This is a genomic window from Pseudonocardia aurantiaca, from assembly GCF_039526725.1.
Classification (GTDB): Bacteria; Actinomycetota; Actinomycetes; order Mycobacteriales; family Pseudonocardiaceae; genus Pseudonocardia; species Pseudonocardia aurantiaca.
Window position 1 is genome coordinate 56104 of the sequence record NZ_BAAAJG010000007.1, and the last position, 57671, is coordinate 113774.

At 70.2% G+C, this 57671-nt stretch carries 45 protein-coding genes, 2 pseudogenes and 1 riboswitch (2 of these 48 only partly in view); of the genes and pseudogenes, 22 read left to right on the plus strand and 25 right to left on the minus strand.

What is annotated here, in order from left to right:
- Together ABD143_RS09390 and ABD143_RS09395 are read left to right on the plus strand one after the other, a co-directional pair.
- A protein-coding gene (locus tag ABD143_RS09390) for a cation-translocating P-type ATPase (protein WP_343974345.1) crosses the window boundary here: on the plus strand, positions 1–2584 show its 3' portion. Its footprint begins 1844 nt before the window's first position; 2584 of the gene's 4428 nt are visible here — the last part of the coding sequence; the start codon falls outside the window, past its left edge; its stop codon occupies positions 2582–2584.
- A gap of 271 nt (positions 2585–2855) precedes the next feature.
- A complete protein-coding gene (locus ABD143_RS09395; protein ID WP_343974348.1) occupies positions 2856–4022 on the plus strand; it encodes a class I SAM-dependent methyltransferase in 1167 nt (388 codons plus the stop codon).
- 174 nt (positions 4023–4196) lie between these two features.
- On the opposite strand, the gene ABD143_RS09400 is transcribed toward ABD143_RS09395, so the two are convergent.
- The 16 genes from ABD143_RS09400 to ABD143_RS09475 form a co-directional block, all read right to left on the minus strand.
- Positions 4197–5231, minus strand: coding sequence for a magnesium and cobalt transport protein CorA (locus tag ABD143_RS09400; protein WP_343974351.1), 1035 nt, complete (start codon positions 5229–5231; stop codon positions 4197–4199).
- A 104-nt stretch (positions 5232–5335) separates the two neighbouring features.
- Positions 5336–5563 (minus strand): hypothetical protein, encoded by a 228-nt coding sequence (locus ABD143_RS09405; RefSeq protein WP_343974354.1) that lies wholly within the window; start codon positions 5561–5563, stop codon positions 5336–5338.
- Between the two features lie 108 nt (positions 5564–5671).
- A complete protein-coding gene (locus ABD143_RS09410; protein WP_343974357.1) occupies positions 5672–6895 on the minus strand; it encodes a magnesium transporter MgtE N-terminal domain-containing protein in 1224 nt (407 codons plus the stop codon).
- A gap of 49 nt (positions 6896–6944) precedes the next feature.
- Positions 6945–8690, minus strand: a complete 1746-nt coding sequence (locus ABD143_RS09415; RefSeq protein ID WP_343974360.1) for an NRAMP family divalent metal transporter — start codon at positions 8688–8690, stop codon at positions 6945–6947.
- 311 nt (positions 8691–9001) lie between these two features.
- Positions 9002–9180, minus strand: a riboswitch (M-box (ykoK) riboswitch).
- Positions 9181–9409: 229 nt separating this feature from the next.
- Positions 9410–11659: a heavy metal translocating P-type ATPase gene (locus tag ABD143_RS09420; protein ID WP_343974363.1), complete on the minus strand. Its 2250-nt coding sequence runs from the start codon at positions 11657–11659 to the stop codon at positions 9410–9412.
- Positions 11660–11682: 23 nt separating this feature from the next.
- Positions 11683–12609 carry a hypothetical protein gene (locus tag ABD143_RS09425; protein ID WP_343974365.1) on the minus strand — a complete coding sequence of 309 codons (927 nt, stop codon included), beginning with the start codon at positions 12607–12609 and terminating at the stop codon, positions 11683–11685.
- A 4-nt stretch (positions 12610–12613) separates the two neighbouring features.
- On the minus strand, positions 12614–12820 hold the full coding sequence (locus ABD143_RS09430) for a heavy-metal-associated domain-containing protein (RefSeq protein WP_343974368.1): 207 nt from the start codon (positions 12818–12820) through the stop codon (positions 12614–12616).
- A gap of 122 nt (positions 12821–12942) precedes the next feature.
- Positions 12943–13770 (minus strand): formate dehydrogenase accessory sulfurtransferase FdhD, encoded by an 828-nt coding sequence (fdhD, locus tag ABD143_RS09435; RefSeq protein WP_343974371.1) that lies wholly within the window; start codon positions 13768–13770, stop codon positions 12943–12945.
- The gene (locus tag ABD143_RS09440) at positions 13758–14963 is read right to left on the minus strand and encodes a molybdopterin molybdotransferase MoeA (RefSeq protein WP_343974374.1); all 1206 of its coding nucleotides are present in this window, start codon (positions 14961–14963) and stop codon (positions 13758–13760) included. Before ABD143_RS09440 ends, fdhD begins: the two co-directional genes overlap by 13 nt.
- Positions 14960–15178: a formate dehydrogenase subunit delta gene (locus ABD143_RS09445; RefSeq protein WP_343974377.1), complete on the minus strand. Its 219-nt coding sequence runs from the start codon at positions 15176–15178 to the stop codon at positions 14960–14962. Before ABD143_RS09445 ends, ABD143_RS09440 begins: the two co-directional genes overlap by 4 nt.
- A gap of 2 nt (positions 15179–15180) precedes the next feature.
- Positions 15181–18003, minus strand: a complete 2823-nt coding sequence (fdhF, locus tag ABD143_RS09450) for a formate dehydrogenase subunit alpha (protein WP_343974380.1) — start codon at positions 18001–18003, stop codon at positions 15181–15183.
- Complete coding sequence (locus ABD143_RS09455; protein ID WP_343974383.1) at positions 18000–19538, minus strand: formate dehydrogenase beta subunit; 1539 nt, start codon at positions 19536–19538, stop codon at positions 18000–18002. Before ABD143_RS09455 ends, fdhF begins: the two co-directional genes overlap by 4 nt.
- Positions 19535–20020 carry a formate dehydrogenase subunit gamma gene (locus ABD143_RS09460; RefSeq protein WP_343974386.1) on the minus strand — a complete coding sequence of 162 codons (486 nt, stop codon included), beginning with the start codon at positions 20018–20020 and terminating at the stop codon, positions 19535–19537. Before ABD143_RS09460 ends, ABD143_RS09455 begins: the two co-directional genes overlap by 4 nt.
- Positions 20021–20113: 93 nt before the next feature.
- Complete coding sequence (locus ABD143_RS09465; protein ID WP_343974389.1) at positions 20114–20443, minus strand: RNA polymerase sigma factor; 330 nt, start codon at positions 20441–20443, stop codon at positions 20114–20116.
- 63 nt (positions 20444–20506) lie between these two features.
- Positions 20507–20911: a hypothetical protein gene (locus ABD143_RS09470; protein WP_343974392.1), complete on the minus strand. Its 405-nt coding sequence runs from the start codon at positions 20909–20911 to the stop codon at positions 20507–20509.
- A 37-nt stretch (positions 20912–20948) separates the two neighbouring features.
- On the minus strand, positions 20949–22910 hold the full coding sequence (locus tag ABD143_RS09475; RefSeq protein WP_343974395.1) for a M13 family metallopeptidase: 1962 nt from the start codon (positions 22908–22910) through the stop codon (positions 20949–20951).
- Between the two features lie 238 nt (positions 22911–23148).
- Here ABD143_RS09475 and ABD143_RS09480 point away from each other — a divergent pair, with 238 nt between their 5' ends.
- From ABD143_RS09480 to ABD143_RS09510, 7 genes and pseudogenes are all read left to right on the plus strand, one after another.
- On the plus strand, positions 23149–23559 hold the full coding sequence (locus ABD143_RS09480; RefSeq protein WP_343974398.1) for a hypothetical protein: 411 nt from the start codon (positions 23149–23151) through the stop codon (positions 23557–23559).
- The gene (locus ABD143_RS09485) at positions 23556–23708 is read left to right on the plus strand and encodes an N-6 DNA methylase (RefSeq protein WP_343974636.1); all 153 of its coding nucleotides are present in this window, start codon (positions 23556–23558) and stop codon (positions 23706–23708) included. Before ABD143_RS09480 ends, ABD143_RS09485 begins: the two co-directional genes overlap by 4 nt.
- A gap of 409 nt (positions 23709–24117) precedes the next feature.
- Positions 24118–24474, plus strand: a pseudogene (locus tag ABD143_RS09490) (integrase core domain-containing protein); the annotation flags it as partial.
- Between the two features lie 86 nt (positions 24475–24560).
- Entirely contained in the window at positions 24561–25754 is a 1194-nt protein-coding gene (locus ABD143_RS09495) for a Tm-1-like ATP-binding domain-containing protein (RefSeq protein WP_343974401.1), read from the plus strand.
- A complete protein-coding gene (locus ABD143_RS09500; RefSeq protein ID WP_343974404.1) occupies positions 25751–26584 on the plus strand; it encodes a phosphoenolpyruvate hydrolase family protein in 834 nt (277 codons plus the stop codon). The genes ABD143_RS09495 and ABD143_RS09500 overlap by 4 nt, the downstream gene beginning before the upstream one ends.
- A 9-nt stretch (positions 26585–26593) precedes the next feature.
- A complete protein-coding gene (locus ABD143_RS09505; protein WP_343974407.1) occupies positions 26594–27034 on the plus strand; it encodes an SRPBCC family protein in 441 nt (146 codons plus the stop codon).
- Between the two features lie 50 nt (positions 27035–27084).
- A complete protein-coding gene (locus ABD143_RS09510) occupies positions 27085–28002 on the plus strand; it encodes a DUF1707 SHOCT-like domain-containing protein (RefSeq protein WP_343974411.1) in 918 nt (305 codons plus the stop codon).
- Between the two features lie 228 nt (positions 28003–28230).
- Here the strand turns inward: ABD143_RS09510 and ABD143_RS38170 are convergent.
- Together ABD143_RS38170 and ABD143_RS09515 are read right to left on the minus strand one after the other, a co-directional pair.
- Positions 28231–28287: pseudogene (locus tag ABD143_RS38170) on the minus strand (hypothetical protein); the annotation flags it as partial.
- Entirely contained in the window at positions 28284–28742 is a 459-nt protein-coding gene (locus ABD143_RS09515; RefSeq protein ID WP_343974414.1) for a hypothetical protein, read from the minus strand. The gene ABD143_RS09515 and the pseudogene ABD143_RS38170, both read right to left, overlap by 4 nt.
- 1430 nt (positions 28743–30172) lie before the next feature.
- On the opposite strand from ABD143_RS09515, the gene ABD143_RS09520 reads away from it, so the two are divergent.
- Together ABD143_RS09520 and ABD143_RS09525 are read left to right on the plus strand one after the other, a co-directional pair.
- Positions 30173–30541, plus strand: a complete 369-nt coding sequence (locus ABD143_RS09520) for a DUF4253 domain-containing protein (RefSeq protein WP_343974416.1) — start codon at positions 30173–30175, stop codon at positions 30539–30541.
- The gene (locus tag ABD143_RS09525) at positions 30520–31026 is read left to right on the plus strand and encodes a hypothetical protein (protein WP_343974418.1); all 507 of its coding nucleotides are present in this window, start codon (positions 30520–30522) and stop codon (positions 31024–31026) included. Before ABD143_RS09520 ends, ABD143_RS09525 begins: the two co-directional genes overlap by 22 nt.
- An 81-nt stretch (positions 31027–31107) precedes the next feature.
- On the opposite strand, the gene ABD143_RS09530 is transcribed toward ABD143_RS09525, so the two are convergent.
- Entirely contained in the window at positions 31108–31827 is a 720-nt protein-coding gene (locus tag ABD143_RS09530) for a UPF0158 family protein (protein WP_343974421.1), read from the minus strand.
- A 255-nt stretch (positions 31828–32082) separates the two neighbouring features.
- Between ABD143_RS09530 and ABD143_RS09535 the strand changes: the two genes are divergently transcribed.
- From ABD143_RS09535 to ABD143_RS09550, 4 genes are all read left to right on the plus strand, one after another.
- Positions 32083–32511 (plus strand): hypothetical protein, encoded by a 429-nt coding sequence (locus ABD143_RS09535; protein WP_343974424.1) that lies wholly within the window; start codon positions 32083–32085, stop codon positions 32509–32511.
- A 128-nt stretch (positions 32512–32639) separates the two neighbouring features.
- Positions 32640–33749 (plus strand): hypothetical protein, encoded by a 1110-nt coding sequence (locus tag ABD143_RS09540; RefSeq protein ID WP_343974426.1) that lies wholly within the window; start codon positions 32640–32642, stop codon positions 33747–33749.
- Positions 33750–34153: 404 nt separating this feature from the next.
- Positions 34154–34324 carry a hypothetical protein gene (locus ABD143_RS09545; protein WP_343974428.1) on the plus strand — a complete coding sequence of 57 codons (171 nt, stop codon included), beginning with the start codon at positions 34154–34156 and terminating at the stop codon, positions 34322–34324.
- Between the two features lie 223 nt (positions 34325–34547).
- Positions 34548–36821: a GmrSD restriction endonuclease domain-containing protein gene (locus ABD143_RS09550; RefSeq protein WP_343974431.1), complete on the plus strand. Its 2274-nt coding sequence runs from the start codon at positions 34548–34550 to the stop codon at positions 36819–36821.
- Here the strand turns inward: ABD143_RS09550 and ABD143_RS09555 are convergent.
- From ABD143_RS09555 to ABD143_RS09585, 6 genes are all read right to left on the minus strand, one after another.
- A complete protein-coding gene (locus ABD143_RS09555; RefSeq protein WP_343974434.1) occupies positions 36818–38146 on the minus strand; it encodes a sigma-70 family RNA polymerase sigma factor in 1329 nt (442 codons plus the stop codon). The genes ABD143_RS09550 and ABD143_RS09555 overlap by 4 nt on opposite strands.
- Positions 38146–42849, minus strand: coding sequence for a DEAD/DEAH box helicase (locus ABD143_RS09560; RefSeq protein WP_343974436.1), 4704 nt, complete (start codon positions 42847–42849; stop codon positions 38146–38148). Before ABD143_RS09560 ends, ABD143_RS09555 begins: the two co-directional genes overlap by 1 nt.
- The gene (locus tag ABD143_RS09565) at positions 42846–45734 is read right to left on the minus strand and encodes a hypothetical protein (protein WP_343974439.1); all 2889 of its coding nucleotides are present in this window, start codon (positions 45732–45734) and stop codon (positions 42846–42848) included. The genes ABD143_RS09560 and ABD143_RS09565 overlap by 4 nt, the downstream gene beginning before the upstream one ends.
- A 206-nt stretch (positions 45735–45940) precedes the next feature.
- Entirely contained in the window at positions 45941–46657 is a 717-nt protein-coding gene (locus ABD143_RS09570) for a DUF4352 domain-containing protein (RefSeq protein ID WP_379659880.1), read from the minus strand.
- Between the two features lie 147 nt (positions 46658–46804).
- On the minus strand, positions 46805–47164 hold the full coding sequence (locus ABD143_RS09580; protein WP_343974441.1) for a hypothetical protein: 360 nt from the start codon (positions 47162–47164) through the stop codon (positions 46805–46807).
- A complete protein-coding gene (locus tag ABD143_RS09585; protein ID WP_343974444.1) occupies positions 47161–49605 on the minus strand; it encodes an AAA family ATPase in 2445 nt (814 codons plus the stop codon). The genes ABD143_RS09580 and ABD143_RS09585 overlap by 4 nt, the downstream gene beginning before the upstream one ends.
- Positions 49606–49709: 104 nt before the next feature.
- Here ABD143_RS09585 and ABD143_RS09590 point away from each other — a divergent pair, with 104 nt between their 5' ends.
- The 7 genes from ABD143_RS09590 to ABD143_RS09620 all read left to right on the plus strand — a co-directional run.
- Positions 49710–51605 (plus strand): N-6 DNA methylase, encoded by a 1896-nt coding sequence (locus ABD143_RS09590; protein WP_343974447.1) that lies wholly within the window; start codon positions 49710–49712, stop codon positions 51603–51605.
- 69 nt (positions 51606–51674) lie between these two features.
- The gene (locus ABD143_RS09595) at positions 51675–53648 is read left to right on the plus strand and encodes a type I restriction-modification system subunit M (RefSeq protein ID WP_343974450.1); all 1974 of its coding nucleotides are present in this window, start codon (positions 51675–51677) and stop codon (positions 53646–53648) included.
- On the plus strand, positions 53645–54814 hold the full coding sequence (locus ABD143_RS09600; protein ID WP_343974452.1) for a restriction endonuclease subunit S: 1170 nt from the start codon (positions 53645–53647) through the stop codon (positions 54812–54814). The genes ABD143_RS09595 and ABD143_RS09600 overlap by 4 nt, the downstream gene beginning before the upstream one ends.
- 1 nt (position 54815) lies before the next feature.
- Positions 54816–55730: a restriction endonuclease gene (locus ABD143_RS09605; protein ID WP_343974454.1), complete on the plus strand. Its 915-nt coding sequence runs from the start codon at positions 54816–54818 to the stop codon at positions 55728–55730.
- A gap of 78 nt (positions 55731–55808) precedes the next feature.
- Positions 55809–56267 (plus strand): hypothetical protein, encoded by a 459-nt coding sequence (locus ABD143_RS09610; protein ID WP_343974456.1) that lies wholly within the window; start codon positions 55809–55811, stop codon positions 56265–56267.
- A 3-nt stretch (positions 56268–56270) separates the two neighbouring features.
- Positions 56271–56624 carry a hypothetical protein gene (locus ABD143_RS09615; RefSeq protein ID WP_343974458.1) on the plus strand — a complete coding sequence of 118 codons (354 nt, stop codon included), beginning with the start codon at positions 56271–56273 and terminating at the stop codon, positions 56622–56624.
- A 64-nt stretch (positions 56625–56688) separates the two neighbouring features.
- On the plus strand, positions 56689–57671 hold the beginning of the coding sequence (locus ABD143_RS09620) for a type I restriction endonuclease subunit R (protein ID WP_343974460.1). The gene runs 2059 nt beyond the window's last position; the window shows 983 of its 3042 coding nt (coding positions 1–983); the start codon lies at positions 56689–56691; its stop codon lies beyond the right edge, outside the window.

The following is a 57671-nucleotide window of genomic DNA, read 5'->3' on the forward strand; positions in this document are numbered from 1 at the left end:
CCCGCCTGCCGAGCGGACGCCGTGGCACGCCATGTCACCCCGGGCCGTGCTGGAGTCGCTGAAGACGAGCCGGGCGGGGCTCAGCGAGTCCGAGTCCGTGCGGCGGCAGCGGGACGCAGCTGCGCCGGCGGCCGGCGACGAGGTCGGCCTCGGGCGAGCCTCGATGGAGGAGTTGGCCAACCCCATGACACCCGCCCTCGCGGCGGGCGCGGGCGTCTCGGCGGGCATGGGTTCGCTGCTCGACCCGCTGCTGATCACGTTCGTGCTGGTCGTCAACGCGTTCATCGGGGGTGTGCAGCGGCTCGGGGCCCAGCGGGCATTGCGCACGCTGCGCTCGAGCGCCGCCGTCCCGATCCGGGTGCGCCGCGACGGGGCCGAGGTGAGCAGGCGGAGCGGGGAGCTCGTCGCGGGTGACGTGATCGCCCTGCACGCCGGCGACGCCGTGCCGGCGGACTGCAGGCTGCTCTCCGCGCACGGCCTCGAGGTCGACGAGTCGTCGCTCACCGGCGAGTCCGCGCTGGTCGTGAAGGCGGTCCGGGCGACGAGCGCGCGCGACCTGGCCGACCGGCACTCCATGCTCTACGAGGGCTCGCTCGTCGGAGCGGGACGGGCCGAGGCGGTTGTCGTCGCGACCGGCGACCGCTCGGAGGCCGGCCGCACCGCGCACCTCCAGGAGGAGGCGCCACCCACCGGCGTCGAGGTGCGGCTGCACCAGCTGACGGTGCAGATCCTGCCGATCTCGCTGGGGGCCGGTGTGGCGCTCGCGGTGATCGACCTGGTGCGGGCCCGCCCGATGGCACAGGCGCTGGGGCGGGCCGTCAGCCTCGCCGTCGCGGCGGTGCCGGAGGGGCTGCCGTTCGTCGCGACCGTGGCGGAGCTGGCGGCGGCCCGCAGGCTCTCCGCCCGCGGGGCGCTCGTCCGGAACCCGCCCATCATCGAGGCCCTCGGCCGCGTCGACGTGCTCTGCTTCGACAAGACCGGCACCCTCACCGAGGGCCGCATCACGCTGCGGGGCGCGTCGGACGGCGTGGACACGAGGCCGGTGGACGGCCCGCTCCCGGACCGGCTGCGTGAGGTTCTCGCCGCTGCCGTGCGCGCGAGCCCGTTCCACCTCGACGGCGGGCAGGTGTCGCACCAGACCGACCTCGCGGTGCTGCGCGGCGCCGAGCGGCTGGGCGTGCGGGCGGATCTCGGCGAGGACGGCGTCGAGCACCTCGACGACCTGCCGTTCGAGTCCAACCGCGGCTACCACGCCACCCTGTGGCGCGGGCCGGACGGCTCTCACGTGAGTGTCAAGGGAGCCCCCGAGGTCGTACTGCCGCTGTGCACGAGCCGGCGCCGGGGCCGGGAGACCGTCCCGTTCGACGAAGCGGCCCGCGCAGCCGTCGAGGCCGAGATCGACCGGCTCGCGCGTCAGGGGCACCGGGTCCTCGCCGTCGCCGAGCGCCGCGTCGCCGATTCGACCGACCTCGCCGCGACCGGCCTCGCCGCGACCGACCTCGCCGGCGCCGACGTGAGCGGGCTGGAGCTGCGCGGGCTGGTGGCGCTGGCCGACCCGGTCCGCCCGACCGCGGCATCGTCCGTCGCCACGCTCCGCGCGGCCGGCGTCCAGGTCATCATGATCACCGGGGACCACCCGAGCACGGCCGAGTCCATCGCGGCGGAGCTGGACGCGCTCAACGGCAAGGGTGTCGTCACCGGCGCCGAGCTCGACGACGTGGACGACGACCACCTGGCCGAGCTGCTGCCGCGCACGGCCGTGTTCGCACGTGTCACGCCGGCCCAGAAGGCCAGGGTCGTGCAGGTGCTTCAACGGACGGGAGCCGCCGTGGCCGTCACCGGCGACGGCACCAACGACGCACCCGCGATCCGCCTCGCCGACGTCGGGATCGCCCTCGGAGCCCGGGCCACTCCCGCTGCCCGGGAGGCGGCGGACCTGGTGATCACCGACGATCGGATCGAGACGATCACCGACTCCATCATCGAGGGCCGGGGCATGTGGGCGTCGGTCCGGGAGGCGCTCTCGATCCTTCTCGGCGGGAACCTCGGGGAGATCACCTACACCCTCGCCACCGGCGTGCTGGGCGGCGGTGTCGTGCTGAACGCCCGGCAGCTCCTGCTGATCAACCTGCTCACCGACATCCTGCCGGCGATGGCCGTCGCCGTCCGGCCGCCACCGGACCTCACGCCGGAGAAGCTGCTGGCCGAGGGCCCGGAGGGTTCGCTCGGCGCGGCGCTGACCCGCGACATCCGGCTGCGGGCCGCGACGACGGCCACCTCCGCCGCCGGCGCGTGGCTCCTCGCGCGCCCGGTCAGTACGGCAGCTCAGGCCAGCACGACGGGGCTCGTCGCGCTGATCGGGGCGCAGCTCGCGCAGACGCTCGCGGTGCGGGGGCGGACCCCCCTCGTGACCGCCGCGGCGGCCGGATCGTTCGTCCTGCTCGCCGTCGTGGTGCAGGTGCCCGGGATCAGCCGGGTGGTGGGCTGCGTCCCGTTGCTGCCCCACCAGTGGCTGCTCGCGCTGTCGGCGGCCGCGGCAGCGACCGCGGCCCAGGTCGGCGGCCAGCGGGTGCTCGCCCGCTGAACCCAGTTCGTCATCTTCCGGTCACCCCCGGGCCAGCCGTGCCGCCCCGCCCGGCCACCGCTGGTCGTCATCGTGTCCAGGACGAACGGTGAGAGGTGGATGACCATGGGCAACTTCGTGACGGCCGTGCTCGTGACGGTGGCCGCGGCCCTGCTCGAGCGCCTGGCGATCAAGCTGGTGCGGTCCGTGTGGGGTGCGCTGCGACCGGCGGCCGCCTGACCACTGCTCTCCCGTACGTGTGCCTCGAGGGGCGCGGATAGGGTCGTCGGTGATGACGACCGACCGGCTTCGGGCCCTGCTCGCGCCTGAGGGCCAGGAGATCCTCGAGTTCCTGCGCGGGCAGGACGTCACCGGGCCCGATGCCCTGCGCCTGGGCACGGAGCTGCGGGCGCGCTACCCGGCCCAACTCGTGGCCGACGCCATGGGGCAGCAGGAGCTGCGGATGCGCGCCGCGGCCAAGTTCGCCCAGGCACAGGACATGTTCTTCACGCGCCCGGGGCTGGAGCAGGCGTCCGCCGAGGTCGTCGCGCGGCACCGGGCCGCCCGGTACGTCGGCGCGGAGAGTGTCGCCGACCTGTGTTGTGGGATCGGCGGCGACCTCCTCGCGCTCGCCGGCGGCAGCCGCGTGCTCGCGGTCGACCGCGACCCGGTGCACCTCTGGATGGCCGAGCAGAACGCGCGCGCGTACGGACTGGGCGACGCCGTCTCGACCCTCGACGCCGACGTGCGCGCGGCCGCGATCGAGTCGGTCGACGCGGTGTTCATCGACCCGGCCCGCCGCTCGCCCCGCGGCCGGATGCGTACCGGGGAGAGCGAGCCGCCACTGGAATGGTGCGTCGACCTCGCCGAGCGGGTCGCCGCGGTCGGCGTCAAGGCCGCGCCCGGCATCCCGCACGACGACGTGCCGTCCGGGTGGGAGCTCGAGTTCGTGTCGGTGGACCGTGACCTCAAGGAGGCGGCGGCCTGGTCACCGGCCCTCGCGACGGCCCGCGCGCGGGCCACCCTCCTGCCGGGCGGGCACACGCTCGTCGACACGCGCGGTGATCCGGTGCCCGTCCGGGAACCCGGTGCTTTCCTGCTGGACCCGGACCCTGCCGTCACGCGGGCGGGGGTGGTGGAGGAGCTGGCCCGCCGCGTCGGGGCCTGGAAGATCGACGACCGCATCGCGTTCCTCTCGGCCGACGAGCCGGTGAGCACGCCGTTCGCGCGCACGCTGCGGGTGATCGACTCCGCGCCGTGGAACCAGAAGCGGTTGCCCCAGAAACTGCGCGCGCTCGACGTCGGCGCGGTGGACATCCGCCGCCGCGGCCTCGCAGGTGACGTCGACGCGCTGCACCGCCGGCTCAAGCTCAGCGGCTCGCGGCGGGCGACGCTGGTGATGACCCGAGTCCGCGACCAGCCATGGGGCTTCGTGTGCGTGACGCCCGACACGGCATAACGCCACCCCCGCGCGAGTCGCTGCAAAGTGTGCGCGAGTCGCTGGGAAAGGGTGCGCGAGTCGCGCGTCGGCCAGAATCTGCACACCTCGCGAAGCTGACATTCCAGGCCAGATGGGCCGCCGTGCCATCACCCCGGGCGTCAACGCCGCGGTTCAACCCGGTGGGGTGTCGGTTCACAGCCAGCCGCGCCTTTTGAAGATCACGTAGAGGCTGACGCCGAGCAGGACCATCAGCAGCAGCGCGAAGGGGTAGCCGAGTTGCCAGCCCAGCTCGGGCATGTGGTCGAAGTTCATGCCGTAAACCGAGGCGACCAACGTCGGGGCGAACAGTATTGCTGCCCATGACGAGATGCGTTTGACCTGCTCGTTCTGCAGGTAGCCTGCTTCGGTCAGGCGCGCCATCTCTTCGTTCTGCCGTTGTGCGACGAGCGTGGCGTTGACGGTGAGGATGTTGGCGAGAAGGTCGCGGAAGGCTTCGATCCGTTCCCGGGCGCGGGTGGCGTGGTCGGCGACGTCGCGAAGGGCGCGGCGCAGTTCTAGATCGGCGTCGCTGGCGCGTTCCTGCAGAAGGGCTCGCAGCTCGGCGAGCAGGTCGCCAAGCGGCTCGACAGCTCGCTGGAACTCGATCACCTCGCGGGTGAGCTGATAGACCCGCTTCGAGACGTGGGGGTCGCCGTCGAAGACCTGCACCTGGATTTCGTCGACGTCGTTCTGCAGCCCGTCCAGTACCGGCGCGTAGCCGTCGACGATCTCGTCGAGCACGGCGTAGAGCACCGCGTGCGGTCCGTTGTCGAGCAGATCCGGGTCGCTCTCGAGGCGACGTCGAACCCTCCCGAGGTCGGGCTCGGCGGCGTGCCGGACGGTGATCACGAAGTTCGGTCCGATGAAGAGATGCACCTCGCCGAGCTCGACCACTTCGACCGGGTCGACGTAGCGGGCCGGGCGCAACACCACGAAGAGCAGATCGCCGTAGCGCTCCAACTTCGGCCGCTGGTGGGCGGAGACGGTGTCCTCAACGGCCAGTGGATGCAGCTCGAACTCGTGGGCGACCGCGCGGATCTCGTCCTTGCTCGGTCGCAGCAACCCGATCCAGCAGAAGCTGTGGCCGCCGGTGGGGCAGGCACGCAGTTCCTCGAACGTGTTGTCGAGAGAGTCGGGGACGACCGCCCGATGGCCATCGATGTAGATCGCGTTGTCGACCACCGACATGCGAGCTCCTGCCTGGTTGTTGTCCTGGGCCGCTTTGCCACGGCGGCGCTTGGTGGGGGTCCGGCCGACGGAACGTGGTCGTCGGCGTGACCCGATCGTCGAGGTCAGCCCGGTCCGGGTGCGAACGGCGATGCGGTGTCCGAGATGCTGCGGACGTCGCCGAGGCTGACGGCGACGACGGCAGTGACTCCGCCCGGGTCGCCCCCGGCCTCGCCGATCGCGGTGTGCAGCCGGTACCCCAACGGCTCGACCAGCGGGGCCAGGCGGGCAGCCGACCACCCCTCGATACCGCAACCCGGCGGGTCGTCCTCAAAATCCGGGAGTGCACTCATCGCCGCGGAGTCTTCAGCAACCCGCTGAAACTCTGCTGAGAAGGTCGCGGAGGACCGGAGCCCGGTCGGGTAGGCGCACGTACTCGGCGTTGGTGAAACAGCTCTCGATCAGCGATTCGTGTCTGCGGAACTGGATGGCCCAGACCGACGCCGATGATGGCGAGGGGTCACGCCGTTGCCGGTCGGGGGCGCGGGGTGGTCGTTCGGCGGCTGCTCGGTCTCGGTATCGGTCGGGTCGTCGGCCGTGTCGGGGTGGGGTGCGGGTTCGCGGCGCCGCCAGTTGCGCGGGATGGAGGACTCGAGCACGTCGTCGACGGTGATCACGCCGATGAGGTGGTCGTCCTCGTCGACGACCGGGAGGTTGAGCAGGTTGTAGTCGGTCATCAACACGGTGATGTCGACCAGGTCGGCGTCGGGGTGGACCCGGACCGGGTCGGGTTCGGTGACCTCTCGCAGCCGGGTGCCGGGGTCGGCCTGGATGAGCGCGACCAGGTTGATGGCGCCGCGTAGCTTGCCGTGGTCGTTGAGGCTGAACACGGTGGTCAGCGCCTCGGGTTGCAGCGTCCGGGAGGTGCGGACCCGTTCGAGGGCGGCGGCGGCGGTGCCGTTGCGGGGCAGGGCGAGGAAGTCCAGGCCCATCAGCCCGCCGGCGCTGGTGGGGTCGTAGCTGAGCAACGCGGTGACCTTGGTGCGCTGCCCGGCGGGGAGCAGTTCCAGCACCGGCTTGCGGCGGTCCTGGGGGAGGTCGGCGACGGCGTCGGCCGCGTCGTCGGCGCGCATCCGGGCCAGTACGGCGGCGATCTCCGGGTCGGGGCGGTCGCGCAGCAGCCTGGACTGGCGGTCGTCGTCGAGCTCTTCGAACACGTCGGCCTCGAGCTCGGGGTCGGCGTGCACCTGCTGGAGCAGCTCGGTCTGCTCCTCTCGGGAGGCCTCTTCGAGCAGGTCGGCGATCTGCGGTGGCTTGAGTCGGCGCACCCGACCGGCCCGGGCGCGAAGCAGCACGGTGGGCTGGTGCCCGATCAGCGCCTCGAACGCCTTCCAGTCCCGGCACCCGCCGCCCTGCGGGCCGTCCTCGCCGTCGTGCTGGTCGTGCGCGGGCCGGGCCACGCCCAGGATGCGGCGCCACCAGGAGGCCGGGCGGGTGTCCACCCCGGCCAGCACCCAGCCCTGCGGGGTATGGGCGAGTTCCAGGTCGTAGGCGTGCACCAGCCGGGCGCGGAGGATGTCGATCAGCCGGTGGCCGAGGATGTCGGCGTGCAGCAGCACCCCACCGTCTCGGCGTTCGAACTCCCGCAGGTCGAGGTCATCGGAGGTCGCGTCCCTGCGCTTCATCTTGCGCGCTCGACCTCGTCACGGGCAGGGGAAGAGGGGACCCGCTGGACTACTGGTGGGTGAGGGCGAGTTGCACGACGCGGACCACGACCATGCCGGCGGCGATGACCAGGTAGCCGCGCAGCACGGTCAGCCCGAGCCGGCGGCCGGTGCTCAGGTGCGGGCGGGTGAGCAGGGCCAGCGGTGGCATCCGCCAGGTGGCGCGTAGGTCGGGGTCCATCGGGGTCTGCGTTGTCTCCCCGTCGCTGGGATGCAGGCGGTGTCGGACGGTGAGGAACAGTCCGGCCAGGATCGCCACGGCGGCGCCGATTCCGAGGATGGTCATGATCGAGGCGCTTCTGATGCCGGGGAAGACCACGGCGGCGGTGAGCACGATCGAGAGCATCACCAGCACGGCGATCACAGCGGAGGTGAAGATGTTGAGCTTGCGGCCGTTGACCCACGGCCCGAGCACCTCGTGGTCGTTGCACAGCAGCAACAGGAACACCGTCGCCGAGGGCAGCAGCACCCCGGCGAGGGTCTGTACGCCTTCGGTGAGCAGCCCCAGCGGGCTCCTTGGGATGATCACGATCATCGCCGCGCCGACTAGCAGCCCGGCGAACACCACGTAGAAACCCTTGGCCTCGCGCGGGCTGCGGTGCAGCGAGTGCCGCAACCCGAGCACGTCCCCGATCGCGTACGCGGTGGACAGCGATACCGCGGCCGCGCCGATGATGGACGCGTCGATCAGGGCCAGGGCGAACAGCACCCCCGCGGTCCGGTTCACATACGTCCCGAGGCCCTGGGCGACCCCGCCGGCGTCGGTGAACTGCCCGAACGCGGGCGTGCCCCCGAACGCGGCCGCGCAGAAGGCCATCATCGCCCCGGCACCGAGGATGACGATGACGATGCCGATCCACAGGTCGACCTTCTCGTAGCCGATGAACCGCGGGGTGATCCGCTTGTCGATGATGTAGGACTGCTGGAAGAACAGCTGCCAGGGCGCCACGGTGGTGCCCACGATCGCGATGATCAGCAGCATCACCGTGGACAGCTGCGACCCGCCAGGTATGCCGGGTACCACGAAATCGTGCGCGACCTGCCCCAGCGGCGGGTGGGCCATCACCAGGATCGGCACCAGCAACAGCGACCCGGCCACGAGGACCAGGCAGAACTGTTCGAAGCGCCGGAAGCTGCCGGTCGAGGCCGCCGCGACGACGAATACCGCGCCGATGAGCACGCCGGGGATTTTCGGCAACCCCAGGTACGACAGCCCGAGGCTGATCCCTATGAACTCGGTGACGATGGTCAGCGCGTTGAGCAGGAACAGGTCGATGACGCTGAACGCGCCCCAGAACCTGCCGAATCGTTCCAGGATCAGCCGGGCGTGTCCGACCCCGGTCACGGCGCCGAGGCGCAGCACCATCTCCTGGTTGACGTACAGCACCGGGATCAGCAGCAGCAGCGTCCACAGCAGCCGGGTGCCGTAGTCCTGCCCGGCCTGGGTGTACGTGCTGAACGCACCCGCGTCGTTGTCGCCGACCATCACAATCAACCCTGGGCCGACGATCGCCAACAGGGTCTTCAACCGGACCGACAGCGACCGTCCGCCCGCGTCGTCGACACGGACGCTGCCCATCGCGCCCTGGATGTCCCCCAGGTGCGCCTCATCGAGCACCGCGCTGCGACCCGGCGGCCCCACAGCGCCGGCTGCACGAGCCGGGTCCGGCGCCGACGGGGGCGCCGCGGGTGTCTTCGCGCCCAGCGTCGTCGTGGCGGGTGGACCGCTCCGCGGAGCCGGCGTCTTCGCGATCATCGGTACTCACCCAAGCACGCGCGGGCAGAGGAAACGAGCAAGAAAGACGTGCACAAGGACTACGAGGACACGGACACAGCTCATCGCGGTCATCCCGTCGGACAAGCGCCCGCCGGCGTCTCACGACCTCGCGGAGGAACCGGTCATCAGCCGTGGGCGCGGTCGGCGCGCGCGAAGTGGATATGCGGAACCGAACTGTGACTGTCGTCGGAACCCATCTCTCACCTCCTCGCCGCCAGGGCACACGCGGGTGCCAACACTTCGGTCCAACACAGCTGAAGCGCCCGGGACCACACCTCCGCGGTCGGGCTCGGGCACCCCCTCGTCAGAGCTTTGGCACTGCACGGCGTGATCCCAGCCCTCATGGGCCGGGAAGCCACTTGGGGTCACCCCTTAGGCCGGGGAGACCTGTCCTGACCCGGGGCGTCTCTCGACGCTGGAGGGTCAGTGGCCTCTATCCGTGCAGACGCCTCACCGAACGAGGTGCTACCCACGAGGAGACCCCCGCCCACAGCGACTGTCAAGCGCATGCGCAATCGGGAGGGTGTCGCCAACCCCACAGTCACCTGCACCCGCGAGTCGGGGTCTGGATGCACGCGAGTCGGGGTCTGGATGCGTGCGAGTTGTGATGTTCGGGGTGGTCAGATCCCGACTCGGGCGCACTCACGCCCCGACTCGCGCGCACTCAGACCCCGACTCGCGGGATTGGGATCTTTCGGTCACGCCGCCCGGAAGCCGCGCAGGCGGAGGCTGTTGGCCACGACGAACGCCGAGCTGACGGCCATTGCGGCCCCGGCGATCATCGGGTTGAGCAGCCCGGCCGCGGCGATCGGCAGGGCCGCCACGTTGTAGCCGAAGGCCCAGAACAGGTTGCCCTTGATCGTGCCGAGGGTGCGGCGGGAGAGCCGGATCGCGTCGGTGGCGGCCAGCAGGTCGCCGCGCACCAGCGTGATGTCGGCGGCCTCGATCGCCACGTCCGTGCCGGTGCCCATGGCCAGGCCGAGGTCGGCCTGCGCGAGCGCCGCGGCGTCGTTGACGCCGTCGCCGACCATCGCGACGACCTTGCCCTCCTCCTGCAGCCGCTTGACCACGTCCACCTTGTCCGCCGGGAGCACCTCCGCGACCACGTCCTCGATGCCCACCTCCGCCGCCACAGCGCGGGCGGAGCGCTCGTTGTCGCCGGTGAGCAGCACGGGGGTGAGTCCGAGGGCGCGCAGCCCGGAGATCGCCTGCGCGGAGGTCGGTTTCACGGTGTCGGCCACGACGAGCACGGCCCGTGCCTCCCCGTCCCACGCGACGGCGACGGCGGTGCGGCCCTGCTCCTCGGCCGCCGCCTGTGCCGCGGCCAGCTCCTCGCGCAGCGGCACACTCCACTGCTCCAGCAGCGCCGGGCGTCCCACGAGCACCGCGTGCCCGTCGACCACACCCTGCACGCCGAGCCCCTCGACGCCGCGGAAGTCCTCGACGGGAGGGAGCGTGCCGATGCGCTCGCGGGCGGCATTCGCGACTGCCGCGGCGATCGGGTGCTCGGAGGCGTCCTCCAGCGCCCCGGCGAGCCGCAGCACCTCGTCCTCCTCGACGCCGCCTGCCACGTGGACGCCGGTCAGGCTCATGCGGCCGGTTGTGACAGTGCCGGTCTTGTCCAGCACCACCGTGTCGACCCGCCGCGTGGACTCCAGCACCTCGGGACCCTTGATCAGGATGCCCAGCTGAGCGCCCCGGCCGGTGCCGACGAGCAGCGCGGTGGGCGTCGCGAGGCCGAGGGCGCACGGGCAGGCGATGATCAGCACGGCGACGGCGGCGGTGAAGGCCGCCGCGGCGCCCTCCCCGGTGCCGAGCCAGAAACCCAGTGTGGCGGCCGCCAGCGCGATCACCACGGGCACGAACACCCCGGAGATCCGGTCGGCGAGCCGCTGCGCCGCGGCCTTGCCGTTCTGCGCGTCCTCGACGAGGCGCGCCATCTGCGCGAGCTGGGTGTCGGCCCCGACCCTCGTCGCACGCACGACCAGCCGCCCGCCCGCGTTCACGGTGGCGCCGCTGACGGCGTCGCCCGGGCGTACCTCGACGGGCACCGGCTCGCCGGTGAGCATCGAGGCGTCGACGGCGGAGGAGCCGTCCTCGACCACGCCGTCCGTCGCGATCTTCTCGCCCGGCCGCACGACGAACCGGTCGCCGACGGCGAGCTGCGCGGTCGGGACGCGCCGCTCGGTGCCGTCCGCGCCGAGCACGGCGACCTCCTTGGCGCCCAGCTCCAGCAGGGCGCGCAAGGCCGACCCGGCCTGCCGCTTCGCCTTGGCCTCGAAGTACCGCCCGGCCAGGATGAACGTGGTGACGCCCGCGGCGACCTCCAGGTAGAGGTTGCCTGCGCCCTCGCCCGGCCGGATCGTCAGCTCGAACGGGTGCACCATCCCGGGCACCCCGGCCGTGCCGAAGAGCAGCGCGTAGAGCGACCACAGGGTGGCCGCAAGCACGCCCATCGAGATCAGCGTGTCCATCGTGGCCGCGCCGTGGCGCAGGTTGGTCCACGCCGCGCGGTGGAACGGCCAGGCCGCCCACGTGACCACCGGGCCGGCGAGGGTGAGCGAGATCCACTGCCAGTACGTGAACTGCAGCGCCGGGACCATCGCCATGGCGATCACCGGCACCGCGAGCACCGTGCTCGTGATGAGCCGGTTGCGCAGCGAGACGTCGGGGTCGGCCGCTGCCTCGGCCGGCTGCTCGTCGGCGGGCGGGCGCGGCAGCTCGGCCCGGTAGCCGGCGGCCTCGACCTGCGCGACGAGCGCGGCGGGGTCCACGCCCTCCGGCGCGTGCACCCGTGCCTTCTCGGTGGCGTAGTTGACGGTGGCCGTGACGCCCTCGAGCTTGTTGAGCTTGCGTTCGATCCGGTTGGCGCACGACGCGCACGTCATCCCGCCGACGGCCAGCTCGATGTCGGTGACCACAGCGTCAGCAGTTCCAATGCTGCTCATCGTCCCTGATCCTCCCTTTCCGATCAGTGGCCGTGGCCGTCGGTGCCGAGCTGGTCGGCGCCGGTCGGCACCGTGAACTCTGCCGTGCGGACGACGCCTGCGTGCTGAAAATCCAGAAAGAGCCGGTACGTGCCCGCGCTCGGGACCTCCGCGACGAACTCGACACTCGGCCCGGCCGGGGTGCGCCCGTTGCCGGGTGTGCCCTCCGGGTGGACGTGCAGGTAGGCGAGGTCCCCGTCGCGCAGCGCGACCAGGTGGCCGTAGGCGGCGAGGTAGGGCTCGAGGTCGGTGACCGGCTGCCCGTCGCGGCTCATGGTGAGCGTGACGGGGGAGGCCTGGCCCGGCACGAGGTCGCCGGTGAGCTCCACCCGGTACCCGTCCACCTCCGCGACGCGCGACGGGTGCGACGCGACCGGCTCGAACGCGCCGGGTGCGGCGAGGTCGACGCCGAGCGTCACACCTTGGCCGCCGGTCGGCGCGAAGTCCGCGAAGGCCCGGTAGGAGCCGCCTGCGGGCAGGGTCAGCGGCACCGACCACGTGCCGTCCGCGGCCATCTCCGGGTGCACGTGCTGGAACGCGCTGGCGTCGCGGCGCACGACGATCAGGTGCATGCGCTTGTCGTGCTCCACGTCGAAGGCGGTGACCGGAGCGCCGTCGGGGCCGGTGATGCGGAAGGCGAAGGTCTCCGCGGCGCCCGGTGCGAGCGTCGAGACTACGGGGACCATCGTGTAGCCGTCGCGGCTCGACGCGAGCCCGCCGGGCAGATCGGGCGCCGCCGGGGCGCTCTCGCCGCCGCTGTGCGCGTCGCCGTGCCCGCCCGATTCCGCGACCTGTGCTGCTGCCTCCGGGGCCTGGGACACGGGGCCGACAGCGGAGCCGACCGCCCATCCGCCGCCGACGAGCAGCGCGAGCACGGCGACGTAAGCCGCCAGCTTCACGGGAGTACTCACGTCCTCAGCCCGCCAGCCGATACCCGGCCTCCTCGACGGCGGCGCGCACGCGCTCCGCGTCGAGGGACCGGTCGCTCGTGACGGTCACCGCCCCGCCCGGCAGGTCGACGGTCACGTCGGTGACGCCGTCGATGGCACTGATCTCCTCGGTCACCGACGCCACGCAGTGCCCGCACGTCATGCCGGTGACGGTGTACGTGCTCGCGGTCATCAGGGTGTTCCTCTCGCTCGACTCAACCATACGATAGGGGGGTATGGTTCTACGAGAAGAGATTTACACCCCAGGGGGGTATACGTGCAACCGAAGTGACCGCGGTCTCGGTGGATCAGGGGTCAGCGAGTGACGATCCGCTCGCTGCGCGTGTAGACGTTCATGGAACCGCCGCGCACGAACCCCGCGAGCGTCAGCCCGGACTCGTCCGCCAGATCGGCGGCGAGCGACGACGGCGCCGACACGGCTGCGAGCATCGGCACCCCGGCCATCACGGCCTTCTGCACCAGCTCGAACGAGGCCCGCCCGGACACGACGAGCACGGTCCCGAGCGCGGGGATGCGCCCCTGCAGCAGAGCCCAGCCGAGGACCTTGTCCACCGCGTTGTGCCGTCCGACGTCCTCGCGCACCACGAGCAGCGTGCCGTCCGCGGCGAACAGCCCGGCCGCGTGCAGCCCACCGGTCCGGTCGAACACCTGCTGCCGGCGGCGCAGCGCGTCGGGCATGGCGGCGAGCACCTCGACCGGGACGCGCACCGGGTCGCCCGCGGGGGAGTGCTTCGAGCGCAGGCGTACGGCGTCGAGCGAGGCCTTGCCGCAGACCCCGCAGGACGAGGTGGTGTAGAAGTTCCGCTCCACCCCGGTCTCCGGCTCCGGCACACCCTCGGCGAGCCCGACGTCGAGCACGTTGTAGGTGTTGCGGCCCTCGTCGTCCAGGGAGTCGCAGTACCGCGCGTCGCGGACGTCAGCGACGCCCTCGATCACACCCTCGGTGAGCAGGAACCCGTGCGCAAGCTCGACGTCGTGGCCGGGCGTCCGCATCGTGACGGCCAGCGCGCGCCCGCGCACCCGGATCTCGAGCGGCTCCTCGACGGCGAGCTGGTCGGGCCGCGTGCGCTCACCGTCCGGACTCAACCGCAGTACCGGACGGCGAGCGATCAGACGCCCCATGGTCGCGCTCCAGGATCGAGGGGGAGGAGCCGTACGGCGATGGCCGCCGCCGGCCCGGGATCGACGACCGCCAGCGCGTCGGCGATGGCGGCGCCGCGCAGCATCGCCGACCCCGTGTGCCCGACGGGCGCCGTGCCGAACGAGCCGACCCGCACCGGCACCAGCCGGGTACTCGACGGGTGCCGCTCCAGCCCGCCGGGGACGGGTGCGGCCAGCAGCGCCGGCAGCGGCTCGCCCCGCAGCCCGGCGAGCACCGGGACCGCGAGAGTCAGGAACGCCGCCAGTGCCGCGAGGGGGTTGCCGGGCAGCCCCACCACGAGCCGCCCGTCGGGGAGCTGCGCGAGCGTCTGCGGATGTCCGGGGCGGCATGCCACCCCGTCGACCAGCAGGTCGGCGTGCAGGGCGGCGAGCGCGGCGCGCAGGTGGTCGGCCGGTCCCGCCGCCGAGGAGCCGGAGACGAGCACCAGCTCGGCGTCGGCCGCGGCGAGCGCGTCCACGAGCGACGTGCGGGTGTCGGGCAGCCGCACGGCCGGTAGCAGCCGCCCGCCCGCCCGATCGACCAGGCCGGGCAGCATCGGGCCGATCGCGTCGCGCACCCGGCCCGGCCCTGGTGGCCCGTGGCCGACCAGCTCGTCGCCGGTGACGCACGCGGCGACCCGGGGCGTCGGGTGCACGAGGAGCGTGTCGCAGCCGAGGGTGGCCGCGAGCCCGAGCAGTGGCGGGTTCACCACGGCTCCCGCGGGTGCCAGCTCCTCGCCCGCGGCGCACTCCTCGCCCGCCCGCCTGATGTGCCGGCCGCCTGCGACCGAGCCGGCCAGTGCCTCGCCCGACCGCACGGCGTCCTCGTCGGGGAGCACCGCGTCGGTGCCCGGCGGGACGGCGGCTCCGGTGACGATCGCGCGCGCCTGGCCGGGGCGCAGCGGTGGCGCCAGCGGGCTCCCCGCCCGCACCGTGCCCACGACGGTCCACGGGGCCGGGCCGCGGACGGCGTAACCGTCCATCGCCGAGCGATCCACCGGTGGCACCGTGCAGGGCGCCACGAGCGGCGCGGCCAACACGGCGCCCGCAGCGTCGGCAAGCGGAAACGGGCGGGACAGGAGCGGATCGGCAGCGGCATGCGCGCGCTCCCGGGCACCGTCCCAGGTGAGGGCGGCGGGCTGAGCGAACTTCGTCGTTGCGCTCTCTACGGTCATGGCCTCAGCAGCTCCGCGGCCCGGACCGCCAGCCCGTCGAGGTCTGCAGCGCCGGCATCGACGTGCGCCAGCAGCGCCGTCTTCATGCGCGGTTCCCAGAAGGTGCGCATGTGGACGGCGATCTCCGCCGCGGCCTGCTCGGGGTCGCGGCCGTGGAACTGCACCGCGATGTCGTTGGCCAATCGGACGTGGGCGGGGATGGTCGTTGCGCTCATCGTCAGTCCCCCGCCGCCGCGACCGGGCGCCTGGCCAACTCCTCGCGGACCGCGGACTGCTCCGGAGTGAGCGCCACCTGCACCGCCGTGACCTTGTACTCGGGGCAGTTGGTGGCCCAGTCGGAGTTGTCGGTGGTGATGACGTTCGCGCCGGTGACCGGGTGGTGGAAGGTCGTGTAGCAGACCCCGACCGGCATCCGCTCGGACAGCACCGCACGCAGCGTGGTGCGCCCGACGCGGCTGGAGAGCGTCACCATGTCGCCGTCGTTGATGCCGCGGACCTCGGCGTCGTGCGGGTGCAGCTCCAGCAGGTCCTCCGGGTGCCACGCGACGTTGGCCGTGCGCCGGGTCTGCGCACCCACGTTGTACTGCGACAGGATCCGGCCGGTCGTGAGGATCAGCGGGAACTTCCGCGTGCTGCGCTCGCGCGTGGGCACGTAGGTCGTCTCGACGAACCGGCCCTTGCCGCGGACGAAGCCGTCCTGGTGCATGATCGGCGTGCCCTCGGGGGCCGCGTCGTTGCACGGCCACTGCACGCTGCCCACGCGGTCGAGGTGCTCGAACGACACCCCCGAGAACGTCGGGGTGGTGAACGCGATCTCGTCCATGATCTGCGAGGACGACTCGTAGTGCATCGGGTAGCCCATCGCCTGCGAGATCTCGGCGATGATCTCCCACTCCTGCTTGCCGGTCTTCGGCGCCATCACGGGGCGGACGCGGTTGATGCGGCGCTCGGCGTTGGTGAACGTGCCGTCCTTCTCCAGGAACGACGTGCCGGGCAGCAGCACGTGCGCGAGCTTGGCCGTCTCGTTGACGAAGAGGTCCTGCACCACGAGCAGGTCGAGCGCGGTGAGCGCGGCGTGCACGTGGTGGGTGTTCGGGTCGGACTGGGCGATGTCCTCGCCCTGCACGAACAGCGCGCGGAACGTGCCCTCGACCGCGGCGTCGAACATGTTCGGGATGCGCAGGCCCGGCTCCTCCTGCAGCGAGGCGCCCCACAGGCCCTCGTAGACGGCGCGGGCGCTCTCGTCGGAGACGTGCCGGTAGCCCGGCAGCTCGTGGGGGAACGAGCCCATGTCGCAGGAGCCCTGCACGTTGTTCTGCCCGCGCAGCGGGTTGACGCCGACCCCGTCGCGGCCGATGTTGCCGGTGGCCATCGCGAGGTTGGCCATGCCCATGACCATCGTGGAGCCCTGGCTGTGCTCGGTGACACCGAGGCCGTAGTAGATCGCCCCGTTGCCGCCGGTCGCGTAGAGCCGCGCGGCGGCCCGGATCTCCTCGGCCGGCACGCCGGTGATGTCGGCGACGGCCTCCGGGCTGTGCTCGGGGCCCGCGATGAACGACTCCCACTCCTCGAAGTTCTCGCAGCGCTCCGCGACGAACTCGCGGTCCACCAGGCCCTCGGTCACGATCGTGTGCGCCAGCGCGTTGACGACGGCGACGTTCGTGCCCGGCGCGAGCTGCAGGTGGTGCTCCGCCTCGATGTGCGGGGTGCGCACCAGCTCGATGCGCCGCGGGTCGATCACGATCAGCTTCGCGCCCTGGCGCAGCCGCTTCTTCATGCGCGAGGCGAACACCGGGTGGCCGTCGGTCGGGTTGGCCCCGATCAGCAGGATCACGTCGGACTTTGCCACGGACTTGAAGTCCTGCGTTCCGGCCGAGGTGCCGAAGGTCTGCTTGAGCCCGTAGCCCGTGGGGGAGTGGCAGACGCGGGCGCAGGTGTCGACGTTGTTGTTGCCGAAGACGGCGCGCACCATCTTCTGGACGACGTACACCTCCTCGTTCGTGGTGCGCGAGGAGGTGATCGCGCCGATCGACCCGGCGCCGTGCTCGGCCTGGATCTCCCGCAGCCGCCGCGCGGTGAAGCCGATGGCCTCCTCCCAGGAAACCTCCCGCCACTCGTCGGCGATCGACTCGCGGATCATCGGGTTCAGCACGCGGTCGGGGTGGCTCGCGTAGCCGAAGGCGAACCGGCCCTTCACACACGAGTGGCCCTCGTTGGCGCCGCCGTCCTTGAACGGCACCATCCGCACCAGCTCGTCGCCGCGCAGCTCCGCCTTGAACGAGCAGCCGACACCGCAGTAGGCGCAGGTGGTGATCACGCTGCGGGTGGGCATGCCCAGCTCGACGACCGACTTCTCCTGCAGGGTGGCCGTCGGGCAGGCCTGCACGCACGCCCCGCAGGAGACGCAGTCGGACTCCATGAACGTCGTGCCGCCCGCGGAGACCTTCGAGTCGAAGCCGCGGCCCTCGATCGTCAGCGCGATGGTGCCCTGCACCTCGTCACACGCCCGGACGCAGCGCGAGCAGGCGATGCACTTGGACGGGTCGAAGTCGAAGTAGGGGTTGGAGGTGTCCTTGAGCAGGTCCATGTGGTTCGCGCCGGCGTCCACACCGGAGCCGTAGCGCACCTCGCGCAGTCCCGTGACGCCCGCCATGTCCTGCAGCTCGCAGTCGCCGTTCGCCGAGCACGTGAGGCAGTCGAGCGGGTGGTCGGAGATGTAGAGCTCCATGACCCCTCGGCGCAGCTTGCCGAGCTTGTCGGTCTGCGTCCGCACCACCATGCCCGGCGCCACCGGCGTGGTGCAGGAGGCGGGTGTGCCGCGGGCGCCGTCGATCTCGACGACGCACAGCCGGCAGGACCCGAAGGCCTCCAGGCTGTCGGTCGCGCAGAGCTTCGGGATGTCGAGCCCGGCCTGCTTCGCCGCGCGCATTACCGACGTACCAGGTGGCACCGTGACCGGCACGCCGTCGATCGTCAGCTCGACGGTCGCCGTACCCTCGCGGGCCGGTGTCCCGAAGTCGGGTTCCTTCAGCAGGGTCATCGCTGGAAGTCCTCTCCGAAGTGGCGCACCGCGCTGCGCACGGGCATGGGGGTGAGCCCGCCCATGGCGCAGAGCGACCCGTCGGTCATCAGCTCGCACAGGTCGTCGAGCAGGACGAGGTTCTTCTCGCGGTCCTGACCTGCTCTGATCCGGTCGATCGTCTCGACGCCGCGCACGGCGCCGACCCGGCATGGCGTGCATTTGCCGCACGACTCCTCCGCGCAGAAGGAGAAGGCGAACCGCGCCATCGCGGCCATGTCCACCGTGTCGTCGAACACGACGACACCCCCGTGGCCGAGCATCGCGCCCGCCGCGGCGAAGGCCTCATAGTCCATCGGGAGGTCGAACTGCTCCGCCGGGACGTACGCCCCGAGCGGCCCGCCGACCTGCATCGCGCGCACCGGCCGGCCCGATGCCGTGCCGCCGCCGAGGTCGTTGACGAGCTCGCCGAGCGTGATCCCGAACGGCGTTTCGACGATCCCGCCGCGGGCGATGTTGCCGCCGAGCTGGAAGACGCTGGTGCCCCGCGAGCGGCCCGTGCCCAGCTCCGCGTACGCGGCGGCGCCGTCGGCGAGGATCGCCGGCACCGAGGCCAGCGAGAGCACGTTGTTGACCACGGTCGGGCGGCCGAACAGGCCTTCCAGCGCGGGGATCGGCGGCTTCGCGCGCACGGTGCCGCGCTTGCCCTCGAGGCTCTCCAGCATCGAGGTCTCTTCACCGCAGATGTAGGCGCCTGCCCCGACGCGGACGAACACGTCGAACGTGAGGTCCGAACCGAGGATCCGCTCGCCGAGCCATCCGCGCTCGCGCGCCGCGTCGATGGCCGCGTTCAGCGCCTCGACGGCCTCCGGGTACTCCGAGCGCACGTAGATGTAGCCCTCGGTCGCGCCGACCGCGTACGCCGCGATCGTCATGCCCTCGATGAGGGTGAACGGGTCGCCCTCCATCAGCATGCGGTCGGCGAACGTGCCGGAGTCGCCCTCGTCGGCGTTGCAGCAGACGAACTTGATGTCCGACCCTGTGGAATCGGGCGGGGCGCCGAGCACCGTGCGCCACTTGATGCCCGTCGGGAACCCGGCGCCGCCGCGCCCGCGCAGCCCGGAGTCGACGACCTCCTCGACGACCTCGGCGGGTGTCCTCGCGAGCGCCGTCCGCAGACCCGCGTAACCGCCATGGGCCTCGTAGTCCTCGACCGAGCGCGGGTCGACCACACCGACCCGGGCGAACGTGACCCGCTGCTGGCGCCGCATCCACGGCAGCTCCTCGACCAGGCCGAGGCTCTCGCCCCGCCCGTCGAGCAGACCGGCGGCGACGAGCCCGTCGACGTCCTCGGGCGCGACCGGGCCGTACCCGACCCGGCCGGCCGGGGTCTCGACCTCGACCAGCGGTTCCAGCCAGAGCATCCCGCGCGAGCCGTTGCGGACGACTTCCACCTCGCGGCCTGCGGCGGCAGCGGCGGCGGTGATCCGCTCGGCCACCTCGTCGGCACCGACCGACGTGGCCGCGGCGTCGCGCGGTACAAACACGCGGATCATCGGGTCACCTCGGCGAGGAGCGCGTCGAATCGGGCGGGGCTGACCCGGCCGTGCAGCCGCTCACCGATCTGCACCGCGGGCCCGAGCGCGCAGTTGCCGAGGCAGAAGACCTCGTCGAGGGTGACGGCGCCGTCAGTGGTGGTCTCGCCGTAGCCGACCCCGAGCCGGCGTTTGGCGTGCGCGCCCAGCTCCTCGGCTCCGACGGCCTGGCAGGCCTCGGCCTGGCAGATCCGCACGGTCGCCCGGCCCGCGGGCGCCCGCCGGAAGTCGCGGTAGAAGGTGACGACGCCGTGCACCTCGGCGACGGCAAGGTTCAGCACGTCGGCGAGCACCGGCACGTCCACCTCGTCGATGTGGCCGAGGTCCTCCTGCACGGCGTGGAGGATCGGGATGAGGGGGCCGCGCAAGTGGCGGCGTGCGGTCGCTATCTCGCGCACGCGCTCCACCCGCACCGCTGCGAGTTGGGTGACGTCCGTCGTCATGAACAGCACTGTCTCGATCTGACCTGGTACAGGTCAAAGCAATCTTCCCTATGCCGTCATAACCTTCGTGGATCACGGGCCGGGCCCGCGGCGTCAGTCGCCGAGCCAGCTGTAGGCCGTCTGCCGGGAGATCCCGAGCGCCCGCGACATCGCGAGCACCTCGAGGCCCTGCCGCTTGCCCGTTCCGAGGAGCTCCCGCTGCCGGGAGCGCAGCTGCTCGATCTGGGCGGCGACCTCCCGCATCTCCGCGAGCAGCGCCTCGGCCTCCGGACCGGCTCCCGACCGGGAGCGCCCGGTACCGGGGCGGGGGAAGCGCTGCACCTCGTCGGCATCCCAGCACCGCTTGCCGTCGGCGTCGGTGCCGGGGAGCGCCGGGGGCGCCTGGCCGCGGGAGACATACCCCAGCCACGTCGGCGTCTTCACACCCCACGCCTCGGCGCACTGAGCGCTCGTCCAGGTCTCGCTGATGGTGCGCCTCCTGTCTGGTCAACCCGTCCTGTCCAGTACGAGGACGTGGTCCACGTCCAGGGCGAGCCCGTCGTCGGCGGGGCCGCGCACCGTCACATCGGCCAGGAAGGTATCGCCGACGGCGGGCAGCGGGCCGGGGCCCCGCAGCTCGGCCGCGGTGCCGTAGGCGGTCGCGTCGGACCGGTCGAGCCCGTCGACGGCGGCGCGGACCACGTGGCCGCCCTGCGTCACGACACCGAACACGACGATCTGCTCGCCCACGTGCGCGGCCGGGTCGGCCGCGATGCGCTGCCACTCGGGGCCGGTGAGCTCGCGGTGCCCACCCGGCCCGACGCTCGTCGCGAGAACAGCCCATGTCACGAGGGCCGCCGCGGTGAGGGCCCACGGCCACCACCGCAGCCGCTGGTGCTGTTCGGGGCGCACGCGGATCAAGGTCGTGTGCGCGCGCCCGTTCGTTTCCTCACCAGATGCGCACACGCTCCCCGGGCGGGGTGAACAGGGCGTCGGCCTCGGTCACGCCGAACGCCTCGTGGAAGGCGTCGAGGTTGGTGACCACGGCGTTGCAGCGCAGGTCGGGCGGCGAGTGGACGTCGACGGTGAGCCTGCGGATCGCCTCGGCCTCGCGGGTGACGGCCCGCCACACCTGCGCCCAGCCGATCAGCACGCGCTGCAGGCCGGTGAAGCCGTCGATCTCGGGGGCTTCGTGGCCCTCCAGCGCGATCTTGTAGGCCTTGATCGCGATCGTCAGGCCGCCGAGGTCGCCGATGTTCTCCCCGACGGTGAGCGCCCCGTTGACCTTGTGGTCGCTCAGCCCGGCCGGAGACAGCCCGCTGTACTGCTCGATCAGCGCCTGCGCCCTGCGGTCGAACTCGGCGCGATCGCCCGGCTCCCACCAGTCGGTCATGTTGCCGTCGCCGTCGTACTTCGAGCCCTGGTCGTCGAAGCCGTGGCCGATCTCGTGGCCGATGACCGCACCGATCCCGCCGTAGTTGGCGGCGTCGTCGGCGTCGGGATCGAAGAAGGGCGGCTGCAGGATCGCGGCCGGGAAGACGATCTCGTTCATGCGCGGGTGGTAGTAGGCGTTGACCGTCTGCGGCGTCATCAGCCACTCGTCGCGGTCGACGGGCTTGCCGATCTTGGCGAGCTCGTAGTCCGTGTTCCACGCCCCGGCGCGCCGGACGTTGCCCAGCAGGTCGCCCGGCACGATCTCCAGTGCCGAGTAGTCCTTCCAGCGGTCCGGGTAGCCGATCTTCGGCGTGAACCGGTCCAGCTTGGCGAGCGCGCGGTCGCGCGTGGCAGCGCTCATCCAGTCCAGCGTGCTGATGCTCTGGCGGTAGGCCTCGACGAGGTTCGCGACGAGCGTGACCATCCGCTCCTTGGCCGCGGCCGGGAAGTGCTGCTCGACGTAGAGCCGGCCCACGGCCTCCCCGAGTGCGCCCTCGACCACCGACACCCCGCGCTTCCACCGCTCACGCAGCGCCGGGGTGCCCGACAGGGTGCGGCCGTAGAAGTCGAAGTCCTCCTCGACGACGGCCTCGTTCAGATAGTCCGCGGACCCGGACGCCGTGCGGATCGCGAGCCAGGCCTGCCACTGCTCGAGCGGGCGCTCCGCCCACAGCTCCGCGGCCCGGAGCACGAAGGACGGCTGCCGTACGACCACGTCGTCGAACGCGCCCGACGGCCCTTCGATGGCCGCGAGCCACGGCTCCCAGTCGAACTCGGGTGCGTTGGCCTGCAGCGCCGGGAGCGTCATCAGGGTGTAGGTCTTACGGGCGTCGCGGTTGGTCACGCGGTCCCACGAGTCCGCGGCGAGCGCGGTCTCCAGGTCCATCACCGACTCGGCGACCTGCGCGGGCCCGTTCAGCCCGACCAGCTCCGCGAGGCGGGTCAGGTGGGCGACGTAGGCCGCGCGGATCTCGGCGTAGGCGTCCTCGCGGTAGTACGACTCGTCGGGCAGCCCGAGCCCCGACTGCGACAGGTGCACGATGTAGCGGGTGGAGTCCTTGGCGTCGGTGCTGACGTACGTGCCGAACAGCGCGACCTGCCCCTCGCGCTGCCGCTTGCCCAGCACGGCCGCGAGCTCCGCCTTGCCGGTCGCGGCGAACACCTCGTCGAGCAGCGGGCGCAGCGGCTCGACGCCGGCCGCCTCGATCGCGTCGACGTCCATGAACGCGCGGTAGAGGTCGGCGATCTTGCGGGCGTCCGTGCCCGGTTCGCCCGCCGCCCCTTCGACGATCGCGTGCACGTCCTCCTCGGCCCGGTCGCGCAGCGCCCGGAAGGCGCCGTCCTGCGCCCGGTCGTCGGGGATCTCGTGCGTCTGCAGCCACTGGCCGTTGACGTGCCCGAACAGGTCGTCCTGGGGGCGGACGGCGGGATCGACCCAGCGCAGGTCGAGCCCGGAGCGGGTGGTTGAGGTCGTCACGCCTCCATCATGCCCTCGGGGGTGTGCGGTGAGGGAATGGCTAAAGGTTTCCTCGTCGGGCCAGGGCTCTTCACAAGTCGCGGGTGGCTGGACATAAGCATGCCCCGGGCGGCATGCCGAAGCAGGGGCGACCCGGGGCTTACGCAAAACAAGCTAGCACGCCTAGCTCTGGCGCGCGCCATCTCGTGCTGATCTGGGGGGAACCACGAACACCGAGCCTGCCCCCTGGGTCAGTGCCATGCTATCCGGGCCGAGGTTCGCGCCCTACCTCGCGGCGGCTGCGGGGGACGCCGACGCAGCCATCGAGTTGGAGTGGTGGAACCTGCAGGTGGCCTCTGCCTTCGTAGTCCCGCTCAACAGCGGCCGGTATCACCGGCCTCTCTGGGTGCCGACCTTGAACCAGGCGTTTCCGGGGGTAACTCGTCGCGTGCTGCACGAGGACTTCCAGAAGATTCTCGGGCTGCGCAACCGGATCATGCACCACGAACCGATCCACCACCGCCATCTGCAAGCCGACCATGACACGGTCTATCGGTTGCTCGCACATCTGTCCGAGGAGATGGTGCACGAGTTGGCGGCTCGGGACGGTGTTCCGAACCTCCTGGCCCGCCGTGGTGGCGTCGGACAGCAGAGGGAACGTGATGGCTGAAGGCTGCTGGGGCAGGGAGTTCCTTCGACGTCGTACTCGCCAACCCGCCGTTCGGTATGTCCGTTCCAACGGTTGATCTGCGGCGGGATGACTGGCGCTGGAACTACGGCCCGCCGCCGGACGACAACGCCGACTTCGCCTGGCTCTAGCTCTCTGTCGGGGCGCTCGCCCCCGGCGGTCGAGTGACAGTTCCGCCGGAGCCCGAGTATGACTCAGGCGGCAATGCGCTCTTGACGATGCGGGCGTTCCCCCGCCAGCGTCGAGAAGATCATAGTCCCGACGCTGACCGCGACGTTCGCGGACCGGTCCATGCGGGTGATATCGCGGGGCTGAAGAAGCGCTTCGGGAGGTTGCGTCTCCGGGCACCAACTCGCTTAGCGGCCGTAGACAAAATATCAGACTCCGTACACGGACAGAATGGCCTCGGAGTGGTGTGAGGCGTCCAGCGGGCAGACCCACCGCGGTTCTCGGTCGACGAGGGTGGCCTGGAGTGGGTGCTGATGGGCAGGACACCGTGGTAAGGCTGCGCCGTGTGTCGCTTCAATGACGTGGTCTTGTGTCTGTCGTTCGCATTCGCGGCCGAGGTGCTCGAATGACAACCCGTACTCCGAGGCGCAGTTCAAGACGTTGAAGTACCTGCCTGACTTCCCGGACCGGTTCGGCTCCCTCGCCGATGCCCGCGGGTTCTGCGAGCGGTTCTTCACCGCCTACAACCACGAGCACCGGCACTCCGGGATCGGCATGCACACCCCAGCCTCGGTCCATTTCGACACCGCGACCGAGGTCCGCACCCACCGTCAGGCCACCCTCGACCGCGCTCACGCGCAGCACCCCGAGCGGTTCTCCCGCCGGCCCACCCCGCCGCACCTGCCCGAGCAGGCATGGATCAACCAGCCCGTCCTACAACCAACCTAGTGAGATCAACTGTCTCAGTTGACTTGACAACTACCGGCACGGCGTGTCCGTTGGCGTTGGTGACCCGCCTGGTCTAGAACGAGGGCATGGGCTTCGCCTACGTCATCGGCACGTTCGACACCAAGGGCGCCGAGGTGCAGTACGCCGCCGGTCGGCTGCGAGCCGCGGGCGCCGACCCCCTCACGGTCGACGTCTCCACGACGGACGGCAAAGACCGGGGCGCCGACGTCAGCGCGGCGGAGGTCGCAGCGCACCATCCCGACGGTCCGGACGCGGTGTTCACCGGCGACCGCGGCAGCGCCGTCGCCGCGATGGCGGAGGCTCTGCAGCGGTTCCTGAGCTCGCGCGACGACGTCGCGGGCGTACTCGGGCTCGGCGGCTCCGGCGGCACCGCGCTCGTCACGCCCGCGATGCGCGCGCTGCCCGTCGGCGTCGGGAAGATCATGGTGTCGACCGTGGCGTCGGGGAACGTCGCCCCGTACGTGGACGCCTCCGACATCGCGATGTGGTACTCGGTCACCGACGTCGCCGGCCTCAACCGCATCTCGCGCCGGGTCATCGGCAACGCCGCCCACGCGCTCGCCGGGATCGTCACCAACGAGGTCCCCGCTGGGGAGGATCGGCCCGCGGTCGGGCTCACGATGTTCGGCGTCACCACGCCGTGTGTCACGGCCGTGGTCGAGCGGCTCGGCGACACGGTCGACCCCCTCGTCTTCCACGCCACCGGCACCGGCGGGCGCGCGATGGAGAAGCTGGTGGACTCGCACCTGGTCAGCTCGGTCCTCGACATCAGCACCACCGAGGTGTGCGACCTGATCGTCGGCGGCGTGATGGCGGCGACCGAGGACCGGCTCGGCGCGATCGCCCGCACCCGCGTGCCGTACGTCGGATCGTGCGGGGCGCTCGACATGGTCAACTTCGCTGCCCCGGCCACGGTGCCCCCGCAGTTCGCGGGGCGCCATTTCTACGAGCACAACCCCCAAGTCACGCTCATGCGGACCACGCAGGAGGAGTGCGTCGAGATCGCGCGGTTCATCGCGCGGGGACTCAACGCGTGCGAGGGGCCCGTGCGTTTCCTGCTGCCGGCCGGTGGCGTGTCCGCGCTCGACGCGCCCGGGCAGCCGTTCTGGGACCCGGAGGCGGACGAGGCGCTCTTCGCCACGCTCGAGGCCGAGGTGCGGCAGACCGACCAGCGGCAGGTGCGTCGCCTGCCGCAGCACGTCAACGACCCGGAGTTCGCCGACGCGCTGGTGGACGCGTGGCGGGAGGTGCAGAAATGACTCGATTCGTGCGCGCTGAGCTCGTGGAACGGTTCCAGGAGATGGCCCGGCGCGGAGAGCCCATCGTCGGCGGCGGGGCGGGCACGGGCCTGTCCGCCAAGTGCGAGGAGGCCGGCGGCATCGACCTCATCGTCATCTACAACTCCGGCCGCTACCGGATGGCCGGGCGCGGCTCACTCGCCGGTCTGCTCGCGTACGGCAACGCCAACGAGATCGTGGTCGAGATGGCCGCGGAGGTGCTGCCGGTCGTCGAGCACACGCCGGTGCTCGCGGGCGTCAACGGCACCGACCCGTTCATGATCACCGACCGCTTCCTGCGCGAGCTCGCCGACCTCGGCTTCGCGGGCATCCAGAACTTCCCGACCGTCGGCCTCATCGACGGGGTGTTCCGCGCGAACCTCGAGGAGACCGGCATGGGCTACGGCCTCGAGGTCGACCTGGTCGCCGCCGCCCGCGAGGCAGACCTGCTCACCACTCCCTACGTCTTCTCGGCCGAGGACGCCCGTGCGATGACCCGGGCAGGCGCGGACATCGTCGTCTGCCACATGGGCCTCACCACCGGCGGTTCGATCGGCGCCGAGACCGCGAAGAGCCTGGACGACTGCGTCGATCTGATCGACGAGTGGGCGGCCGCAGCCTGCGAGGTGCGCGATGAGGTACTCGTGCTGTGCCACGGCGGACCCATCGCCATGCCCGACGACGCCGCGTACGTCCTGGAGCGGACGAAGCACTGCCACGGGTTCTACGGCGCGTCGTCGATGGAGCGACTGCCCACGGAGAAGGCCCTGACCGAGCAGACCCGCGCGTTCAAGACGCGCTTGACCAGATAGGGAGATCACATGCCCCGCCCTTACACCAGTGGTGTCATACCGGCCTCCGCGGACGAGGTCTGGGCGACAGTCCGCGACTTCAACGGCATGCCGGCGTGGCACCCGGGGATCGCGGAGAGCTCGCTCGACTCCGGCCGGTCGGGAATCGAGGTCGGCGCCGTCCGGAGGCTGACACTTGCCGACGGGGGCGTGGTCGTGGAACAACTCGCGTCCCTCAACGACGAGGGCCGGATTTGCACTTACCAGATCGTGGTGAGCCCCTTCGCCGTGCGGCGGTACGTCTCGACGTTCCGGGTGGCGCCGGTGACCGACGCCGGCCACGCCTTCATGGAGTGGTGGTCCGAGTACGACGCGGAGGGCGCGGACGAGGAGCGGCTGAACGCGACCTTCGCCGACGGGGTGTACGGCGGCGGAATCAGCGCGTTGCAGAAGCGATTCGGCGGCGGCTGACTTTTCTGATTCGGCCCATGGCGGCGCGGGCGCGTGGCTACTGTCGCGCCGTGCCTCCAGCCTGGCAGGGGAAAAGGGCCCGCGATCTCGACCGCATCCGCGTGCGCGCGGCGCTGGACTCCGCGTACGCGGACGGCCAACTCGACGGTGCGGAACATCGGACGCGAAGCGCCGCGGCGACGGCCGCCAAGACGCTCACGGAGCTGCAGGTGCTCGTCCGCGATCTTCAGGTGCCCAAGTATCTGGCGGAGCCGCCGGAACCGGGGACCCCGGCGCCGACCCCCGAGGCACCGCCCTCGGGGCCGTCGGTGCCGACCCTGACCGGACCACTCCCGCCGCGGTCGAGACCGTTCGCGCGCTTCGCCGCGGAGATCAGGACCATCTTGATCCTGATCGGTGTGCTCACGATCGTCCTTGCGATCAGCACGCGCGACTGGTCGGACGACCCCCCTCCTCCGCCCACACCGGGGATCTCGGCCGGCGCCGCGGAGGCGGGTCCGGGCGTCGACCCGATCGTCGTGTCCCCGGTCGCTCTGCACACGCCCGAGGGCTTCCGGCGGTTCGTTGAGGCTGTCCGAACTGAGTTCGGGTCCAGCGAGGTGGTCGATGCGATGGTCTACGCGGACCTCGCGTACGTCCATGTACCCGTGCCCGGAGCGCCGGGCCGCGTCAGGACATACCAGTACGAAGGCGGTTTCGGGGAGCCGCTCACCGCCGACACCCGTGAGGCGGACGACCCGCTCGTCGACCTGGCGGTCTATGACGTCGAGGCCATCCTCGGCCTGGTAGCGGGCGCGGGGCAGAGCCTCAACGTCGAGAACGCGAACCACGTAAATCTGACGTTCCGTGATATCGGCGACGGGCCGGTGGTGACGGTTGAGGCGTTGAACGAGTTCGGGGAGTACGGGAGGCTCGAGGCACGGGCGGACGGGACGATCATCGCACTTCGTCCTTTCGAGCCGGAGTGAGGACTTCGCGGGGATGAATTCGGTCGACGCCGTCGCGCCCACTGCGCACCGCTGGGCCCTGGTTTCGCGATCGTCTGTCCTTGCGATCAAGCCCGGGGGCGTTTCCCGATGGCTCTCCGGCCAAGCGGGTTCTGAGCCTCGCGAGTGCCATGTGTTGCGCGACTCGCGCGGCCCCGCGGTGGTGCCGAGGATCTCGGCGGTCCGCTCGGTGGACACGCCGAGCAGGATCCGCAGGACGAGGACGTCACGCTGCTTGCCGGGAAGGTGACGGATCTCGTCGATCACGAGTTGCCGTGACCTGCTTCCCAATGTGGCGAGGACGGGCGGGTCGGCGCGATGCTCGTCGAGGAACCGGACCGCGGCCTCGTGGACGAAGTCGAAGAATCGGGCGTGAGGTTGGTCAGGTAGCGCCGCCAGGACACCAAGCGCGATCTCCCGGGCCAACTCGTCCACGTCATTGGCAACATGGCGCGCCCGGAGTACGGCCGTGACGAACGGCTGGATTCTCGCAGCAGCCTCTCGGACGCGAGCCGGTCCCCGGCGCCGGCCGAGGCGATGTCCGCGGTCAGCGGGTCTTGATCGTCGCCATTCGGGCTACCGATGGCGTACCGGGCGGCAACGGCGAAGTGTGCTTCGGCGTCGGTCTTTCGTCCTGCCCGCGCGGCCTCCTCGCCCAACAGGAAGGCGGCGATCGCGACGGCTCGGCGGTGCAGGGTGGCGGCCGACGCGGCGTCGGACATCTTGGCGGTGTACCGCTCCTCCAGCGGAACGCCGGAAGGCCCACTGCTTCCTTGGTGCGTCACGCCGAATCAGCGCAGTACCCACAAGCGCGGGCTCAGATTTGCAGACAGGCAGGTGGTGGTCTCCGCTCATCTGCTGCGCGTGGCCGTCACGTTGGTGCCGGCACAGCGAATTCGTGCGGGAACGGGACGACGGTGCCGACGACGGAACGGTCTTCCTCATGCCGCTGGACACCCGCGACGTCGATCTCGACATGTCCAAACGACAGGGCCGTAACGACATTCATCTCGCACCACCTCGAGTTCACGCTCGGTGGGCCGCGGGAAAGCTGGGAGGCGGCTCGCACGACGCCGTTCGGGCCGCGTTTCGCGGTCGTCCGCGACCAGGGCTGAAGTCCTCGGAGGAACCCCGCGCTTCTCGCGTCGTCCACGCTGCGCAATGAGGAGATCGTTCTTCTCCGCTCTCACCTCGTGGTCCTCCTGCTCGTGGCGGCACCGAACGGCCATGCCGGCACGACCGTGCGGCCCGCGCGGTGCGTGCCGTGCCCGCCGGCGGACGATCCGGCGCGGGGTGGAGGTGCCGATCTGTCGTTCCGCTGCCGGGAGGAATGCGCCGATCGCGAGGGCCTTTCGGTGCAGCGCGGCCGCCGAGTCGGCCTTGGGCATGTTCGACGTGTACTGCTGCTCGAGCCGCCAGTAGGCACGCACAGAATGAGCGAGGTCAGCGGGTGGGTCGAGTTCGCGGCCGGCCGCCCGGATGTGGTCGTCGACGTTGTGCAGCGTCACGACCTGGCGCCGCGCCGGCGGGAGGTTCCGCAACGGAGGCGAGGTCGACGGCACGCTCGACCTGTTCGAATGCCCGAACCGCGGTCTCGGCGGCGGTGCTGCTCGTCGTCGGGCCGCCCGTCGGGATCGTGGCGATCACGGCGTCGCCAGCCGCTCAGCGTGCGCAGGGCAACCTTGATCACCCAGTCGTCCGGGCGGGCGTATCCCCCGACGTCGTCCCCACCGGTGCCGGGTGATCATGAACGCTTCCCGACGCCGTCAGGTTGAGCGGGCGGGCAACTTTCAGGTCGGTCCAAGATCTTGAGATCGGACGGAACCGGGCGCCCACCGCCGTCGTCCAAGTGCCCATGACGAGAATCGACCCAGCCGACCGCTACGGCGAGATGCCGGCGGCCGCGTCCAGCACAGGCCGATGTCCGGTGTGGCTTCACAGCTATGGCGTGCATCTGCACGGGGATCAGTGGGACTCCGAACGCGAGCTCACGCGGCTCGAGACATGTGATCCAACCGCCGTGCTCGCTCGGGCATGGCCAGGGCCGTGTGTGTATCACGTCGACTGCATGGCTCCGTTGGGGGATGAGTTCCCCTGGCTGTTGCCGCGGCCCGGGGTCGATCCCATCGATGCTGTTCGGCATGCCGTCGCTGTGACTCCGCCGTGGCCGTTCGCCGAGCTCGTCGTCGTGCCCGTGAGCCGGCCCGCGGACATTCCCACCGCGCTCGGCTGGATGGGAATGATCAACGCGCGCGACGACGTGGTCGAGCTGAGTGCTGTATTGCGCAGCTGGGAGGAGCGGTTCGGCGCGCTGCTCACGGGAATGAGCTCGTCGACGGTCGAACTCGCGGTCGGAGAACCGCCGGTCACCGAGCAAGAATGCCTGCGGGTTGCGGCAGAACACATCGCGTTCTGTAGGGACGCGTTCGAGACGTACACGGGTCAGATGTACACGGACTCGCTCCCGGAGTACGCGGCGAGGCTGCGCGGCGAGCCGAGGTGGCGGTTCTGGTGGGACTGACCCGATTCTTCGCAGTTCTCGCTGTCCTCATCGCCGCACTCAGCGCTACCCCAGAGGCCAACGCCGAGACACCGCTCGGACCAGCCAAGTACGTCCCGTGCCCCATCCCGACGGACGATCCGACGCTGTACGGCGGCGCCAACGTGGCCTTCCGCTGCAGGACGGCCGTGACCGACCCCGATGGCTTGGTCGTCATCCTGCGTGAGGGATGGTCTGCCACCGCCGGAAAAGGGCCGTTCGGCGTCGAACATGCCTTGATCGACCGCGGTGTGGGAGAGGACCTGATTGCCCGCGTGGTGAGCAGTGTCCGTCCGGTCCCGGGGGAGCAGCGGCGGCTGCACTACATCGCTGAGCTGGGAGAGGTGTCCGTCTGGGTGGTGGTCGATCGCGGGCCGTCGATGCAGGCGCCGGACACCCGGCCGTTGGGGCTGATCACGGCGTTCTGCCGGCCTTACGTGGAGCCGCAGCGGTGCCCGGATTGGTGAATTGAGCCCGGAGATATGCCCGTGCGGCCGACGCGGCCCTCCCATAGCCCATGCGCGGCGGTCGGCAGGCGGGCACGGTCGTCAGGTCGTGGGACTCCGCGGGGCCACGCAGTAGCCTTCGCCGGCCAGCCACGCGCGGGCCCGCCCGCGGTGGCGTTCCTCGGAGAAGACGTGCCACTCGTCGAGCTGGTCCGGGACGCGGCCGAGGACGTCCTTGAACCGGCGGAAGGCGCCTCGGCCCTGGATGGCGATGTCCAGCCGGTCGGCCAGGCCGGCGTCGGTGCGGGTTTCGATGAAGCGCTCCATGTCGCGATACCCGTCGCGGGAGCCCTCGCAGTGGACATGGAGCCACCGGTCCGCGTCCTCGTCATCGTCTTCGGTCAGTTCGCCGATCTCGCGGCCGTATTCGATCGCGGACTGCGTCCAGACCTCCCCCGTCAGCAGGTCGATGCGCCCGTCGCCGGAGAGGGGGTCGCCCTCCAGGACGCCCGCGAGCTCCTCGAGGTCGACAGCGAGCGGGCGCAACATCGGGGTGGCGTGCGTCCCGAGCCGTGCCTGGAGCTGGTCGGCGAGCTCCTCGTCGCCATACCAGCCACGCGTGCGCAGCCGGCTGGCGCAGGCATCGGCCTGCTCACGTGCGCCGTCAAGCCCCGCCGCGAGCGCGGCGAGCAGGCCGTCCCCGATCAGCTGCAGGGCGTCGTCATCCAGCAGGCGCCAGCGTCGGACGAGCCCGACCAGCTCGGCGCCGTTCCCGCTGTACACGGCTGCGCGCAGTTGCGTTCTCCGTTCCCCGTCGAGCATCCCGCCATTCTGCATCCTCGGGCCCGCCCCGATCCCACCTGGCGGCGGTGCGCAGTGGTGCGGCCGTACGGATAGGAGCGGTGGAACCGGCGGCGGGCGTCGTCCATGCCGGTCATGGACGTCGTCGCGATTCACGATAGGTCGGTAGCTGACCGGCCTATCGCAAGACAAAGGTCGACTCCGAGGACGAGTGCCCGTAGTGGGTGAACGAGTCCGTATGACGGACGCTGACGGGAGGACTGCTATGTTTCGCTCGTGGAGGCCGCTGAGGTGGCAGTGATCGCTGAGTTGGTGCGAGAGCACTACGCGCCGGACCGGCTTGACCCGGGCGTCACCGAACCGACGCTGGTCGAATACGACGACGGGTCGCGGTCGTTTGTCTTGCCACAGGACCAAATGTTCGAACCATATCGCAGCTTCCGGCTGCTCGACGCGGAAGCTGTCGGGAGCATTCTGGTTATCACGTTCCGCTGGGACGACGGCGCGGATGACGGCACCATCTTCCTGATGCCGTTGGATGCGCGAGACGTCCAGTTGGACATGAGGGACAACATCGCCGTCACGACGTTCATCTTGCATCACCTCGAGTTCACTCTCGGAGGGCCGCGGGAGAGTTGGGAGCGTGCGCGTACGACCCCATTCGGGCCGCGGTTTGCTGTGGTGAGGCCGTACACGCAGGGCTGAGATGGTTGGGCGTCGGTTACCTGCAGTCGTCGACGAGGGTCTGGGCGCCTTCGGCTGTCGTCGGATCGTTCCACTGCCAGCAGTCGCCCGCGGCGAGCTGACTGCGCTCAGCAACGCGAAGGAGGTCTGTGGGTCTGCCGGACGTAATAGGTTTGCAGAAGCGAATGAATTCCACGATTCCGGCCAGGGCAGGGCGGTGCGCAGGCGATCCTCCGCAGATGACGACCTACGCGTACGACGCCAGCACCGGCCAACTCGTGGCCGTGTGGGACACAGGCATAGGGGCGATCCTCCACCCAGTCGCACGACTCAACGCAGCCACTCTGCAGACTGTCGGGCTGCACCTGGCCTACGCCCTGACCCGCATGTCGGATGTGGCTTGGCTGAGCTACACCTCGCCAGAGGTGTTCGACATCCCGGTCGCAGCCGTTCGCGCAGCGATGCGGCGCCCGAACTTGCCGCGCGCGGGGCTCCTCCGCGTGGACGAGCATCCAGTGGTGGAGTGCGCTCATGCCGTCGGTCGGCTCTTGCAGAAGGTGGGCAGCGCCGGAGCCAGTCGCGCGGTGACCGCCGATGTCGAGGAGGAGATCGCGGCAGTCGGAAACGCCGATCGCGGCGACCTTGCCGGCCGTGCCCAGCAGGCCGTTGTGCTCACGCGCCTCGTGCCGTCTCCAGAGCAGATCTCGGTGGCCGACCGCCTCCTGCACGACGTGCCCATGGGGAGCCCCCGGCTCTACACGGACGTGGACTCGGCTGCCGCGTCCGTCGCGGCACTCCACTGGTTCCTCGCCGCGGTCACCGTGGTGGCGACCCTTGCCAAGACCACCGGAGAGGAGGTGCTCGTTCAGGCTGAGCATGTCCAGCAGTTCGATCCGGCCGTGCCACGCGCCGTGCTGCGGCTCGCGCCATCGGACGACGGGGACTGCTCGGCCCTCGGCATCGTTTGCGATCTGCTGCAGGCGGCGGTCCTCGCATCCCATGGACTGGTATGGGCAGAGCGTCGCTCGGTTCCCGAGGAGCCGCACTTCACCGTGCTCGATCCCAAGCGTCCGGCCCGGTGCCTCCTCAACGGTCTCGTCGGCGGGCTCCAGGCGCTCGGCGCGCTGCATGCGACCTACCTCGACACCGACGAAGAACCCGGGTGCGACGAGGTGGAGTGGCTGGCGCTGGCCCGGAAGCACTTCGATGCCGCCGTTCGGGCGGAGGCGGCGGCCCGGGCGCCGGAGCGGCTGGCGTAGGTCAAGAGACCTCGCTCGTGAGGTGTCGAACGCGGAACCGCACCGACACGACGACTTCGGCTGCGACGGGCAACGTCCGCCCCTTGGAATCGAGTACGTCGAAGCAAATGGCGGGGAAGACAGGAAGGGTGAGGACCAGCGGGCCTCCGCGACTGGGCACCATTGCATCGTCGGCCTCGACACGGGCACGCGGGAGTGGATGGTGCGATCGGGGCCGTGTCGCTCGCCACGTCCCTCGCAGGGCTCGACCGCGCGCGGCTGATAGAGCTGCCGGAGCACCGTCCGGACGTCCTGGTCGAACCCGTGCCGCGCAGCGTCGCCGAGTTGGCCGAGCGGTTGAACGGCGTCGGCTCGCTGTCCCGGGCGCTTCCGGAGATGAACCGCGGAGCGGGGCTCTCGAGTTCGTGGGCGCCGATCCGGTGGAGGGCGACGCGACGCCTGTTCTCGCAGTCGCTGCCGGGCTCGATGCCGACGCCAAGCCGCGCCGAATCCTGAGCGCGTTCCGGCGACGCGGTGACGAGGAGGTCGTCGCGCTGATCGAGGAGGCGTGGGTGCGGTCGCCGGTCACGGGGTGAATTCCGGGGCTGCAGACGAGGTGCCGACAGAGCGCCTGACCGAGTGGATCTCCTGACGACCCGTAACGGTTCCGCCCCGCGCAGCGGTACTCAGACGGGTCGTTCGCGCGACCAGCGCAGGCAGATCAGCGCGAACGGGCCGCAGCGCGAGACGCACGATCGCTGAGCCCCTCGGCGGCAGGGGCAGCAGGGAGTACACGGCATGGCGAAGTTGAGCACGATCTTGGACCAGATCGACGCCGGATCGATGCTCCTCCCCGAGTTCCAGCGAGGTTACGTGTGGAACCGCGACCAGGTCCGCGGTCTGATGCGGTCCTTGTACTACGGCTATCCGGTCGGGGCGCTGCTCGTGTGGGAGACCGAGGGGAGCGGGCACCCGGTCCGCGGTGTGGACGCGACGTCGGGTCCGAAGCAGCTTCTGCTCGACGGCCAGCAGCGCGTTACCACCCTGTACGGCATCGTGCGCGGGCGCCCGCCGTCGTTCTTCGAGGGCGACTCCGACGCATTCGCCGGGCTGCGGTTCAACGTCGAGACCGAGGCCTTCCAGTTCCACGCCCCGGTGAAGATGAAGGACGACCCGAGGTGGGTCGATGTCACGGCGCTGTTCGTGGAGGGCCCGGGGGAGACCTACGCGATCCTCTCCACGCATCCCGAGACCCGCGACCGCTTCACCGACTATGTCGACCGGCTTCAGAAGGTCCGCAACATCGTGGAGCGCGTTTTCCACATCGAGGCGATCACCGGTGGAGACAAGACGGTTGACGTCGTGGTCGACATCTTCAACCGGGTCAACTCCGGCGGGACAAAGCTCTCCAAGGGTGACCTCGCGCTCGCCAGGATCTGTTCCGAGTGGGGTGACGCGCGCCCGGCGATGCGCCGCAATCTGGACCGGTGGCGCGACGAGGGCTTCTCGTTCACACCGGATTGGCTGCTGCGCAACGTCAACGCCGTCGCCACAGGCCGGGCGCCGTTCTCCGCGCTGGAAGATGTGTCTGCGTCGGAGTTCCAGGACTCGCTGAATGCGACCCTGCACCACGTCGACCACTTCTTGCGTGATCTCGCTGTCGGCCGGCTCGGTCTAGACCACGACCGCGTCCTCATGGGCCGGTACGCGATCCCCGTTATCTCGCGCCATCTGCACAATCGCCGCGGCCGCTTTACCGACGGCGCGGAGGCGGACAAGGCCCTGTATTGGTACGTCCACGCGGCCCTGCGTGGGCGGTTCGCTGGCTCGACCGAGACGTTCCTCGCCAAAGACCTGGAGACCGTCGACAAGTCCGGGATAGACGGCGTGATCGGCTCGTTGGCTCGCACCCGCAAGGGCAACATGACGATCGACGCACAGGACTTCGAGGGCGTCGGACGCGGCGCCCGATCCTACCCGCTCGTCTACATGCTGGCGCGGGTCACAGGAGCGCGTGACCTCGTCACCGGGCATTCTTTGGGCTCGAACGCTTCGGCAGTCCAGGTCCACGAAATCTTCCCGAAGCATACCCTGAACAAGGCTGGCTACACGCGCGCCGAGGTGAATCAGATCGCCGGCTTCGCGTTCCTCACCCCGTCGTCTGCGATGCAGTTCGCCGGTCTCGAGCCTGCCGCCTACCTGAGCGCCCTCGACCCCGCTGCCCTGCGCTCTCAGTTCATCCCCGAGGACCCCGCGCTGTGGCGGATCGAGAATTATCGTGAATTCCTCGCCGCGCGCCGCGAGATGCTTGCCCGGGCGGCGAACGCGTTCTTCGGAGAATTGCTGGCCGGTACGCGGCCGTGGGCGCGACTCGTAGCCATCGAGGTTTCGCCGGAGACCGATGAGGCTGACGCTCGGGCGGCTCAGATCCGATCGCTTGTCGACGAGCTGATCGGCATGGGCTATGCGAAGCCCGCGCTCGACGCTGAGATAGCCGATCCGCGATCCGGTGCAGTCTTGGCCGTGGCGGAGGCGTTCTGGCCAGCCGGGCTGCAGCCCGGCCAGGGTTCCCCGGTGGTGCTGGAGCTCGACCCCGAGGAGGCGGATCTGCCACGACTCGCCGAGCTGGGTTACGAGGTCTTCACGGCGGTGGACGCCCTTCGTGGCGCGGCTCACCACAGGAACCTCCTCGCGTCCGGTGACCAGGAGGACGAGCCGCCGGCCGACCAGGAGCCCGATACGGACTACGTACCCGAGACCGAGGAGCCGGCCCATGGGCTCGGTCGCTCGTTCGATGAAGCGGTGCGGCACGCCATGGATCTCTCCGAGCGTGAACTGCACTACAACCCGCGCTACTTCAAAGTGATGATCTCCGAGCACGGGACACTGGGAGCTGTCCGCCGACTCCTGCACGCGCCGGCAGTGAGCGACGGCTTCGTCCTGCTCTGGGAGCGGCAGCGGCTTGATCTCGCGGTGGAAGCCCTGGTAGTCGACGAGCGCTTCGCCGCGCTGTTCTCCACCGAGGAGCGAGACGTTGCAATTGCCCGGCTCGAGGAGTTCGGATACTCCGGACAGCCGTCTCGAGCCGACTAGTCCGCGGGCCGACTGTCCTTTGTCATCTTGTGGAGGGCAAGGCGGAACTTCTCGAGGGCCTTGGACTCGATTTGCCGGATGCGCTCTCGCGTGAGCCCGAACTCCTGGCCGATCTGCTCAAGCGTCAGCGGTTCGCCGACGAACCCGAAGCGGAGTTCGAGCACGCGGCGTTCGCGCTCCGAGCAGGCGAGAAGCGCGAAACGCACGTCGTCCGGATCCGTCCCGCGCGGTAGAGACGCATCTGTCTCAAAATAGGTACTGTGGCGACGTCCGAGCGCCTCGAGCTGCTCCTGCCCGAGCTGCTCGACCGCCCCCTCGAAGGGCACGGTGTAGGGCAGCCCGAAGAGGAGATCGTGGACCTCGCGCTCGGGCAGCTTCGCCGCCGCTGCGACCCCACTCAGCGGGGCTTCCCCGAGTCCGTCTCTGATCCGCTGAACCACGTTGAGCTTCTCGACGACATGAACGGGATAGCGGATCGTTCGCGCTTGATCCGCGAGCGCCCGGCTGATCGCCTGCCGGATCCACCAGGTCGCGTATGTCGAGAACTTCGTGCCCTGCATGTAGTCGAACTTCTGCACAGCCCGGATGAGCCCACCGTTGCCCTCTTGCACGAGATCAAGGAAGTCGAGCCCGCGCCCCTCGTAGTTCCAAGCGACCGACAGGACCAGCCGCAGGTTCGCCGTCACGAACCGATCGAAGGCCGCCCGGCCCTCGACGACGAGGTACTGAAGGTTGTGCTGCTCTTGCTCTGCAGGTCGGCGCGTGTGCAGCCGCTCCTGCGCCAGGACACCCACCTCGATCCGCCTCGCCAGCTCGACCTCTTCCGCAGCGTCGAGCAGTCGATATTCATTGGCCTGCTTCCGGTACAGCTTCAGAATGTCCAGGCTGGGTGGCTCGTGGCGAACTGGTTCGTCGTCGATCCATTCGGTCCGGGGAGCGTTCGCCGTGTAATCCGGGCGTCGTGACCTCGCCGCCGGGACGGTCGGCGCTGCTGGTGACGTTCGAAGCAGCCCCAGGTCCGCGAGGGAGATGGCGCTGAGGTCGAGGATCTCGTCGCCCAGCAGCGGAGGCAGATGGATGGAGGGCGGGCTCCGCTGGGCAGGTACCTCGGGTGCGGGCCGGGCCAGCTCGGCGAGGTCATCCGGCACACCGACCCCGTGGCGCTGCAGCTCGGCCAGCAGGAAACCGACCTCGTCCTCGGACAGCGCAAAGTCCTGGACCGCCGCGGCGAGTGCAGGGAACGACACGGACCGTCGACCGTTGGTCCCGACTAGCGATCGAGCGGCCGAAGCCCACGACGTATCCGTGAGCTGGGCGTCGAGCATCAGTGGACCTCCACGCCGGAAAGAGCGAATCGCCGCAGCATGGCCAGGGCGGCTCGACGCGAGAGCTCTTCGTGATACCGCTCGTTGCGGAAGGCACGCAAACAGCCGTAACAGCTCGTCTCCGGGCCGCAGTCGCAGCGCTCGACCCGCCCGACGGCGGCGTCGACCACGTCACCGAGGCCGTCGGCGATCCGCAGGACGTTGCCGGCGCCGCCGGGGGTGGTGTCGAACAGCACGAGCGTGGGCCGCCCCGTCACGTCCCGGTGCACAGTCCCGTCGATGTCGTCGCGGCTGATCTCCAGCGCGATCGCGGCGCCCTCCAGCAACGCGTACACCGCCGACCGCAGCTCGGCAGGGGTGCTCCGCAGCGTGACGAGCGGTTCGAACGCCAACTCGAGGAAGTCGGTCTCGTAACGATGCGCGAGTGAGTACGGGGTGAGGGGTCCGGTGCACGTCGCACCGCGCAGCAGGTGCTTGTGCTCCCGAGGCCGCTTGCCGGCGGCCGACGTGCCCCATCCGCACCAGTCGCAGATCAGGAAGCCTGCCTTGCCCGGCCCCTCGCTGATCGCAACGAACCGCCCCCGCGCCCCAGCCCGCCACTTGATGAGGCTCCCGTTCCCGAATTCGGTCGCCCCTGTGCGGACGTCGGCATCCGAGCCGACGATGTACGTCGCACCGCTCCACGACCGGCGCGGTGCCTGAGAAGCACCCTGCGCCGTGCTGTCGCTCGCCACGAATCCATAGGCCGGTTCCATGTAGTGCCGGGCTGACCGGGTCTGCACGACATGGCAGGCCGGGCACTCGGCATCGGGCGGCTCGATGCCCTCACGGTAGTGGCCGCACCCCTCACAGACGCTGTAGTAGCGGTTGACGAGGTCGCGGCCAGGTAGCCGGTAGACACCTCCGGAGGTCCACCGCTGGCCGCCCGCGATCACCTCAGACCCGGGGGCGTACTCGTTGATCGCCAGGCTGAGGTCCCGGGTCAGCTCGAGCACCCGGTCCCGGCCGCCGCGCACTCGATCGGTCCGCAACTCGACGGTGTCCACGGGGAAGCCGTACTTGGGCAGGACGTTCCGGGTTGCGAGGAAGTCGATCAACGGCCTACGGCGGAGCGTCTCGATCACCTTCCGGCACTGCTCGGCCAGCCCGTATTTCTGCTCCCGCGCGGCTGCGTCGCGGCGCGCCTCGAAGGCGGCGACGTCCTCCTGCAACTGGGCTCCGGCGTCCTCGACGAGGCGCATCAGCTCGGCCACCCAGCCGTCGTCGGCGACCCCGATCTCTTCCAGCACCGCCTCGGGAAGCACCCGCTCCAGGCTGGCCCGGACAGGGGCTGGCACGCTCGGCCTGAGGTAGCGGCAGAGCAGGTCGACGGCGCCGATGTGGTCGGGCGGGCAGTGCTCCGGCGGGAGGAAGAACTCGCCAGCGGTGCGCCAGACCGTGTGCCGGTGCCGGGCCATCGTGCGGAAGAACGCGGCGAGCGCGACCGAGTGAGCATGCCTGCGGTCGATCCGCACGTTCGTCAGCGGAACGATGGGCGCACGCATCTCGCCAGCGATCATCTTCTCGGGTTCGGCGAACCGTGACAGGTCGTGCGAACGGCGCTGTGCATAAGTCAGCACGAGCGCGGCGGAATCGGAACGCCGGCCCGCCCGGCCGGCGCGCTGGACGTAGTTGGCCGTGGTCGGCGGCATGTTCCGCAGGATTACGGCCTGCAGCTCGCCGACGTCCACGCCTAGCTCGAAGGTGGTCGAACACGAGAGCGCGTTGATCTCCCCGCGGACGAAGCCACCCTGGATCTCGGCGGCCTTCTCGCTCGTCCACTGTGCCGTGTGTTCCTGCACCGTCATGGGCACAGGTGCGGACGTGAGGTAGAGGTGCCGGTAGTGATCGCGTTCCAACTCCGTCGCCGGCCGGTGCCACGGCTCGAGACGGCCGTCGCAGCGCAGGGTGGTGCACACGCCGCGGACCGACACTGCGGCGAGGCGCCGGCAGCGGGTGCAACGGAACATCTGCTCCTGCTCGTCGACCACGCGCAGCCGCAGCTTCCGGTGGTCGATCCGGCGGACGGTGCCGACGCGAGCCAGGGTGTCCGAGCGGAACCAGGTGTGCGGGCCGTCGCCGCCGCGGTCCGGGTCGAGGTCCTGCCACAGGGCGTCGAGGACCTGCTTGGCGTCGGTCGCGCTGTCGAGGGTGTGCAGGACTCGGGCGATGTAGTCCGCCCGCCGGTTCGTCCCGGTGGTCGGCAGCCAGCTCAGCACCTTGTTGGCCTTCTCGGAGCCGATACCGCGCACGTAGATCGGTCCGCGCCGCGGCGCGAAGGCCTCGTCGGCCGGGTCAACTTCGTCGGGCATGTCCATCGCGCCCTGGGCACGCAGCGTGCGGAGTAGCTCCTGCAGCAGGCTCCAGGACTCCTCGTCGGTGAGACCGAGTTCGGTCAGGGGCCTCGAAGGCAGCCAATGCGCCTTGCGGTTGAGCTCGATCCGCAGCAGACCAACACCCTCGAGGGACTGGCGGTCGTCGTAGCTGATCGTCTCGTGCACGACCCAGCGGGCGATCTCGGCCTTCCGCTCGGCGCGGGAGGTGTCCTCGTCGAAGACGTGTTCTCGCGCCGCCCGTTCGGTCGCGTCGACGGTGTCCGAGATCGTGGCGGGATCACCGTCCTCGTCGCCGGCCCACCGGCGCAGCCCAATCGTGATCATGCGGCGTTGGGCCAGGCGGGCGTGAGTGTCTTGGAGGTAGGGCGCGAAGTACGCCGCCATCTGACGGCTGTCACTGAAGAACAGGAGCTTCCGGCCCTGACCCGGCAGATTCGCGGCGAATCCGTGCTCGTCGGGCGGCAACGCCTGGTAGAGGGCGGTTCCGAGCACGGAGGCAGCCGCCTCGCTTCCGCTCTCGAGCAGACGGATGAGGCGGCTTCCCCGGGCCCCGCACGCCGCACAGGAATCGAGCGACTCCGACCGGGAGTCGAGGAGCTGGACGGGCCGCAATTCGGTCCCGGGGCAGCCATCGAACTCGCACAACACGACGGGCTGTTCATGGAGGCTGCCGCAGCCCACGCACAGGTGTCGCCGAGCGCCTTCAGCGGCGCGCACGTCTTCGAGCGAGGCGTCGTCCTCGTCGTGCTCCGACGTCGAGGCGTTCTCTTCGAGGAGGAGCCAGGCGTGGTGCCGGTCACCGCCGGCCTTCCAGGGCACGTGTCGGACACCCCTACCGGCAGCCGCGAGGGCGCCGTGGAGGTGTACGGCGCCGCAGCGGCGACACCCCCCGAGCTCGAAGACCACTCGTGGGCACCGGTCACACTGCTCCCGGCGGCTGAGACCAAGGTGCGGGCTGTCGGGCCCGAGGCAGCTGAAGGCCCCCTCGGTTGCCCGGACGAAGAGGTGAAACCGCGCCGAAACCGCGGGAGACCCGTCGGTGTCTTGAATCCGGCTTGCGAGCCCCACCAGCGCCGTGAGGCTGGACTCCGCACCGGCGGAGCCGAACACCAGTTCCGCCACCTCGCCGATCGGCCGTGGTCCGGCAGCGAGTGCGTGGCGCAGGCGCCGGAGCCGTGCCTCGTCGCGGAGTGCGTCCGCCGCGCTGCCGCGCCCGTGCCAGCTGGTGGCGGCGGCAGCCGCGGTGATCGCCGCCGCGGGATCGTCCGACGCAGCGATGGCCGCGTACGCATCGGCAGGTAGCGGTCCCCACTCCGGGCCGGTGCGGCCGTCGACAGTCACGGCCCTGACCAGGTCACGGTGACCGTCGGCGCTGGTGTCCCAGTCGAACGGCAGTCCGAACAGGTCGGTGGCGAAGCGGGTGACGGCGCGAGGATGGCGGTCGGCACCGACGGTCGCGCTCGTGGCGATCGCCTGGAGATCGGCTCCCGCGCCGACGCGGTCGCGGAGGCGGCGCAAGAGCATCGCGAGCTCGGCGCCCTTGGCACCGTCGTAGACGTGGGCCTCATCGACGACGACGAAGCGCCAGCGGCCGGAGCGTTCTCCGTCGAAAAGGTCCATGTCCTGCGGGCGGAGCAGCAGGTACTCAAGCATCGCGTAGTTGGTGAGAAGCAGGTGCGGGGGAGAATGCCGCATCTCCTCGCGGCTCAGCAGCTCGTTGGGCAGCCTGCGCTGGCCAGGGTGGAGCCGGCCGAAGTCCTCCTCCGCGCGACGGCGGTCCTCCTTTGTATCGCCGGTGTAGCGGCCGAAGGTGACTTCCGGGACGTCCGCGAGCACCGACCGCAGTCGCTTGAGCTGGTCGTTGGCAAGCGCGTTCATCGGGTAAAGCAGAAGGGCCCGCACGCCGGGGTCGAGCGTGCTGGCGGCCGATTCTCGGGCCAGATGAGCAAGGATCGGAAGCAGGAAGCTCTCGGTCTTTCCCGAACCGGTGCCCGTCGCGACGACGACGTTGCGGCCGGCGCAGACCTTGCGGATCGCTTGCTCCTGGTGCCGGTACAGCGGCCGGTCCGCGGGCAGGTGTGGGCCTGTGAACCGGAGGAAGCCGCTGTCCAGGACGCCTTCGGCGACCAGCTCTCCGATCGTCGGGCCTGATGCGTAGGCGGGCGTGGACTCCAGCAGCGGACCCTTGGCCAGCATGCGGCTGGTGTCGATGGCCAGGTCCAGCGCGGCGGCCAGCGCATCGTCGCGCAGGGGGAGCAGGGAACGCAGGTAGCGCCGGTAGCCGTCGGTGATCTGCGAGCTGGTGCCGAGCGGGTCGAACGATGTCACGGAGCACTCCTTGCGGGGTCGCCGACGCCGAGGCGGCGGGTCGTCACGAATTCGGCGAGCACGATGTCGTTGCCGGCGAGTTGCGGGACGGCCCTGGCGATCCGGATCCAGGTATGGCGGATCTGCCGTTCGACCTCGGCGGCGTCGCGGTCGCCGTGTGCGGCAAGCCGGGCCACAAGGGCGCACGCGAGCGATGGTGCTGCCTTCCTGAGGAGCTCGAACCCTGTAGCCCGACCGAGAGCGCGAACGGGTTCGAGCTCTGGCGCCGGGATCTCGAGCGAGGGCGGGCCAGGCAGTTGCCGCTCTTCAGAGGCGAGCGCGTCGACAGCGCGCAGCGACTCCAAGAACGGCGCTCCAGCGAGGACCGCGAGTGCGGGCGCGGAGCACCTGTCGGAGATCTGGTCGAGCAGCCGACGTTCGGCGTCGTCCAGCTCGGCTGGATCCCAGCCGTCGATGCCGGCGAGGTAGGGCAGCAGGGGGCTCGTCGCGATCAGTGCGGAGAGCGGGCTCATCTGCCACGCCAATCGCACCGCGTCGGGGTCGGGGACCCGGCGGAGGTCATGCGCAGCAAGTCCCGAGCGGATTAGGGGGACGACGATCTCGTCCGTCCGCACGCGTGCGCGGGTCACCGCGCGCAGGGCGGCGAAGGGGTGGGCGCCGAGATGGGCTGCGCACTCCTGGGCCGTCAGGTCGCCTAGCCCACCTCCGAGCACCACCGGGGCCCGCGCGGCGACGTGCCAGACGAGGTGGAGGTGCTCCGCGCCATCTGGGAGCGGCGCACGCCCGGCGAGGTATGCGGACATGGCGCGAGCGCCGGAGGCAGTCAGCGGGAGGCCGTCGCCGGCTGTTGCAAGTACATCGAACAGCACGGCGCCGCGTGGCAGGTCGCGCACGTCCGGCCAGCCGGAGACGCGGACGTTTCCGGACGGCTGTACGAGCACAGCGAGCGGTGTCCCCGTGTCGAACGGTGCGGCGAGCGGAACCTCCGCTGCTCCGTCTGGGAGCTCGATGATCTGCGGAGCGAGCCACGGCGCCCAGCGCGCGTGCACCTGGACCCGGAGCGGCCCGGCCCCGCGGTCCTGGAACCGGAGCGCGGCGCCAGCGCGCACGATGCCGCCTGCCGGAGCATTGCCACGAATTGTCGCGACGACGACTTCCTGCCCCGGTAGCACGACCCGAAGGCGGACCGTCCCCAGGGCCCGCACTGTGTCGACGAGCCGGTCCAGGCGGTAACGCTGGACGTCGCCGCTCCCCACCCGGTGCCCGTGGATCTCCTGGACGGTCGGGTCGGTGTCGGTCTCGACGGCCAGCGCGGGCGCTGCGCCGATCCCCGCACGCAACTCCGCGGGAAGCCGGATGTCGAGCTGGGCTCCGGCGATGAGCGCCTCGATCGTGAGGGTACGCGGCGTGATCTCCCAGTCCTCGCTTCGTTCGGAGTAGCGGATGCGAACCGCGCAATGAGGGATCTGGACGCGCAGCCGCGCGATGCGGTCGTCAGGGCCGCGCAGGACGAGCTGAGCCTCCCGCTGGTACGGCCCGAACCGCATCTCCGCAGGCTCAGCCCGAACCCCGCGAGGAGCGGTGACGGTTGCGCGCGCCGGCCTAAGCCCGCCGTGCGGGCTCAGGACACGGACCCGCCGATCGGGCGTGATCGAGACACCCTCGGCGATCGTGAATTCGGCGACGACCGGCGCGCCGCCGCCAGCGGCCCGGACCCGGTACCGCCCGAGCATCGAACCGGAACGCCCGTCCCGCAGCGGGATGCACTCCCCGCCGTGCGCGGTGACGCTGCTGGTACGGGGAGAGCCGGCCGGCCTCACATGAACGTCCCACACTGCCGCGGGCTCGCCGGACAGGCGCAGCTGCGGGGGTGAGGGATAGACCTCTTCACCGGCCGGCCCAAAGACCCCAGGAAGGGGATCGGGAAAGATAACCTCGGCTGATCCGTGCCCGGCTCCGGGCGCGACGTGACGCCACGCCCCGTACCTCGGCCCGGAGCCGTGGTCGACCGCGGACCGCACCGCTGATCCTGGACCGAGCAGGACGCGGAGCAGGCGCCACCGCGACCACCCGATCGGCGGGGGACGGCGTTCGAGGACGCGAGCTGGACCCTCCGCCCAGCCGGAGGCGGGTTCGCCGAGGTGCAGCATCCACGCCTCGCCGGGCGGCAATGACTCGTTCGTCGGCAGGAGCGCGCCGGGCTCGGAGAACAGCAGCAGTGGGTCGGCGGCGTCGACTACCTGCACCCGGTGGATCTCACCGAGCGCGTCCTCGCACGTGACGACCGGGGTCGGTCGCGCAATCAGCCAGCGAGCACCTTGCGGCACACATTGGCTTCCGCCTGCCGTGACCGTCGCGCCGGCGGCCAGAGGAGCCGGGAGAGTGATGATGAGCGCACCGCGCTGCGGATCGAGCCCGAACTCCGGCCCGGAAAGCTGGTCGGTCGGGATCGACGCCGCCCGCAGGACAGAAGCGCCGGGGATGTCCGTGGCGTCGTGTCCGCCGAGCTCGGCCCAACAGACTGCCCAGCCCCTGAACCACCAGGCCTCCGTGATGGCGGGATCAGCCTCGATGAGTTTCTGGCGGAGGACCGTGATCCCCGCGGCGGCGAGGCTGGTGAGCGCGACGACCGTGCACGCCGGCCAGCGTCGGAAGACAGTGAGCTCGTCTGATGTCGACGCCTGTCCCAGGCGGAGCCGTTCGTAAGCTGCGAGTGCCTGCAGCACCAGCTTCCGTCGGTGATGCTCGCCGGGTGTCGCTGTCTGGCGCAGTGCAGCGAGCACGTCCGCCGACCATGCACGCTCGCTCTCGTCGAGGAGTTCGCGGGCGGGGACGGTGCGTGGCGGTTGTGAAGTGGCCGGGCGGGGAACCGCCACGATCGTCATAGCCCTACACGCTGCGGAGTCCGTCGTCTCCGTCAGCTCTCGCGTGTCCACCCGCGGCGGGCCGGTCGGTGCCGGAGCCGAGGGCGCAGCGGTCCCCGGTGCGGTGTGCACCCTCGGACACCTCCCCGACGATCTAGTTGACCCGTAAACCGACGCGCGCATGCGGCGCGTTACAAGCAGTGGCCGCCGCGGCCTGTCCGTCTCCCTCACCCGGCGAGCGAGACGAGCGCTCCCCCCGAGAACATCGACTCGTGCAGCTCGATGGCGGCGGGGCTGAGCCCCTCCGGCACGTCGAAGACGAGGACCCCGTCGACGCTGTTGCCGGGGTTGATGTCGGTCAGGAATGACTCACTGTCCGGCACGTTCATCAGCGCGGCGCCCGCGTCGGCCTCGAACTCGCGGCCCTGTGCATCTAGCAGCGTCTGGTTGGCGCTGGTGAACATCTGCGATTCGGTGCCGACGTTCGTGACTGTGACGTGGACCAGTACATAGCTGCCCTGCGCCTCGGAGCGCAGGAAGCCCTCTCCGAGGTCCTGCAGGCCGGTCTGCACATCAGTGACGGTGAAGCCGAACGAGCCGTCCTGAATCTGGTCACCGATGCTGGCAGTGGCCGAGGGGACATCGCCGCCACTCTGGTCGGCCGAGATGTTGGGGACCGGCTGTGCGACCACGTTGGGCGTGCTCGGCGCTGCCGGCGGCGCCGACACAGCTGCGCTGAAAGCAGCGGTGTAGAGGATGCACATCACCAGGCCGATCGCGGAGCAGACCAGGCCGGCGATCGTCAGCCCCTTGTTGGTCGCCCGCCCGGCGCGGACGCGGGACAGGCCGATCCCGGCGAACACCAACCCGAGCAGCACCAGCGGCCAGGCGATCACCCCAATCACTGGGATGAACGAGAACAACAGCCCGACCAGGCCGAGCACGAACCCGGCCGTGCCGAGGCCGTTCTGCGGGGTCGGGGCGGGGGGCGGGTAGCCGGGGCCGGGCTGGGGGTAGTGGGGGACGTACTGGTTCATGGCTATTGCCTTTCGATCAGGATTGTCGCGTCTTGCGCCGTCCTTGCGGCGCGCTCAGACGCGGTTCGCGAGATGTGCGCAGAGCAGGCGGGCCTCATCGAGCCAGCCGCGCAGCTCCGCTGCGGTGGGAGCGAGTTCGTAGTGGTGGTGATGGGCGGCGCGGCTGAGCGTGTTCCACAGCTCGGCGACGCGATGCTGAGTCTCGCTGTCGAGGACGACGCCGAGCGCGAGCAGCTGCGCGCGCCGGCTGCAGCCGACCACCTCGGGGGAGCGCCGCGCCCAGAGAGCGTCGAGCTCGTGCTCGACGGCCAGGCGGATCAGCCAGACGGCCCACCGCGGCCATGTCCCGCGCAGCGAGCGGGCATCGAGCAGCTTCTCGGTCTGGTCCAGCCGGACCTGGGTGCCGTCGTTCACTGCAGCACCCACTTCGCGAGAGCGCGGGTGTTGCTCACCAGCGCTGCGAGGTCGCCGTTGTAGGTCCGGTGCGCACCTTCCTTGCAGGCCTGCAGCGTGTCACCGGCCCAGCGCCCGACGCGGTTGAGGCGGGGAAGCAGGTCGCCGCCGCGGTCTGGGTCGTCGAACACAGCCAAGGTCACCTTGTCGTGCGTCTTCGCGGCCGCGGCCAATGCACGATCGACGTCGGCGTGTGCGTCGCCGCGGCCGAGCCGGACTCTGCGCACCTTGGTGTGGGCGGCGGCTTCCAACGCCCCGCGACAGCAGTTCGCCACGATCTCCCGGCGCAGGTCGTCGGGCATGTCCTTGTCCTTGATCACCGCGGTGGCGTCCGACAGGTAGCGGGTGATCGGATCGGAATTGGGGACCACCTGGACCTGTGACCGTTCGCGGCGCTGCACCTCGTAGATGCGCGCGGGGTCCGGCAGCCGGCGGACCGCGTCGGCCAGCCGATCGTCGTGGCTGAAGACGACGACCTGCCGCGTCTTCGCGATCTCGGAAAGCACGCGGGCAAGGCCGTCGACCTTCGCGGGGTCCATCGCCTGGACCGGGTCGTCGATCAGGAGGAAGCGGAACGGGCTCTCGTCCCGGGTGGCGCGGGGCAGGAACAGCGAGAGCCCCAGCGCGTGCAGCTCACCCTGGCTCATCACGCTCAGCGCCGCGGTGTCACTGCCGTCGACGCTCACGTCCAGCAGCAGCTTGCGCTGAGTGCCGCTACCGGCCAGCGTGATCCCGCCCAGAGCGACGTTGCTCTCCTGCCGCAGCTGCCGCCAGATCTCCTGCGAGCGCGTGGCGAAGGGCTTCATGCGCTCGTTGCTCAGGTCCGATGCGGCCGTCTTCAACCAGGTCTCCGCCTTGCGGAGATCGGCGATCGTCGTTGCCTCGCGGGCCACGGTGACCGCTTCCTCGTGCCAAGCCCACAGGCGTGACGACACCGGCCGCCAGGTCTCATCGAGCCGGACGAGTGCTTCCCTCGCCGCAACCTGTATGTCGGCAAGAGCCGCGACGAGCTCCGAGTGCGCGCCGAGCAGGGCCTTCGGGAGGTCCTCGGGATCGGCGCGGCGGGTGTCGTCCCACACCGACCACGCCGCCAGTACGGCACTGACGTCCACCCCGGCCGGCGCCCTCCGCAGCAACGCGGGGATGGCGGCGACAAGCGTCCGGGCGGACTCGGCAGCGTGCTGCTGTTCCGCACGCGCGGCCTGCAGGTCCGCCGCCTCGCCCCGCAGCCGCTCGATCTCGGTGGTGGTCCCCTCGCGCCAGGCTGTGTCGAGGGTTCCGGTCCTGCAGACGGGGCACCGCTCGTCCCCGTGCGCCGTGTGGTGGTCGAGCGCGGCCTGGAGCAGGGCCACAACCGCGGACGCCGACGTCGCGCCGGTCGTGCTCAGGGCAGCGACACGACCTGCGGCGTCACGAACCCTGTCGCCCGCCGCTGCGATCTCGCCCGCATCGGGCACTGCGATCGCCACCAGCGCGCGCAGGTCGTCGATCGCCTCGGCGTCGGCATCCTCGCCGAGGAGCAGGTCACCCAGGGCGTCGAGATCGGGCTTGGTCGCTCGAAGCAGCTCCTCGGCGCGCCGGGCGCGCTCGTCGTCAACGGTGGCCAGCTCGGCGAGCAGGCGCTGCTTTGACTCCTTCAGCGCCTTCGCACGGGCGTCGAGAGGCGTTCGCGCCGCTCTCAAGCGGTCGCGCGCCTCGTCGAGAACACCGAGGCCGAGCAGACTGTGCAGCGCATCGTGCAGCTCACTCGGACGCTTGTCCACCAGCGCGCCGAGCTCCCCGTAGGAGAGGAACGGGCGGTAGAGCGTGAGGTCCGGGAGCCAGCCGCGGCCCACCGGTTCGCGCTTGCACCCGTGTCGCTGGACGGTCCAGGTGTCTTCGCCGAGCTCCTGCCCCTCGTCCCAGCTCATCCGGACCCTCGTTGGGCCACTCTGGTCCGACGCGACGATCTCGATCTCGATCTCGGTCGGTCCGACCGCGTGGAGGTTGCGCCAGCCCTGGGTCCAGAGCGCCTTGTTGTTCTGCTTCCCGCTCCACCGGGAGCTGTCGCCAGTGAGCACGAGCTCAGCGGCCTCGGCGAAGCTGGACTTGCCCGAACCGTTGCGACCCGTGATCACCGTGAGGCCGGGACCTGGCTGAAGATCGAGCATCGCGTCCGGCCCCACGCCCCGGAACCCCTGAGCGCGGATCGAGCGCAGGTAGATCCCGCTTGGCCCGTCCGGCCGCGCCGGCCGAGCGGCGCCGTCGGTCGCCGGTGGGGGACCGCTGGCCAACAGGGCCTGCAGGGCCGCGTCCCCCTCCACTGCTGCGACGACGAGGTCCCTGCCACGCTCCGTCTGGGTCGGATCGGCCACGACCCGTTCGAACAGCAGCTCGTGCAACCCCGTGCCGGTAACGTCCATGTCGTGCCCCTCTCTGCCGATCCGACGCGTCAATAGGATCAGAGCCTGTTAACTCTGTCAACAAGCTTGCTGTGGTAAGGTTCAGCCAACAAGGGAGGTGGCAGATGGAGCGGGCACTGATGACGGCTGCCGAGGTGGCCCGGTTGGCGGGTGTCGGTCGTGCGGCGGTCAGCAACTGGCGTCGCCGGTACCCGGACTTCCCGCAACCTGCCGGTGGTAGCGAAACGAGCCCCACTTTCCGGCTTTCGGACATCCAGAACTGGCTGCGTGAACAGGGGAAACTGGGGGCGCAGTCGGGGCTGGAGCTTGCCTGGCACCAGCTGGACGAGGCGGCTGGAGGCGATCCTGTCGCCGATGTCCTGGCCTCGGCCGGCCGCTACCTCGCGGGCGGAGGCGCCCAACCTCTGCTCGACGACGGGCTGCGGCGAGCGCTCGACGAGCTCGCCCGGGACGCCGGTCCCGGGGAGGCGTACGAGAGGCTGCTCCGCCGATACGTCGAGGCACACTCCCGCCAGCTCGCGACGACATCCTCCGAGCTCGCGGAATTGATGGTGGAGCTTGCGGACGTCACATCCGGCAGCGTGCTGGATCCGGCGTGCGGCACGGGGTCGCTGCTCCGCGCGGTCCCGGAAGACGTCCAGGTGCTCGGCCAGGAGATCGATCATGGTCTCGCCGCGCTCGCCGCCGCCAGGCTTGCGTTCCGCACCGGCCCGGCCGATGTCCGCGTCGGCGACTCGATCCGGGACGACGCCTTCGCCGGCACCACCGTCGAGGCGCTGCTCTGCAACCCGCCGTTCAACGTGCGGAGCTGGGGCTTCGAGGAACTCCAGTACGACGGCAGGTGGGTCTACGGACTGCCGCCGAAGGGGGAGTCCGAGCTGGCGTGGGTCCAGCACTGCCTGGCGCACCTCGGCCCACGTGGCCGGGCCGTCCTGGTGATGCCGCCGTCGGTCGCGTCGCGACGGTCCGGCCGGCCGATCCGATCCGAGCTGCTTCGCCGCGGTGCTCTGCGGGCTGTCATCGCGCTGCCGGCCGGAGCGGTGCCGCCTGTCAACCTGCCGATGCACCTGTGGGTGCTCGAACAACCAGAGCCGGGGTCCGCCGCGGACGGGCTGCTGCTCGTCGACACGACCGCCGGGGCGTCACAGCGGCTGGACGAGCTCGGCTGGTCAACCGTCGCGGAGCGCGTCCGGGCCGCATGGCTGGGGCGCCCTGTCGCCGGAGTCTCCGAGGAGAGCGTGTTCCGGGTCGTCCCGGCGATCGACCTCCTCGACGACGAGGTCGATCTCGCGCCGGCCCGCCGGTTGCGCCCCGCCGTGGACATCGTCGACATCGGATCGGTACGGAAGAGGCTGCTCGATCTCGTCGGCGGGCTGCCGAACCTGCTCCCGGACGTCGCCCCGGTCGGCGAGGGAGGGCATCGCGCCTCGGTGACCCTCGGCGAGCTCGCCCGATCAGGCGCTCTGCTCGTGCGTCAGCAGGTCGGGCGGTGGGAGATCGGCAACGAGGGCGCCGGCACCCCCGTTCTGACGGCACGGGACCTCGTTACCGGGAGCGCCCCGTCAGGACGCCTCGCGCCGGGCGCCAACGAGCCGCTCGACGCGGTCCGGCTACGAGCGGGCGACGTTGTCGTCCCGGTGGTGGCGCCGCGTCCGACCGCGGTTGTCGTGGAGGAGGGCGGCGCGCTGCTTGGGCCCAACGTCCACCTGGTTCGGCCTGACCCCGAGCAGGTCGACCCCTGGTTCCTAGCCGGGTTCCTGCGGAGCAGCGAGGCGCTGCGGAGCGCAGGCTCGATGTCGGGCATGCACCGGTTCGACGTCCGCCGGGTCGAGGTGCCGCGCCTCCCGTTGGAGGAGCAGCGGCGCTACGGCGATACGTTCCGCCGGATCGCGGCGTTCGCCCGAGCGCTCGACGAGGCGGCTGCGCTGGGACGTGACGTCACCCAGTCGCTGGTGGACGGCGTGGCGACGGGGGTGCTCGAACCACGCCGCAACACCTGAGCACTGATCGACGACATGCAGTAGTCGGCACGAGAGGACAGGCACGATGACGGACACGGGGTACGAGGGTTGAGCAGCAAGAACCAGGAGCTCGCGAGCTTCATCTGGCAGGTGGCCGACCTGCTGCGCGGGGACTACAAGCAGTCCGAGTACGGCAAGGTGATCCTGCCGTTCACCGTGCTGCGCCGGCTGGACTGCGTGCTGGCGCCGACCCGGCAGGCCGTCCTCGACAAAAAGGCCGAGCTCGAGGGCCGCATCCAGAACATGGACGGGATGCTCAAGCGGGCGTCCGGCCGCAGCTTCTACAACACGAGCCGGCTGGACTTCCGGGCCTCGGTCGGCGACCAGGACAGCGTGGCCCGCAACCTGCAGGCCTACATCGCCGGCTTCTCGCCGAACGCCCGCGAGATCTTCGAGTCCTACGAGTTCTCCACCCAGCTGTCACGGCTCGACAACGCCGGGCTGATCTACCACGTGGCCAGCAAGTTCGCCGAGATCGACCTCAGCCCCGAGACCGTCGACAACCACCAGATGGGCTATGCGTTCGAGGAGCTCATCCGGAAGTTCTCCGAGATCTCGAACGAGACGGCCGGTGAGCACTTTACGCCGCGCGAGGTCATCAAGCTGATGGTGAACCTGCTCCTCGCGCCGGATACCGACGACCTCACCACGCCCGGCGTGGTCAAGACCGTGCTCGACCCGGCATGCGGTACCGGGGGCATGCTCACTGCCGCCGAGGAGTTCATCCTCGAGCACAACCCGGACGCGACGGTGAAGGTCTACGGCCAGGAGCTCAACGCCGAGTCCTACGCCATCTGCCGCTCCGACATGATGATCAAGGGCGAGGACGCCGACAACATCAAGTTCGGCAACTCGTTCTCGGGCGACCGCTTCTACGGCCAGCGCTTCAACTACCTGCTCGCGAACCCGCCCTTCGGCGTCGAGTGGAAGAAGGTGAAGGACGACGTCGAGCGCGAGGCCGGCCTCGGCCACGCTGGCCGCTTTGGTGCTGGCCTGCCGCGGATCAACGACGGGTCGCTGCTGTTCCTGCAGCACATGATCCACCACATGAAGCGCCCTGATGAGGGCGGCAGCCGCATCGCGATCGTCTTCAACGGCTCGCCGCTCTTCACCGGCGCCGCGGGGTCGGGGGAGTCGGAGATCCGCCGCTGGATCCTGGAGAACGACCTGCTGGAGGCGATCGTCGCCCTGCCGGACCAGCTCTTCTACAACACCGGCATCTCCACGTACTTCTGGATCCTGACGAACCGGAAGGACGAAGCGCACAAGGGCAAGGTGATCCTGCTCGACGGGCGCGAGCACTGGGCGAAGATGCGCAAGTCGCTGGGGGACAAGCGCAAGTATGTCCCCGACGACAAGATCGCCGACCTGACGACTCTCTACCGCGAGGCGCTGACGGCGGCGGAGGACGAGTCGCACCCGCTGCACACGAAGGTCAAGGTCTTGGCGACCACCGACTTCGGGTACCAACGGATCACCGTCGAGCGACCGCTGCGGCTGCGGTTCGAGGTGACCGAGGACGCGCTCGCCGAGTTGGAGGTCGCCAAGCCGCCCGCGAAGTACGAGGCGCGGGACAAGCTGCTCGCCGCGCTGCGCGGGCTCGTCGGGCAGCCGGCGTCGCTCCGCAAGGTCGAGTTCGCCGGAATTCTCGCTGAGGCGCTCGCCGGGCTCGGCAAGCTGCCCGCGACGGTGGACAAGGCGGTGTGGGCGGCGGTGTTGGTGAGCGACCCGGAGGGAGAACTGCAGACCGACCGTCACGGCAACCCGCTGCCAGACCCGGACCTGCGGGACAACGAGAACGTGCCGTTGCTCGAGGACATCGACGAGTACTTGAAGCGTGAGGTCCTGCCGCACGTGCCGGATGCGTGGGTGGACGATAGCAAGACGAAGATCGGGTACGAGATTCCGTTCACGAGGCACTTCTATGTCTACAAGCCCCCGAGGCCACTGGCGGAGATCGATGCGGAGTTGAAAGAGCTGGAAGCCGAGATTCAGCGCCTACTGACTGAGGTAGCCGAGTGACCTCGCTCCTACATTTGGCTGATTATGTAAATGGTCTTCCTTTTACATCTAATGATTTCTCGGACCGGGGAATTCCGGTTGTCAGAATCAGGCAACTGATTGATTCCTCATCGGAGCCTGACTTAGTCGATGGACCTGTCCCACCGAAGGGTCGAGTCGAGGATGGCGATCTCATCTTCTCGTGGTCGGGCTCTTTAGCGGTCCGAATCTGGGATCGTGGGCCCGCTGCTCTGAATCAGCACCTCTTCAATGTTAGGCCGAGAGCAGGGGTTGACAAGCGTTGGCTGCGCTGGCTCCTTGAGTCGAAGCTGGATCAGTTTCGGGGTCAGATGCACGGGTCGGCGATGACCCATTTGACGATGGACATGCTCCGATCTGTTCGGGTTGACTTGCCGGATCTTGGCGAGCAAAGGCGGGTAGCTGACTTCCTCGATGCCGAAACAGCACGGCTGGATAGCTTAGCGTCGGTGCGACTTCAAGCTGTCAAGCTGGCACAAGAGCGTTTCGAGGCCTTTGTTGATCTGGAGCTGACAGGCGGCAGCGTTGATTACGAGCCGTTGCGGCGCGCAGTCGATGGGCTGACGGTGGGCGTTGTTGTGAATCCGTCGACATACGTCGACCCGGAAGGGGATGTCTTATTCTTCCGAGGTGTCGACGTGTCGCCGTTTGTTCTTGCTGTCGAGAGGGCCCAGCGAATGTCGTCGGCCTCCAATCGATTGCTTCGCAAGTCGATCTTGCGATGCGGCGATATAGTTTCTGTGCGAGTTGGTGAACCGGGTGTGTCCGCCGTCGTCCCGCCCGAGGCGAATGGATCGAATTGCGCTTCCGTGATGATTACTCGTCCTGGCGAAAGGGTTGATAGCGACTTCCTTTGTCATGTATACAATTCTCGTTTCGGTCGCAGCCAGTGGCAGGCGTTAAGCGTTGGCGCCGCCCAAAGGCAGGTAAACGTTTCAGCTGCCGGAGATTTTCGTATTCCTCACCTCTCCATCATGCGGCAGCGAGATCTTGCGTGCGCGTTTGAGAAACATAGGGTTCTGGTTTCGGAATTGAGCAAATGGAGCGCTCGACAGGTATGCCTTATGACCGAACGTCGGCGCGCGCTGATCACGGGGGCGGTCAATGGGCAGCTCGACGTCACCACCGCTCGCGAGATGGCTATCTGAGATGGCAATCCCTAACTTCCAGGACGCGATGCTGCCGATCCTGGACCAGGCATCGGACGGCGCCGTCCATCCGTGGCGCAACCTGCGAGACGAGTGCGCGCGCCTGTTCCACGCCACCGACGACGAGTTGGCCGAGCGGCTCACGAGCGGCGGGAGCAGGTTCGACAGCCGCATCCAGTGGGCGCTGACGCACCTCGTGCAGGCCGGCCTGCTCACCCGCCCCCGCCGGGGACATGTGCAGATCACCGCCCGCGGCAAGGAGGTGCTGGCCGAGCGGCCGGAGCGGGTCGACATGCAGCTGCTTAGTCGGTTCGACGACTACCTGGAGTTCCGGGCCCGCACCAAGTCCGGTTCCGCGGAACCGGTGAGCGCCGATGACGTTGCGCAGGATGACGGCACCCCGCTCGAGGCGATCGCCTCGGCCGTCCGGGAGAGCAACGAAGCTCTTGCGGCCGAGGTTCTGCAGCGCGTGCTCGACCAGCCGCCCGCCTTCCTCGAGCAGCTCGTCCTCACGCTGCTCAGCGCCATGGGCTACGGCGGCCGGGCGGGCGCGAGCACCGAGCACCTCGGCCGCTCCGGCGACGGGGGAATCGACGGCGTCGTCCGGCAGGACGTCCTCGGTTTGGATCGGGTCTACGTGCAGGCCAAGCGCTACGCCGCCGACAACACCGTCGGTCGCCCCGACATACAGGCCTTCGTCGGTGCACTGCACGGTCAGCATGCCGACCGCGGCGTCTTCATCACGACGAGCCGCTTCAGTGCCGAGGCTCGCGCCCACGTCGAGCGCATTCCCAATCGGATCGTGTTCATCGACGGCCGCCGGCTCGCCGAGCTGATGATCCTGCACAACGTCGGCGTGCAGGACGAGAGCACGTTCGTGCTCAAGCGGCTCGACGAGGACTTCTTCGACCAGTGAGCCGAGCGATCATGCGCCAGGCTGGGCCGCCGGGGCGCGCACTTGCGGAGACTTCTGAAGAAGTTCAGAATTGGTCTCGTGACCACCGAGGTGCAGTGGAGCGAGCTGCAGCGCGACCCGAAGAGCGTGGCGGCGCTTGCGGACCAGGGCGACGTCCGCGTCCGGCGTCGCGACGGCGTGCCGCTGCTGCTCGTCCGGGAGGACCGGGCCAGCGCGTCAGCCGAGGGCGCCGTGACAGCGGCGCGAGCCCTGCGCAACGCGTTCGTGCACCTCTCGGCAGAGGGTGCGCTGGAGTCGTTGAGCGAGGAGTTCCCCTGGGTCGACCTGCTGCCGGACGGCGACAAGCCCCGGTTTGCGATGGACTTCGTCCGCGCGGTGCAGGTATCGGCGGAGCTGGGGCAGTGGGAAGTGCTGTCGCAGGTGCTGGTGGAGTGGAAGGCGACCGCCGCGATTCATACAGACCCAGCGCTCGCCGCGGAGCTGTCCCGACCGATCGACGGGGACATGGGCCCGGTTCCGGCGCCCGACGGGAGCTGATCCGTGCCCGTCAAGCGCGGCGATCGGGTCGCTCCGCCAGCTCGTCCTGGCGGCTGGGAGGCCCGGTTCGCAACCTCCGAGGCGGTGAAGGGCTGGGAGGAGCTCTGTCGGGTCGCTCGGGCGAACACGTGGGAGGCCTGGGTGGTGCTCACCGAACGGCCCACCCGGCCGGAGAACCCGGCGCGCCAGCACCGGCTGCGTGGGCAGCTCGCCGAGCGCGTGATCGGCGGTCGGCCCCTGGAGCAGTGGCAGTACGAGGTCACCGCAGGAGGCCTGATCTGGTATTGCCCGGATCCGGAGCGCCGCATCGTCTGGGTCGTCGCCGCCAGCCCGGCGCACCCGAAAGCCACCGAGTAGCGAGTACGCCCGCTCTGCGCCGCCTGCTCGCCCTATCCACGCCGAGAAGGTCAGGAGCGCACCGATGAGCGTGCACAAGGAGATCGCGTTCGAGGACGCGATCGAGCGGGCGATGCTCGACTCGGGCTGGTTGAAGGGCCAGGCGTCCAACTACCACCGCGAGCTCGGCCTCGACACCGCCGAGCTGTTCGCGTTCATCGGTGCCACCCAGGTCGAGAAGTGGGACCAGCTCGTCACGTTCGAGGGGGGCGACCCCGACGCCGCTCAGCGGAAGTTCGCCGAACGTGTCGCGGCGGAGATCGAGTCCCGCGGCACGCTAGACGTCCTCCGCCACGGCGTGAAGGACCGCGGGCTGCTCTTCCGCCTCGCCTATTTCCGGCCCGCCCACACGCTCGCCGAAGACGCCCTCGTCGAGTACGAGAAGAACCGGCTCACCGTCACCCGGCAGCTGCACTACTCGGTGACAACTCCGGACAAGTCCCTCGACCTCGTCCTGTTCGTCAACGGCATCCCGGTCGCCACCGCGGAGCTGAAGAACCCACTCACCCGGCAGACCGTGGAGCACGCCAAGGCGCAGTACCGGCGCGACCGCGACCCGCGTGAGCTGCTCTTTGCCCGCCGTGCCCTCGTGCACTTCGCCGTCGACCCCGAGCTGGTGTTCATCACGACCCGGCTACTAGGTGACAAGACCCGCTTCCTCCCGTTCAACCGCGGTTCCGAAGGGCCCGGCGTCGACGGGGGTGCGGGCAACCCGCCGGTGAAGGACGGGTACCGGACGTCCTACCTGTGGGAGGAGGTCTGGCAGCCGGAGGCGTGGCTGGACATCATCCGGCGCTTCCTGCACCTGGAGAAGGCGAACGGCCGCCAGACCGTCCACCAGCGCGCGATGATCTTCCCGCGGTTCCACCAGTGGCACGCGGTCCGCGCCCTCGTCGACCACGCGGCGGAGCACGGCTCGGGGCACAACTATCTCGTCCAGCACTCCGCCGGTTCCGGCAAGTCGAACACGATCGCGTGGCTCGCGCACCGACTGTCCAACCTGTACAG

Excerpts from the sequence above, each read along its gene's own strand:
- ABD143_RS09395 (WP_343974348.1), top strand. The coding sequence starts at position 2,856 with ATGACGACCGACCGGCTTCGGGCCCTGCTCGCGCCTGAGGGCCAGGAG.
- ABD143_RS09400 (WP_343974351.1), bottom strand. The coding sequence starts at position 5,231 with ATGTCGGTGGTCGACAACGCGATCTACATCGATGGCCATCGGGCGGTC.
- ABD143_RS09405 (WP_343974354.1), bottom strand. The coding sequence starts at position 5,563 with ATGAGTGCACTCCCGGATTTTGAGGACGACCCGCCGGGTTGCGGTATC.
- ABD143_RS09410 (WP_343974357.1), bottom strand. The coding sequence starts at position 6,895 with ATGAAGCGCAGGGACGCGACCTCCGATGACCTCGACCTGCGGGAGTTC.
- ABD143_RS09415 (WP_343974360.1), bottom strand. The coding sequence starts at position 8,690 with ATGATCGCGAAGACGCCGGCTCCGCGGAGCGGTCCACCCGCCACGACG.
- ABD143_RS09420 (WP_343974363.1), bottom strand. The coding sequence starts at position 11,659 with ATGAGCAGCATTGGAACTGCTGACGCTGTGGTCACCGACATCGAGCTG.
- ABD143_RS09430 (WP_343974368.1), bottom strand. The coding sequence starts at position 12,820 with ATGACCGCGAGCACGTACACCGTCACCGGCATGACGTGCGGGCACTGC.
- fdhD (WP_343974371.1), bottom strand. The coding sequence starts at position 13,770 with ATGGGGCGTCTGATCGCTCGCCGTCCGGTACTGCGGTTGAGTCCGGAC.
- ABD143_RS09440 (WP_343974374.1), bottom strand. The coding sequence starts at position 14,963 with ATGACCGTAGAGAGCGCAACGACGAAGTTCGCTCAGCCCGCCGCCCTC.
- ABD143_RS09445 (WP_343974377.1), bottom strand. The coding sequence starts at position 15,178 with ATGAGCGCAACGACCATCCCCGCCCACGTCCGATTGGCCAACGACATC.
- fdhF (WP_343974380.1), bottom strand. The coding sequence starts at position 18,003 with ATGACCCTGCTGAAGGAACCCGACTTCGGGACACCGGCCCGCGAGGGT.
- ABD143_RS09455 (WP_343974383.1), bottom strand. The coding sequence starts at position 19,538 with ATGATCCGCGTGTTTGTACCGCGCGACGCCGCGGCCACGTCGGTCGGT.
- ABD143_RS09460 (WP_343974386.1), bottom strand. The coding sequence starts at position 20,020 with ATGACGACGGACGTCACCCAACTCGCAGCGGTGCGGGTGGAGCGCGTG.
- ABD143_RS09480 (WP_343974398.1), top strand. The coding sequence starts at position 23,149 with ATGCTATCCGGGCCGAGGTTCGCGCCCTACCTCGCGGCGGCTGCGGGG.
- ABD143_RS09495 (WP_343974401.1), top strand. The coding sequence starts at position 24,561 with ATGGGCTTCGCCTACGTCATCGGCACGTTCGACACCAAGGGCGCCGAG.
- ABD143_RS09500 (WP_343974404.1), top strand. The coding sequence starts at position 25,751 with ATGACTCGATTCGTGCGCGCTGAGCTCGTGGAACGGTTCCAGGAGATG.
- ABD143_RS09505 (WP_343974407.1), top strand. The coding sequence starts at position 26,594 with ATGCCCCGCCCTTACACCAGTGGTGTCATACCGGCCTCCGCGGACGAG.
- ABD143_RS09515 (WP_343974414.1), bottom strand. The coding sequence starts at position 28,742 with ATGTCCGACGCCGCGTCGGCCGCCACCCTGCACCGCCGAGCCGTCGCG.
- ABD143_RS09530 (WP_343974421.1), bottom strand. The coding sequence starts at position 31,827 with ATGCTCGACGGGGAACGGAGAACGCAACTGCGCGCAGCCGTGTACAGC.
- ABD143_RS09555 (WP_343974434.1), bottom strand. The coding sequence starts at position 38,146 with ATGCTCGACGCCCAGCTCACGGATACGTCGTGGGCTTCGGCCGCTCGA.
- ABD143_RS09565 (WP_343974439.1), bottom strand. The coding sequence starts at position 45,734 with ATGACGATCGTGGCGGTTCCCCGCCCGGCCACTTCACAACCGCCACGC.
- ABD143_RS09585 (WP_343974444.1), bottom strand. The coding sequence starts at position 49,605 with ATGGACGTTACCGGCACGGGGTTGCACGAGCTGCTGTTCGAACGGGTC.
- ABD143_RS09590 (WP_343974447.1), top strand. The coding sequence starts at position 49,710 with ATGGAGCGGGCACTGATGACGGCTGCCGAGGTGGCCCGGTTGGCGGGT.
- ABD143_RS09605 (WP_343974454.1), top strand. The coding sequence starts at position 54,816 with ATGGCAATCCCTAACTTCCAGGACGCGATGCTGCCGATCCTGGACCAG.